This is a genomic window from Agaribacter marinus (assembly GCF_030160655.1).
In the GTDB taxonomy this organism is placed as follows: Bacteria; Pseudomonadota; Gammaproteobacteria; order Enterobacterales; family Alteromonadaceae; genus Glaciecola; species Glaciecola marina.
In genome coordinates, this window is the sequence record NZ_BSOT01000020.1 from 1 (window position 1) to 43949 (window position 43949).

At 42.0% G+C, this 43949-nt stretch carries 39 protein-coding genes and 1 tRNA gene; 28 read left to right on the forward strand and 12 right to left on the reverse strand.

Features of this window, described 5'->3' with window-relative positions; genetic code table 11:
* Positions 1-242: 242 nt before the first annotated feature.
* The gene (locus QQK00_RS20205) at positions 243-494 is read left to right on the forward strand and encodes a YciI family protein (RefSeq protein WP_284219517.1); all 252 of its coding nucleotides are present in this window, start codon (positions 243-245) and stop codon (positions 492-494) included.
* Between the two features lie 376 nt (positions 495-870).
* Positions 871-1626, forward strand: coding sequence for an isocitrate lyase/PEP mutase family protein (locus QQK00_RS20210; protein ID WP_284219518.1), 756 nt, complete (start codon positions 871-873; stop codon positions 1624-1626).
* Between the two features lie 108 nt (positions 1627-1734).
* Here QQK00_RS20210 and QQK00_RS20215 read toward each other — a convergent pair whose 3' ends face one another.
* Complete coding sequence (locus QQK00_RS20215) at positions 1735-2151, reverse strand: helix-turn-helix domain-containing protein (RefSeq protein WP_284219519.1); 417 nt, start codon at positions 2149-2151, stop codon at positions 1735-1737.
* A 180-nt stretch (positions 2152-2331) separates the two neighbouring features.
* Complete coding sequence (locus QQK00_RS20220) at positions 2332-3141, reverse strand: SDR family NAD(P)-dependent oxidoreductase (RefSeq protein WP_284219520.1); 810 nt, start codon at positions 3139-3141, stop codon at positions 2332-2334.
* Between the two features lie 102 nt (positions 3142-3243).
* Here QQK00_RS20220 and QQK00_RS20225 point away from each other — a divergent pair, with 102 nt between their 5' ends.
* The gene (locus QQK00_RS20225) at positions 3244-3663 is read left to right on the forward strand and encodes a winged helix-turn-helix transcriptional regulator (RefSeq protein ID WP_284219521.1); all 420 of its coding nucleotides are present in this window, start codon (positions 3244-3246) and stop codon (positions 3661-3663) included.
* Positions 3664-3770: 107 nt separating this feature from the next.
* On the opposite strand, the gene QQK00_RS20230 is transcribed toward QQK00_RS20225, so the two are convergent.
* A complete protein-coding gene (locus QQK00_RS20230; protein ID WP_284219523.1) occupies positions 3771-6143 on the reverse strand; it encodes a YHYH protein in 2373 nt (790 codons plus the stop codon).
* Between the two features lie 470 nt (positions 6144-6613).
* Here QQK00_RS20230 and QQK00_RS20235 point away from each other — a divergent pair, with 470 nt between their 5' ends.
* The 3 genes from QQK00_RS20235 to QQK00_RS20245 are packed head-to-tail and all read left to right on the forward strand — an operon-like array spanning position 6614 to position 9822.
* Positions 6614-7507 carry a hydroxypyruvate isomerase family protein gene (locus QQK00_RS20235; protein WP_284219524.1) on the forward strand — a complete coding sequence of 298 codons (894 nt, stop codon included), beginning with the start codon at positions 6614-6616 and terminating at the stop codon, positions 7505-7507.
* Positions 7508-7564: 57 nt separating this feature from the next.
* Positions 7565-9250 carry a GMC oxidoreductase gene (locus tag QQK00_RS20240; RefSeq protein ID WP_284219525.1) on the forward strand — a complete coding sequence of 562 codons (1686 nt, stop codon included), beginning with the start codon at positions 7565-7567 and terminating at the stop codon, positions 9248-9250.
* Positions 9250-9822: a gluconate 2-dehydrogenase subunit 3 family protein gene (locus QQK00_RS20245; RefSeq protein ID WP_284219526.1), complete on the forward strand. Its 573-nt coding sequence runs from the start codon at positions 9250-9252 to the stop codon at positions 9820-9822. Before QQK00_RS20240 ends, QQK00_RS20245 begins: the two co-directional genes overlap by 1 nt.
* A 47-nt stretch (positions 9823-9869) precedes the next feature.
* Here QQK00_RS20245 and QQK00_RS20250 read toward each other — a convergent pair whose 3' ends face one another.
* Entirely contained in the window at positions 9870-11513 is a 1644-nt protein-coding gene (locus QQK00_RS20250) for a methyl-accepting chemotaxis protein (protein ID WP_284219527.1), read from the reverse strand.
* A 164-nt stretch (positions 11514-11677) separates the two neighbouring features.
* Complete coding sequence (locus tag QQK00_RS20255) at positions 11678-12589, reverse strand: LysR family transcriptional regulator (RefSeq protein WP_284219528.1); 912 nt, start codon at positions 12587-12589, stop codon at positions 11678-11680.
* Between the two features lie 162 nt (positions 12590-12751).
* Here QQK00_RS20255 and QQK00_RS20260 point away from each other — a divergent pair, with 162 nt between their 5' ends.
* Together QQK00_RS20260 and QQK00_RS20265 are read left to right on the forward strand one after the other, a co-directional pair.
* Complete coding sequence (locus tag QQK00_RS20260; RefSeq protein WP_284219529.1) at positions 12752-13552, forward strand: SDR family NAD(P)-dependent oxidoreductase; 801 nt, start codon at positions 12752-12754, stop codon at positions 13550-13552.
* Between the two features lie 73 nt (positions 13553-13625).
* Positions 13626-14615 carry a zinc-dependent alcohol dehydrogenase family protein gene (locus tag QQK00_RS20265; protein WP_284219530.1) on the forward strand — a complete coding sequence of 330 codons (990 nt, stop codon included), beginning with the start codon at positions 13626-13628 and terminating at the stop codon, positions 14613-14615.
* A gap of 38 nt (positions 14616-14653) precedes the next feature.
* Here QQK00_RS20265 and QQK00_RS20270 read toward each other — a convergent pair whose 3' ends face one another.
* Positions 14654-15577 carry an alpha/beta hydrolase gene (locus QQK00_RS20270; RefSeq protein ID WP_284219555.1) on the reverse strand — a complete coding sequence of 308 codons (924 nt, stop codon included), beginning with the start codon at positions 15575-15577 and terminating at the stop codon, positions 14654-14656.
* Positions 15578-15808: 231 nt separating this feature from the next.
* On the opposite strand from QQK00_RS20270, the gene QQK00_RS20275 reads away from it, so the two are divergent.
* Positions 15809-16483 carry an alpha/beta hydrolase gene (locus tag QQK00_RS20275; RefSeq protein WP_284219531.1) on the forward strand — a complete coding sequence of 225 codons (675 nt, stop codon included), beginning with the start codon at positions 15809-15811 and terminating at the stop codon, positions 16481-16483.
* Positions 16484-16551: 68 nt separating this feature from the next.
* On the opposite strand, the gene QQK00_RS20280 is transcribed toward QQK00_RS20275, so the two are convergent.
* Genes QQK00_RS20280 through QQK00_RS20290 form a run of 3 tightly spaced genes read right to left on the reverse strand, consistent with a single transcriptional unit; the run spans position 16552 to position 18707 of the window.
* Entirely contained in the window at positions 16552-17529 is a 978-nt protein-coding gene (locus QQK00_RS20280; RefSeq protein WP_284219532.1) for a pyridoxamine 5'-phosphate oxidase family protein, read from the reverse strand.
* Positions 17530-17556: 27 nt separating this feature from the next.
* On the reverse strand, positions 17557-18201 hold the full coding sequence (locus QQK00_RS20285) for a glutathione S-transferase family protein (protein ID WP_284219533.1): 645 nt from the start codon (positions 18199-18201) through the stop codon (positions 17557-17559).
* A 41-nt stretch (positions 18202-18242) separates the two neighbouring features.
* Entirely contained in the window at positions 18243-18707 is a 465-nt protein-coding gene (locus QQK00_RS20290) for a nuclear transport factor 2 family protein (RefSeq protein WP_284219534.1), read from the reverse strand.
* A gap of 180 nt (positions 18708-18887) precedes the next feature.
* Between QQK00_RS20290 and QQK00_RS20295 the strand changes: the two genes are divergently transcribed.
* Positions 18888-19772, forward strand: coding sequence for a LysR family transcriptional regulator (locus QQK00_RS20295; RefSeq protein WP_284219535.1), 885 nt, complete (start codon positions 18888-18890; stop codon positions 19770-19772).
* A gap of 48 nt (positions 19773-19820) precedes the next feature.
* Here the strand turns inward: QQK00_RS20295 and QQK00_RS20300 are convergent, their stop codons facing one another.
* Together QQK00_RS20300 and QQK00_RS20305 are read right to left on the reverse strand one after the other, a co-directional pair.
* Positions 19821-20669 carry a LytR/AlgR family response regulator transcription factor gene (locus QQK00_RS20300; RefSeq protein ID WP_284219536.1) on the reverse strand — a complete coding sequence of 283 codons (849 nt, stop codon included), beginning with the start codon at positions 20667-20669 and terminating at the stop codon, positions 19821-19823.
* Positions 20666-21730 carry a sensor histidine kinase gene (locus QQK00_RS20305; protein ID WP_284219537.1) on the reverse strand — a complete coding sequence of 355 codons (1065 nt, stop codon included), beginning with the start codon at positions 21728-21730 and terminating at the stop codon, positions 20666-20668. The genes QQK00_RS20300 and QQK00_RS20305 overlap by 4 nt, the downstream gene beginning before the upstream one ends.
* A gap of 283 nt (positions 21731-22013) precedes the next feature.
* Between QQK00_RS20305 and QQK00_RS20310 the strand changes: the two genes are divergently transcribed.
* The 4 genes from QQK00_RS20310 to QQK00_RS20325 are packed head-to-tail and all read left to right on the forward strand — an operon-like array spanning position 22014 to position 24736.
* On the forward strand, positions 22014-23087 hold the full coding sequence (locus QQK00_RS20310; RefSeq protein ID WP_284219538.1) for a cupin-like domain-containing protein: 1074 nt from the start codon (positions 22014-22016) through the stop codon (positions 23085-23087).
* 58 nt (positions 23088-23145) lie between these two features.
* Entirely contained in the window at positions 23146-23442 is a 297-nt protein-coding gene (locus QQK00_RS20315) for an antibiotic biosynthesis monooxygenase (RefSeq protein ID WP_284219539.1), read from the forward strand.
* A 31-nt stretch (positions 23443-23473) separates the two neighbouring features.
* Positions 23474-24025 carry a pesticin C-terminus-like muramidase gene (locus QQK00_RS20320; RefSeq protein ID WP_284219540.1) on the forward strand — a complete coding sequence of 184 codons (552 nt, stop codon included), beginning with the start codon at positions 23474-23476 and terminating at the stop codon, positions 24023-24025.
* A 30-nt stretch (positions 24026-24055) separates the two neighbouring features.
* Positions 24056-24736 (forward strand): hypothetical protein, encoded by a 681-nt coding sequence (locus QQK00_RS20325; protein ID WP_284219541.1) that lies wholly within the window; start codon positions 24056-24058, stop codon positions 24734-24736.
* 33 nt (positions 24737-24769) lie between these two features.
* Here the strand turns inward: QQK00_RS20325 and QQK00_RS20330 are convergent, their stop codons facing one another.
* Positions 24770-25444 carry a nitroreductase family protein gene (locus QQK00_RS20330; RefSeq protein ID WP_284219542.1) on the reverse strand — a complete coding sequence of 225 codons (675 nt, stop codon included), beginning with the start codon at positions 25442-25444 and terminating at the stop codon, positions 24770-24772.
* Positions 25445-25654: 210 nt separating this feature from the next.
* Between QQK00_RS20330 and QQK00_RS20335 the strand changes: the two genes are divergently transcribed.
* From QQK00_RS20335 to QQK00_RS20400, 14 genes are all read left to right on the forward strand, one after another.
* Positions 25655-25731 (forward strand) — tRNA-Trp (locus QQK00_RS20335).
* 72 nt (positions 25732-25803) lie between these two features.
* Entirely contained in the window at positions 25804-26181 is a 378-nt protein-coding gene (gene secE, locus QQK00_RS20340; protein WP_284219543.1) for a preprotein translocase subunit SecE, read from the forward strand.
* A gap of 6 nt (positions 26182-26187) precedes the next feature.
* Positions 26188-26724 (forward strand): transcription termination/antitermination protein NusG, encoded by a 537-nt coding sequence (gene nusG / locus QQK00_RS20345; protein ID WP_284219544.1) that lies wholly within the window; start codon positions 26188-26190, stop codon positions 26722-26724.
* A 415-nt stretch (positions 26725-27139) separates the two neighbouring features.
* Positions 27140-28672: a sensor domain-containing diguanylate cyclase gene (locus QQK00_RS20350; RefSeq protein WP_284219545.1), complete on the forward strand. Its 1533-nt coding sequence runs from the start codon at positions 27140-27142 to the stop codon at positions 28670-28672.
* Between the two features lie 142 nt (positions 28673-28814).
* Complete coding sequence (gene rplK / locus QQK00_RS20355; protein WP_284219546.1) at positions 28815-29243, forward strand: 50S ribosomal protein L11; 429 nt, start codon at positions 28815-28817, stop codon at positions 29241-29243.
* Positions 29244-29247: 4 nt separating this feature from the next.
* Entirely contained in the window at positions 29248-29946 is a 699-nt protein-coding gene (rplA, locus tag QQK00_RS20360; RefSeq protein ID WP_284219547.1) for a 50S ribosomal protein L1, read from the forward strand.
* Positions 29947-30216: 270 nt separating this feature from the next.
* A complete protein-coding gene (gene rplJ / locus QQK00_RS20365; RefSeq protein ID WP_284219548.1) occupies positions 30217-30735 on the forward strand; it encodes a 50S ribosomal protein L10 in 519 nt (172 codons plus the stop codon).
* A 57-nt stretch (positions 30736-30792) separates the two neighbouring features.
* A complete protein-coding gene (rplL, locus tag QQK00_RS20370; protein WP_284219549.1) occupies positions 30793-31167 on the forward strand; it encodes a 50S ribosomal protein L7/L12 in 375 nt (124 codons plus the stop codon).
* 277 nt (positions 31168-31444) lie between these two features.
* Entirely contained in the window at positions 31445-35473 is a 4029-nt protein-coding gene (gene rpoB, locus QQK00_RS20375; protein WP_284219550.1) for a DNA-directed RNA polymerase subunit beta, read from the forward strand.
* Positions 35474-35564: 91 nt separating this feature from the next.
* Positions 35565-39767 carry a DNA-directed RNA polymerase subunit beta' gene (gene rpoC, locus QQK00_RS20380; RefSeq protein WP_284219551.1) on the forward strand — a complete coding sequence of 1401 codons (4203 nt, stop codon included), beginning with the start codon at positions 35565-35567 and terminating at the stop codon, positions 39765-39767.
* Positions 39768-40098: 331 nt separating this feature from the next.
* Positions 40099-40473: a 30S ribosomal protein S12 gene (gene rpsL / locus QQK00_RS20385; protein ID WP_284219552.1), complete on the forward strand. Its 375-nt coding sequence runs from the start codon at positions 40099-40101 to the stop codon at positions 40471-40473.
* A 73-nt stretch (positions 40474-40546) separates the two neighbouring features.
* Positions 40547-41017 (forward strand): 30S ribosomal protein S7, encoded by a 471-nt coding sequence (rpsG, locus tag QQK00_RS20390; protein WP_284219553.1) that lies wholly within the window; start codon positions 40547-40549, stop codon positions 41015-41017.
* 159 nt (positions 41018-41176) lie between these two features.
* Positions 41177-43279 carry an elongation factor G gene (gene fusA, locus QQK00_RS20395; RefSeq protein WP_284219554.1) on the forward strand — a complete coding sequence of 701 codons (2103 nt, stop codon included), beginning with the start codon at positions 41177-41179 and terminating at the stop codon, positions 43277-43279.
* Positions 43280-43343: 64 nt separating this feature from the next.
* A partial coding sequence (locus QQK00_RS20400) for a GTP-binding protein (RefSeq protein ID WP_284215747.1) occupies positions 43344-43949 on the forward strand: 606 nt, incomplete at its 3' end.

Below are 43949 nucleotides of genomic sequence, written 5' to 3' on the forward strand. Positions count from 1 at the left end.
AACTATTTTACAGGCAGCGTAATTATTCTAGGAATTTAGGCTACTGAAAATGGGATGATTACATAAGCGGGATGCAAAAGAAATTGCCGAGGGACATCGGCTTACACTTGAAGTGGCCAAATTGTTTTTGAAGAATCCTACGGGGTTTTAACCACTTTTCAACTAACTGTATAAAAAAGAGGCTTAAAATGTACATCGTAAATTTATTATTTTCGCAAAATAAAGAGAAAGCTGGCGAATTTATGAACGCTCATAATCGGTGGATAAAACAGGGATTTGAAGACAAGGTTTTCTTACTCGTTGGAGCTATTGAATCAGGCGCGGGAGGGGCTATTTTAGCTCATGGTGAATCGAAGGCAGCTCTGGAACAAAGAGTAAGTCAAGACCCATTTGTTGTTGAGAAGGTCGTATGTGCAGAAATAGTGGAAATAACGCCTAAAAAGTCAGACTCGCGTCTAGCATTTTTGGTGAATAGCACCTCAAGTAATACCTAACTCTTTACGTTGCGCTAGTTGAAGTATTTCTATCTGAAAATAACTACACGTTTTAATTTCTATTCATTTGTTTCGAACGCAAAATAATGATGTGAATCTATTTGCTGGGCTGAATTTTAGTAGATTGCTTACCGCTTGATGCCAACAGTCAAAGCAACCTGTGCAATGCCCGAGTACTACCCCATGTTAGGAAACTTCAGTGATATTTATAATGGAATACAAGCGGAGTTAAATCATATTGACGAATGCGGCTTCTTTTTTATTTTTACTAGCGCAAGAAATATTTACTGCCTAATTCTATTATGAGTTCCGATAACGACGTGTTTCTATTTTCGTAACTATTACACTAGTGTTCTTTTGCGACATAGAGAACACTATGAATAATGTAAACTTTGAACAATTTAAGCAACTGCATCACCAATCTACACCTCTTATTCTCAATAACGTCTGGGACACGGGCAGCGCGTGTATTGTCCAAGAACACGGAGCGAATGCGCTAGCAACAAGTAGTGCTTCTCTTGCGTGGTCTTTAGGATATGCAGATGGCAGCCAACTGCCACTTAACGAATTGCTTATGGCTATTGAGCGGATTCAAAATGTAGCAAAAGTGCCATTGAGCGTCGATATTGAAAGTGGATATTCAGATTCTCCACAAAAGGTAGCAGATTCATGTAAGGCCTTAGTGGAAATTGGTGTTGCGGGGATCAATATTGAAGACGGTTCGCAAGCACCTGATTTGCTCATCGCTAAGATTGACGCCATCGCTACCTGCACCAAGGGGGCATTGTTTATAAATGCAAGGACAGACGTATTTTTACGTTCGCTGACGGTTGAAAGAGCGGCGCTTAACATGACGATTGAGCGCCTTATAAAATATTTACGATGCGGCGCACATGGCGGCTTTGTGCCTGGTCTTAACAATGCAACTATGGTGTCTGAGATAGTCAGTTCAGTAAACATGCCGATTAATCTAATGGTGGAAAATTTACAGACGGCTTTGGCGTATTTTTCGGATATAAATGTCGCGCGTTTTAGTGTTGGTCCTAATAGTTATCTCTCCGCTTACCAACACTTACTCCCTAAGGGGTCTACGCTCAGTTATGACAAAATGAATGGTTATTTTATGAAATAAGCGTATTCATGCCTACAATGAAGGCGTGCGGCTACAGGGAAGTTGCTATGCGAAAAGGCTAAAACTTCGTCCACAGCAGCTGTTAAACAGCTGCTTTTTGTATGCCAATTACCATACTTGTTTAACGTCGCCGTATCGGTTTATCCAGCTCATCAAATAGGCAAAAAGAAAAATAAACGGCGTTATAAAGGTATCAGGCTCAATCACTATCCAGCTCACAAAGCCGAGTAAGATCATTATAAACTCTGCTATTGTTGCAGAGCGTTTAGAGCGCGAACCTGCTAGTGACATTCTGAACCACCAAGGTAGCTTTTTCCAATCTTCCGAACCTTTATCTATCACAGTAATTTCCTCTGTTAATGTTGATATATCAACTTCAAATACAGAGGCGAGGCACATAAGCGTTTCAATGCTAGCCTTGTTGCCTGATTCAACGCGTTGAATCGTACGAACATTAAGCCCGCAAAACTCCGCAAGCTGCTCCTGAGACCAACTACGTTTCATTCTCAACTTTTTAACAATCATCAATAGCCCTCGCCAATCTGTTGGAGAAATTTTCCATGAATTACCTTAGTGTCGGCCACGACTTAAACATGACACTTGCCCGACAGTAACAATATTTGGTAAACACTGTTATTTCAACAACAATGAATATGGCGCTTTACAATCACCAGTTTGAATGTTTGTCGATAAATCACAAGGCAATTACACTAAAGACTTGTCCATGGATTTGGACAACATGCCGCCAAACATTTTTTGAGCAAAGTGCTTACTGAATATTCTCGACATCATGAAACCCATCATCCGATTCATTGCGCCGGGCGTGACAAATGTCTTTTTTCCGAGTGCATTCAAACCTACATTAACAACGGAAGATGGTTCCATAAACATATCTGGCATTTTACTGGTATCGACGCCTTCCATTTCCATCATTTCAGTACGAGTTGGGCCGGGCAATATAGTCGTTACATCAACATTGTGCTTATCCAATTCGCAACCTAAGGCGGTACCGAACGACAATAAGTATGATTTAGTTGCTGCGTAGCTTGCAATATAGGGTGCGCCCATATGTGCTGCCACTGACGACACAAAGATGATGCCTCCGCGCTTGCGTTCCACCATTTTATCCGCAAAGTGATGGGTTAAGGCGATAGGGGCTTTAATGTTCAAATCGATTACCGATTGACGCTTTTCGAGAGATTGTTTTAAAAATGCACCGGGGTAGGCTGCTCCAGCATTATTAATTAACAAGCCCACTTCTCGTTCATTCGATGCAGTTTTAATACGTTGCAGGTCTTCCTGTTTAGTTAAATCGGCAGCAATAATATCGACTAGCACGTTAAACGTAGTGCTTAGTTTATCTGCTAGTGCTTTCAATCGCTCCTCCCTTCTGGCGACTAAGATTAGATTCATTTTTTGGCCAGCTAATTGATTCGCAAATTCGGCACCAATTCCTGACGATGCGCCCGTAATAAGGGCCCATGGCCCATATTTTTGTTTTATTTTGTTTGTCACAACATGTTCTCCATTAATCAAATTGGTGACTTGCATAATGCAAGTTAGTGGACATGCTAGCAAGTGAGTTGTAAAATGCAAGTCATTATTTGAGGTTTATATATGTCTGATTTACTGAAGCTTGTTGAAGGTGAGTTTCGATCTTCTTGTCCACTTTGCTGCGCACTAGATTTACTGGGTGATAAATGGTCACTAATAATCTTGCGGGATATGCTGTTTTTTAAAAAGCGGCAGTATCAAGAATTTCTAGAATCTAGCGAAGCCATTTCAACAAATATTCTATCGAATCGTTTGAAGCGTTTGGAAGAGTTAAAATTAATTGATAAGAGAATGTATCAAACAAACCCGAAGCGCTATGAGTATAAACCTACCAATGCGGCTGAGGAATTGCGACAACCAATACTAGTATTGATGCAATGGAGCTTGGCAAACGTAAAAGGGATGCGCGTATCCACCGAAAAGATAGAGCAGATGGTTGGTGGCGTTGCGCAAAGAAAAGCGAATCTAAACGCTGACAAATAGTGTGACTGGCTAATCAATAGCAATCTAGATGAAGCAACGACGTCCATGTCGGTATAAATTGGAAATGTTTATAATCTATCGAGCCGATGATCTTTTCTGCTTCACTGTTACTTATTAAAACTAGCGTCCGGCGTTCCTCTAAAACACGCTAATACATAGGGATAATTGTCGGTAATGAAGTATGCATATGCGCCATTTATTGTCATGCCATTACATTCATCTAAATCGCCTAGATTATCTACATATTCGTAATCATCTCTAAATGCACCGTCATAAGTGCCACCCGGTTGCCCGTCACCAGTGGGACGGTTTCCTGCTTTTAAACGGTAGCTCGGTAGTGCTTTTCTGATAACACCATTGTCGTCAAAGTAAGAGCCATATATTGGGAAGCCGTCAGCAGCAAACCCAACAACAGGAGATGCTTGCCCATTGTCATCAGAAAACAACGCCATCGGTGAACCATGATAATGATAGGTACCGTCGCCTTGTGCATGTGCATTATGACTGTCAACGTTAAAACCGTTAGCGGCATGCATAGGATCGTAACGCCAAGGTGTCGACATATCATTGCAACCTACTTTACCGTTGCCGATACCAAAGCAACCCGCCGCCAACAAATCTACTTTGACGCCGTTAAGCATAATGGCATTGTCAACCCGCAACGATAAGTCGGTTGTTTCGGTATTTTGTGTTGGGTTGGTCGTTACTTCAAACTGGTCATTTTGTTCACTGACATCATTTGGGAAGGCGTTTCCGCCGTCATTAAAATCATGGTTTGGAATCGCATTGGTATTAAATACACATTTGTCACCAACAATAGCGATTTGTAAGTCGCCATAAAAAATTGCGCCATTATTCACGTCGTTTACGGTTGACGTGTACTTTTCTACGTAATCTGCACAATTTTTACTCGTGTTGTTTAAGACGGCATTGGTGATATCCAGCGGACTTGACGCATTGGGATCGTCGCCGACAATTAAACCGGCAAAATTACTCAGTGTTTGACGTTCAGTTGAGCTTTCATTGTTGTCTATTAAGTTGTCGCTACCTTCGAGGTTATTTGTTAGCGCAAACAATTCTTGTGTGCCATCTTCGTATTGAATCAACTTATGCGAGTGTGATCTTACCGCCCAACCGCTTGTATCTTCTGATTCGTATTCTGTATAAATGTAATCTTGAATGTGTGCCTCTTCGCTAGAAAGGAGAGGGGCAAAGCTTTGGCTATCATAAATGTTTGTTGTCGGTATGCCTGCTAGTTGTCCAATCGTTGCATATAAATCCGTTGCCGTCACAAGCGCCGTTTCTCGGGCATTTTGTCGCGTGACACCTTTGCCAGACACAACAAAAGGCACTGCTATACCGCCTTGATAGAGAGAACCTTTACTCTGCGCTTTACTGTAAACCGACTCGTCAATAACACCTGCTGGTGTGCCGTTGTCACCAATGAACAGCACAATTGTGTTTTCTCTAGTTTCCGCTGGCATGGTATTTAGTAAACGGCCAATCTCGGCATCCATCGCTTCTATTGCTGCTAAATAATATTCTCGGCGGAAATTATCGATATCTTCCTCTGTACCTAGTAAATCTCGGTTATGCAGATCTTGCGGAGGCAGATGAAACGGGGTGTGCGGCGCAGAGTATGCAACCCAAGCAAACCATGGGTTTGTCTGTTGATTTATCCAAGAGAGTGTTAAATCGGTGACCGCTGTTGTGTGGTATTGCTCATTTGTTTCGGTGTTGCCGTTAATCGTCAGTTGCCAGTTGTAGTAATCCGAGACATTTTGTAAGTTTCCTGCGTAATGCTCAATCCCTAGGTCATTTGGGTGAGTATCGCTTGCACCAACACCAATATGCCATTTTCCAAAGACGGCTGACGCATAGTTTTCAGTCGACTCATTATTTTTTAGATATTGCTGAATGATTTCATGCTCGCTGGATAAGTTTCCGGGGACGGAAGTCACCCCATTATTGATGCCATATTTGCCAGTTATCATTGTTGCGCGTGTAGTCGAACATGCCGGTGTAGCCCACATGTTCTCAAATGTAATGCCGTTTGCCGCCAGTTGATTGAGGTTAGGTGTGTTAGGTATATCGCTGGCGTGGGTATATTGTGCCGACGCGTCTAATCCTTGGTCATCTGAAATAATCAGCAGAATGTTTGGTTGAATTGCGGTATTCGTATTCTCATCGCCGCTTGTTGAGTCATTGCCGGTATTTGTGTCGTCGTCGACATTTGTCTCGTTACCCGTGTTGTCATCTACAATGTCATCATTTCCCGTGTCATCATTTCCTGTGTCATCATTTCCTGTGTCATCGGTGCCTGAGCTTTCGTTACCAGTAGTGTCTTCGTCTACAGGAGAAGAGGGGGTTGTAGGTGTTTGTGAAGGCAAGTCATTGTTGCTATTACTATTTCCGCCACCACCACAGCCATATACGGTTATTAGCAAAATGAGTAAACTGAGAATTTTATATGTAGTCATAGTAAATCTACCTCTATGATTGTCCGCGCAATGTGCTCTGCATTGGGTACGACATGCTTTTTACATTGCTGTATGTGCACTGACCGATAGGAGGTCAGCAGTTCAGAAGTGCAAGGATGCTCATCTACTAAGTATCTACTATTATTTTTCAAGAGACTGTCATTGCATTGTAAATGTTGCGTAAAGATAACTTTCTTATCGGCGAGCAAGTGTCAGTTATTTAACGTTTATATAAATGAATAAATGACATTTGTGGCAATGACGCTTGGCCTTGCGATGATTAAAATTTCATGCCTTGCCAAAATTATTACAATCAATAATGTATTTCGTAATTTTTACTTGCTGAAGGCTTAGTTATATTGCTTGCTTGTATATTTTATAACTAGATGTTTACAATGCTTTAACACTACTAATGGCAGAAGTGTTAGAAGGCGTTGGTTTCACTAGGTAAATCATATTGAGATGAAGTGATGAATAACTACAGACGTAATATATTGAAAGGATTGGCACTGAGTGGTGTGAGCGCCTCCCTGACCGCCAACGCACTTAGCAATAACGTAAGTTCAGGTGTTGAGAGCAGTCATAAAACACTTAAAGGCAATATTCACCACAGTGTTAGCCGCTGGACGTATGGCAACTTATCACTAGACGCCTTGTGTATATTAGTAAAGAAGATTGGTTTTTCGGCCATTGATTTAGTTGGACCTGATGATTGGCCTATTCTCAAAAAACATGGCGTAGATTCGTCTATGTGTAATGGCGCAGAATTAGGACTAGAAGATGGATTTATTCATACTCAACTGCATGATGAACTTGAGGCGCGATACCTTGAGCACATAGATTTGGTGGCAGACGCAGGATACAAAAACCTCATTTGTTTTAGTGGTAACGCACGTGGCATGTCAACTGAGCAGGGCTTAAAAAATGCACTTGCTGGTTTAAAGCGCATTATGCCGCATGCTGAAAAACGTGGTGTGATTATTCAAATGGAATTGTTCAATAGTAAGATTGATCATCCTGACTATATGGCAGATAACTCAGCATGGGGTATCGCGTTATGTAAAGCGCTACATTCTCCAAACTTCAAATTGCTTTATGACATCTATCACATGCAAATTAGTGAAGGCGATATTATCCGTACTATTCAAGACAATCATCAGTACTTTGGCCACTACCACACGGCGGGCGTACCTGGTCGAAATGAAATAGATGACACGCAAGAACTATTTTATCCAGCGATAGCCAAAGCAATCGTAAAAACGGGGTTTACTGGCTATTTAGCGCAAGAGTTTGTGCCTACGCCAAGCAGTACAGAGGGTAAAAACACATCGCTAAGTGAAGCAATCCATATTTGTGATGTGTAGTTAAATTGGTTAGTGAAGTTAGGTAATCTAAAGTAAGTAATAGGTGAGCGGTAAGTTATGGCAGCAAACGAGTACGATGCAATTGTAGTTGGTTCAGGTATTAGTGGCGGTTGGGCTGCCAAAGAGTTGGCAGAAAAAGGGCTCAAAGTGCTAATGCTTGAGCGTGGAAAAAACATTGAGCATATTAAAGACTACAAAAATGCATTTAAAGAAACTTGGGACTATCCGCATCGCGGCAGACGCACTCAAGAAATGATAGAAGATTACCCAGTATTAAAACGCGACTACCCATTAAATGAACAAACTAATGGCATGTGGGCAAATGAACAACACAACCCCTATGTTGAGAAAAAGCGTTTTGATTGGTTTCGAGGGTATCATGTCGGCGGCCGATCTCTATTATGGGGAAGGCAAAGTTATCGTTTAAATAAAGAAGATTTTCTTGCGAATGCAAAAGAAGGCATTGCTGTTGATTGGCCTATTCGTTACGAAGATTTGGCTCCTTGGTATGATTATGTTGAGCGTTTTGCTGGGATTAATGGCAGTAAGAATGGGCTAGATGTATTACCTGATGGCGAGTTTCAAAAACCAATGTCGCTCAACTGCGTGGAAGTGGATGCTGCAAAACGTATTCAAGATACTTACAAGGGAAGTCGCCACTTAATTCCTGCTCGCACTGCCAACATGACGGAAGCTAAACCAACGGAGGGCCGCACTGCCTGTCAATATCGTAATAAGTGTTGGTTAGGCTGTCCATTCGGTGCGTATTTCAGTACGCAGTCGTCTACCTTACCGGCTGCAATGAAAACCGGAAATCTGACCGTTAGGCCATTTTCTATTGTGTCTGAGATTCTATATGACAAAGACAAAAAACGTGCAAGCGGTGTCGCTGTTATTGATGCACAAACGAATGAATCTATTGAATTCAAAAGTAAAATTATTTTTGTAAATGCATCGTCGTTTAATTCAACATGGTTGTTAATGAATTCTGCAACTGATGTCTGGGAAGGTGGCTTAGGTAGTAGCAGCGGAGAGCTTGGGCACAACGTAATGGATCACCACTTTAGGTTGGGTGCGTCTGCAAGCGTTGAAGGATATTTAGATAAATATACCTATGGTCGCCGTCCCAGTGGTTTTTACATTCCAAGGTTTCGTAATTGGGGGGACGATAAGCGAGAGTATCTCAGAGGTTTTGGTTATCAAGGCAGTGCAAGCAGGGAAGGGTGGCAACGAAACGTGGCTGAATTAGGGCTTGGCGCCGATTTAAAAAATGCCGTTAGTGAACCCGGTGATTGGCGAATTGGTATGACAGCGTTTGGAGAAATGCTGCCTTATCATAGTAACCGGATTTATTTAAACCACAAGGTGACTGACAAATGGGGCTTGCCTGTGCTTGAAATGGATGTGGAATTAAAGAATAACGAAAAGTTAATGCGAAAAGACATGACGCAGGATGCTGTCGAAATGTTCGAAGCGGCCGGGTTTAAGAATGTTAAGGCATATGATTCTGGCTATGCACCGGGGCAGGGTATTCATGAAATGGGTACTGCTCGGATGGGACGTGATCCAAAAACGTCGGTGCTAAATGCGCGTAATCAGGTGTGGGATGCCCTCAACGTATTTGTCACGGATGGTGCTTGTATGACCTCAGGATCGTGCGTAAATCCTTCACTGACATATATGGCGTTAACTGCACGTGCTGCGGATTTTGCGGTAGCAGAATTGAAGAAGGGGAATTTGTAATGGAACGGCGTGATTTACTTAAAATGATCGCAGCAGCCACGGGTACTGCACTGATTAGTCGCAATGTACTTGCTTGGGACCCGACGCGAGCATCAGCATTAAAAGATACGGGGTATACGAGTGATGACTTAGGGCTGATTAACGAAATTGCGGATACGATTATTCCCAGAACCGATACACCGGGCGCTAAAGATGTGAATGTTGCGGCGACGATGGCAATCATTGTCGCGGATTGTTTTACACTCGAAGAACAAACGCTCTTTAATCAAGGCTTGCAGGATATTCAGCAGCTAGCGCAGAAAAGCCATGGTAAAGGGTTTGTGCAATTGACTAGCCAACAGCGCTTAGATTTACTTACGCCAATTGATGCAAAAGCGACAAGCATAAACAAAAAACGGTGGCAGGATAAAAAATTGAAAGCTCACCCATTTACCTTGATCAAACAATTAGTACTGTTTACCTTTTTTACTTCTAAAGTTGGCGCGATGGAAGTTTTGAGGTTTGTTGCTGTGCCTGGAAGGTATGATGGACATTTTCCGTATAAAAAAGGTGATAAAGCGTGGGCTACCTAACTGCGATCACTTTGTAGTGATTTACAGTTAGGCTTATTCGTTGGCAACTACAGTTTAAAGTAACTCACGTTTTCGCGGAGTTTATTAGATATTTGATCTAAGCGGCGTGTCGAGCTGATGTTCTCTTCTAGATTGTCGATTGATTGCTGAGACATATCATTTATTTGTGCCATCGACGTGGTGATTTCTTCAATAGATGCCACTTGTTGCGATGTTTCTGCGACAACACGTTTTACGTTCGCCATTGACTTTTCGGCCTGCGATTCAATCTCTTGCAGAAGGTTTGTTGTTTCTTGTGTTAATGAACGGCCATTTTCAACCATAGGTTGCGTACGCTCCATGGCTTGCACAGATGCCGCGGTTTCACTTTGTACTTGTTTAATCATATTTTCAATTTGATCTGTCGCTTCGCCTGTGCGCATGGCCAATTGACGAACTTCATCAGCAACTACAGCAAATCCGCGGCCGCTTTCGCCTGCACGTGCAGCCTCAATGGCCGCATTTAATGCCAGCAAGTTTGTTTGTTCCGAGATGCTGGTGATCACGCCGACAATGTTACCAATTTCCTTTGTGGTGTCTTCTAATCTGCGAACCTGATCTACAGTAGAGTTCACTGTTTCAGCGATGAGCTCCATTTCATCTGCGCCTTTTTGAATCGTGTCTTTCCCTTGTTTTGAGAAGTCTGTTGTGTGCACTGAGTTTTCTTGCGTCATTTGTGCAATGTCTGCGACTTCAAGTAAGCGAGAGCGCATCATTGTTAGGCTTTCATTTGTTTGGTTAGTTAAGTTTGCTTGACATTTTGCGGCTTCAGTCACTGTTTCTGAACTGTCTGCAACGGCGGATGATTGCTCTGTTAGCTTCCGAGACTCATCAACGATATTTGCGACAATATCACGTAGTTTTTTATTCATATCTGCAATATGAGACACCATACTCCCTTTAATTTTTGTGCAAATTTCTTGGGTAAGATCGCCATCAGAAATGACAGAAATAGTGTTTGCCGCGTCAATTGGCTCTGCACCCAATGATTTGTATAAGCCTCGGACAATAAGCAAACCAATGACTGTACTGGCGATAATAGCGATGAGCGTTGCTGTAAGCATTAATGATTGGAAGGTTGCGGCAAGTTTTCGTGCTATTGGCGTCGACATGGCAATTTCTTTATCTTGATAATCGATGAATGCATTGATTGCGGCTAACCAATCACTGAATGCCGGCCTTGCATCGTCTAGTAACAAATCTTTTGCTAGCTCAATATCATCTGCTTTACGTTGCTCAATTATTAAGTCAGCGAGTGGTAAGGTAGACGCTTGGGTGTCGGCGATGGCTTGTACCATTTGCTTTTCATTGGCTGAAAAATGCCCTTCACTCAATAGTTTGTTTATTTCGTCTTCGGCGTTCTTGTATGCATCAGCTAAGGTATCAATTTCTCTTAGATACTTGTCCAATTCGTCACTGTCTTCAGTCAATACCGTATCACGCAAGGTAATTGCTCTATCGTGCACACTACCACGTAAGATAATTGCATATTTTTGTTTGACAGAGTCTTGTTCTGCTATCTTATGAAGCACATCTTCTATTTGGTTTACTTTAGTTATCCCGAATATAGAGACCAGCAACATCATTATCAGAATGAAACCAAAACCGAGTCCCAAGCGCTTCCCAATTGTTAGCGAATTAAAATTAAACAATGTATTACCCTTAATAAGCGTTAACGTTTTTGCTTTACCGAATGTAAGCCTCAAATATCCAAACGTTTTGTGATCACTAATGGTATCGACAAGTTCTTAATTTTTTTGAATTAAAATTGACCTTATGAGGAGAGTGATAAGTGTATTAGAGTAAATCCTTATTACTATGTATTTTCCCATAAAGGAGGGTTGCCTATTTTCTCTAATAAGTAGTCTATGAATACTCGGACTTTAGGCGTTAATACATTTGATTTTGGGTATACCAACCAAACTGCGGCATTGTCGTCGATGCGATAGTTAGGTAGTACGCGAACCAGCGAACCTTGTTTCAATTCTGAATATACATTCCAGATTGAGCTCATACATATTCCGACACCAGCTTTAGCTGCTATGCGCATGCTTGCGCCGTCATCACATATTACCCTAGGCTTTGCATTGGGTGGGGGAAATGTACAATCACATTCTCCCTCATTAGCTATCATTTTTCTTGGTTTAGTATGCATGAAACTTAGTAACTGATGATGAGTCAGGTCTGCGGGGGTTTTGGGCTCACCGTGTTTTTCAACATAAGCAGGCGATGCGCAGAGTATTCGAGTATCGTTTGCTAACCTTCTGCCAATTAAGCTACTGTCTTCAACTGCGTAATTCCTCAATGCCAGATCAAACCCACCCTCAATGAGACTGACTCGTGTATCTGATAATTTAAGTTCTACGTTGACGTCGGGATAGCGTTCTAAAAACTCCGGCAAGATTGGTGCAATAAAAAGTTGAGAAAATGTACTGGAAGCGGCAAACCTTAGCGTGCCGCTCACCTTTTTACTTTCGTGACCAAGCACTGCCAACGCACTATCTTCTTGCGCGATGATTTCTTTTGCGTATGGGAGAAATTCTTTCCCTTCGATGGATAAGGTGACTTTTCTGGTCGAACGATGAAACAAATCAGCACCTAAGTAAATTTCCAATTTTGAGAGACGAGCACTGGCTACTGACGGTGCGAGACCGAGTCGATGGCCGGCAGCACTTATGTTCAACGTTTCGGCAGCCAAGATAAAAAGCCTAATGCCCTTAGTATCCATTGATTATCCTTAAAATCCGAATTCTGATTTCATTATTGACCTGTTTATACTTGAAATCAAAAATATTAGTCTGTGCCTAAGACAGAATACGTGTCCATCACATCGCTGATATAGCTAGCAGATTGCGAGTTAAGTGGCATCCAAAAAGGTTAAGAATAAATCATGCTGAAAACAATTTTATTAACAGGGGCTACTGACGGCATCGGCTTCGAAACAGCAAAATTATTGGTTTTGCAAGGGCACAAATTACTCATACATGGGCGCAGTGCATCTAAGTTGGGCAGCGTAAAGGGTGACTTGTCTCGATTGAATCGTGAGGTGGAGGTTGAAACTTTTTGCGCTGATCTATCCAATTTAATAGAGGTCGAAGAGTTAGCCTCAGACGTCGCTGAAAAATTTTCAAGCATCGATGTACTTATCAACAATGCGGGTGTTTTTAAAACGCCATTGTCACGCACTCAATCGGGGATTGATATTCGTTTCATGGTAAACGCGATTGCGCCCTACGTCTTAACTCAACGCTTGCTAAAAATGCTAGGCGCTCAGGGGCGCGTAATCAACCTTTCGTCTGCCGCTCAAGCGAGTGTCAACCTAGACGCATTGAGAGGAAAACTGATGTTGTCTGATAGTGCAGCTTATGCACAGAGCAAACTCGCTATCACGATGTGGACATTTCAACTAGCCAATATACTTGGAGATTCAGGCCCAGCGATGATTGCAGTAAATCCAGCCTCATTTCTTGGCAGTAAGATGGTAAAGGAAGCATATGGGTCAGAGGGAAAAGACCTGCATATTGGCGCAAAAGTATTGGAGCGTGCCGCTACAAGTCGCGAATTTTCAAGCGTATCAGGCAAATATTTTGATAACGATATTGGTGATTGGGCAAGCCCGCATCCGGACGCTCTAGACAATGAAAAAAACAATCGGCTTGTTGCCGTCATACAAGCGTTAATAGGCAAATAATCAGTTGAGAACGTCGCTTACGCTTTAAGCGACAGTAACTAACGGTAACAGTATTTTCAGAAGAGGATTTAACATGAAAGCAATGATTTTAAATGAATTTGGCGGCCCTGAGGTTTTTGAAGAAGCGGAAGTGCCAAAACCAAAGATAAAAGCAGGCCATGTGCTTGTTAAAATAGCGGCCACGAGTGTCAATACGGTTGATACGATGATTAGACAAATGGGCCCGGAGTTACCGCTGTCTCCTGCTACACCTGCTATATTAGGTATGGACTTCGCGGGTATTGTTTGTGAGGTGGGTGACAGTGTTAATGGGTATAACGTTGGAGATGAAGTATATGGGTGCGCTGGTGGCCTTGCAGATTTACAAGGTACGCTCGCCGAATACATTGTTGCAGATGTCAAATTAGTCGCGCTAAAACCTAATAACTTATCGATGCTAGAAGCAGCGGCATTGCCATTAGTCGGTATAACCGCTTATGAAGGACTAATGCGCGCTGGTATTCAGCGTGGTCAAAATGTGCTTGTGCATGGAGGCACAGGTGGCGTTGGTCATATTGCGTTGCAGTTGGCAAAATATTTCGGTGCAAATGTTTTTTCAACGGGTGGTGGAGAGCCACAGTTACAATTGATTCAGCAACTGGGGGCTACTGCAATTAACTATCGTACTGATTCAGTTGAAAGCTACGTGCAGCAGTATACTGATGGTAGCGGTTTTGAAGTAGTATTTGATTCAGTAGGCGGTGCAAATATGACCAATTCTTTTCATGCCGCCGCACTTAACGCTCACGTCGTGTCTACCGTCTCTTTACTTGAACTAGATTTATCTCCAGCCCACTTTAAAGGCTTGTCTTTGCACGTGGTGTTTATGTTGATACCTATGCTTCATGATCACAAGCGCGAAGAGCATGCAGCAATTTTAAAGTCGTTAACATCAATTGTTGAAGCTGGTGCGCTTAAACCTATTTTAGACGACACGTCATTTAGTTTTACTGACATTGGTAAAGCACATGAACGTTTAGCGAGTGGGCGGGCTGTTGGAAAGGTTGTTGTTTCAGTAAATTAAATTTTTTACCTCTTTGGCCCTTAGTTAGGGCCATTGTTTCATTCATCAAAATTGGCGCTTAACCACGCAAGTATTTTTTCATGCTCGAACTCGCCTATCATCGACATATAAGCGTGTTCGAGTTTATCTATTTCGACAACTTCTATATTGTTTGAGTGCAATGGAGAAAAAGCGGCATAGGGTGATACACTATCCACGTTTGACGCGAAAATAAGAAAAGGTGAATTGCTCTTTTTTAGTATATCTATTGTATTCGTTTGCTGTGCGTTCAGGCCAGCATCATATAACGCTTTGTTTGCCGCTGATCTTATTGTCTCATCGGATAAGAACGCTTTGTACCAAGGTTTTTTATCCTTCATATAGCCTTCCAATGAATCGTCGAATTGTGTCATGGGCGCTTGCAAAATGGCGCCGTCAGCTATTTTTTCATGTGTTAAAGATGTAGCGACTAGACCACCCATAGAATTGCCAACAGCAATAATTGGCTTGGTAGTGTCAATGTTAGTTTCAATGAACCGTTGAATATATCTAACGTCGTGTACGCCAAAGCCCTTATCTGTTTTTAGTTCGCCGTGGCCTAAAAGGTCAAACACGTATGTGTCAAAACCCAAAAACTGGAAGTAAGCGGCGGTCATTAACGACCAATCTTTACTACCCCTAAACCCATGTATGACGACAACACTGCCGGTGAATGTTGGTAAACCCTGACGTTCGACTAACAAAGACGTTGAATACGTTGTATCTGTGAAGCTAGCATTGTGATGCATTTCTAGTGTTTGTTTACGCGCCTTGTTCGGTAAAAAGTAATAGTGATAGCAGTCGAGTTCTGGATCGCAGAATTGCCGAGTTTCAACATCGAACTCTGATTTTACCTGCGTTGTCACACTCGGCGATATAGGGAAGCTTTCGGCGCCAACAATGCCAACTTTTACTATATTGACGCAACCGCTAACAAATAGCATCGGCACGATGAGTAAGCCACGAATAATCGTATGAATAGCAATAGTTTGAATGGTAATACCTTAATATCCTGTATGTGTAATATAGGAGTATAAATAGTTGTGCGAGGAATCCCAATATTGACATGTATAAAATTTAATTTATGTGCTTGTATGTGGAACGATTTCGGGTCTCAAAAGTCTATGTTTGAATAAAGTGTAATCTTCAGTCCTACTGCCACCTATATGAAATCGATGTTAAAACAAAAGCTTGCGTGTCTTATCTGTATCATATTTCCAATTCCTGTATTTGCATCTGCTATATACAATACGCTTCCGGAGGAAGTGTCTCCTGATAACAAGTACATATTTTATTCACATGGATACATTGTTGAAGGCGATGATCCAAAACCAAAGCATCCGAGGTGGGGCGTTTACGATTACCCAGCCATTTTAAATGCGTTATCAGCAACGAAGGCAACGATTGTTGCTGAGCATAGGGCGGCAAACTCGGATCCATTTGCGCATGCGAGAAAACTGAAACAACAAGTATTAAACCTTTTAAAACAGAATGTACCTGCAAAAAACATCACATTAGTAGGCTTCTCTCGTGGCGGGTTTATAACAGGTGTAGCCTCTAGTTTATTGGCAAACGACGGCATAAATTATGTCATTCTTGCGGCATGTACTAGTGGCCTAGCGAATAGGGAAGAGATTCAACTACACGGACATATACTCTCTATTTATGAAACCTCAGACTCCGTTGGGTCGTGCAAAGGTATCGTTGGACGAAACCCTGAAACGGTGGCGTCTTTTCAAGAAATTGCGATTTCTACCGGCAAGGAACATGGAGCTTTTTACCAACCGCTTACTGATTGGGTTGAACCGCTTACAAGTTGGATAGCCTTATCGCAAGAAGAAAAGAAGTAAAGACTTTACTGTTATATGACGCGGCTTGCGTTTGATGCCTTACCTCTACACCTCTAAACCTCTACGGGCTAGGTTTTTTTGCGGTTTAGGTCGCCCCAAGTTCCAGTTGCATCTAATACAGGTGATTGTTCAATAAGCTTGCCTGTCATTGGCATGAATTGGGGTATATAGAGCAACCGCTCTATGGTAACTTCAATCATGCGCTCAGCGCCTTCAAACGCGTTGATCGTATCGTTGTTCCATTGGATTTCAGCCCAGCCTGTAGCAAATATTGCATCTCCATTTGCGTAATTCGGAAAAACAAGACCGACTCTGCCGTCAGAAACGATGTTACCTAAGGTATTAAAGAATTTGTTCCCGCTAAAATCTGGAAAACATAATTTATTGCCCGTGACCTTGATGAATCCTGGCTTGCCTCCTCGGTGAGATGCATCAATACCGCTACGAATGTCTTCGCTAAAGGTTTTGGTTCGTGACGCGACGAAGAAAGTATCTGCTTGTTCTATAAAGGCTTTACTCCTTGTATCGATGTGTTCAGAAATTTCCACTGCTGAAAAATCAGTATTTGCACTTTCATTTTTTGACCAAACAAGGTCACGCGTCTGAATGTATTTTGGACAGTTGCCGAAACTCTGGTCTACAGTAATATCAAAGCCTTTTGCTGTAATATTGCTTATGACACCATTCATTCGATTGCGACGTCGGGTGTTCAACTGAATCCCTAACATGCCAATCTTTTCTCCGTTCCTAAAATTTAGGCCTAGCATCTGTGCTAATTTAGGCCTAGCCGCTATATGTAAGCAGTTGTCATCGGAAGATGAAATAAATCCGGCTTCGCCAAATAATGGTAGTGCCCAAGGGGCACCATGTGCGTCAACCATGCCCAATATGACAAAGGGGAGTTCAGCAAAAAAGCTGCGATGCTGTTCTGGCATTGTTTGCCGAATAAAGTAATTTCCGTATTTGGCGACCTTTTCAGCAAGGCCTAAGCGTTTCTGTACCGCTATTTCATCTGCATGAAACTGTATTTGTTGTTGTTCTGGCATGGTCGCCTCCTAGGGGAAGATAGGTTATTACGCGTCTGGAAGCGGTGAGCGAGCCATACCGATAAAGCGAGGATGCGCTTCAATACGATTCAACCAGGCTTGGATAGCTGGATATGGCACCAGACTCACACCACCTTCAGGCGCATGAGATATATAGCTATATGCGGCCACATCTGCAAGCGTAATTGCCTTCCCTGCGAGAAAGTCTTTGTCGGTTAACGTTGCTTCGATTATTGCAAAAAGGGCAACTGTTTTTTGTTTAGCAAGTTCGTAATCCAAATTTGCACCAAATACTTTAACTAAGCGCGCAGCGCATGGGCCGTATGCGATTTCACCTGCAGCGACGGACAACCAACGCTGTACTTCTGCTGCGGCGAGAGGAGCGCTCGGATACCATTCGTACCCGTCGTTATACTGTTGGTTTAGATATGTAATAATTGCATTTGAATCCGCCAATGTGACACCGTTGTCATCAATAGCAGGTACTTGGCCAAATGGGTTTATTTTTAAGTAGTCTGGCGCTTTATGTGCACCATTAGCCATATCTAAGTCTACGGTTTTGTATGGAATGTCCAAAAACGCTAACATTAATTCTACTTTATGACAGTGTCCGGATATTGGGTTACGATATAGTTTTATTGGTGTATTTGATGCTGAAAATTTTGGGTTCATTGTTGGTTCCTAAACGTTATTTACGTTGTTTGACAGAGTGCTCATAAATCTAGTGCCGACAAACTTGGATGGTCATTTGGCCGACGACCTAGTGGCCAATGAAACTTTCTATCGCTTTCTTCAATAAGATGTTCGTTTATACTTGCTATACGTTTACACATTAGTCCACTTTCATCGAATTCCCAGTTTTCATTCCCATATGCCCTAAACCATTGATGAGAATCATCTCTGAATTCATAAGCAAAACGCACGGCGATGCGGTCACCGGTAAATGCCCATAGTTCCTTTATAAGCCTGTACTCTAATTCTCTTGTCCATTTGCGTATTAGGAATGCGTTAATTTCTTCTCTGCCCGTGACAAATTCAGCTCGATTTCGCCATGGACAGTTCTCTGTGTATGCTAATGCAACACGGGCTGGGTCACCGCTATTCCAAGCGTCTTCTGCAAGTCTAATTTTTTCGATGGCCGATGTTTGGTCAAAAGGGGGGAGAGGTGGTCTTGGCATTTTTGCTCCTTTACATTAATCAATGATTGCGATTACTAAACGAACTTAGTGATGTGCACTACAATACTGGTTTGTGAATTAGAAATAATTGCTTGAAATTGAAATTAATTATTTCTAATAATGGAATAATGAATGTGAGGCGCTGAGAAAAGCGAGGGCAGTTTGGATAAGATTGAATCCATGAAAATATTTATTGAAGTAGCTAAACATCGAAGCTTCAATCATGCAGCAGAAACACTAGGTTATTCAGCGCCTGCCATTACAAGAGCAGTTGCATCTTTGGAAGCAAGTTTAGGGGTTAAGCTATTTCATAGAACTACACGATTGGTTAAATTGACTGAATCTGGCGCTCGATATTTGCATGACGCAATTCGCATTATTGATGATATTGACGAGGCGGAAGCATCAGTCCTTGGTGTTTACGCAAAGCCTGCTGGTAAGTTGACAGTGACAGCGCCAGTGTTATTTGGTGAGAAACATGTAGTGCCTATCATGAATGAATATTTAGCCGCGTATCCAGATGTTTCGGTAAATGCGATGTTTTATGACCGTGTAACGAGTTTAATTGAAGAAGAACTTGATGTCGCTATTCGTATTGGGCACCTCAAAGATTCTAATCTTTATGCGACAAAGGTAGGGGAAGTAAGACGTGTAGTATGTGGTTCACCGGATTATTTAGATAAGCACGGTATGCCTGAAATACCTTCTGATTTAACCAAACACAGTGTGGTATTCGCTAGTACATTTGAGAGCTTAAATACTTGGCAGTTTTTAAACAATGGTAAAAAAGAATTAATTAAATTATTCCCACGTTTGTATTGCAATCACAATTCTGCCGCGCTTAAGTCGGTTTTGCTCGGTCATGGTATTACTCGATTGATGTCATATCAAGCAGGGGAAGACATCAATCAAGGTAGGCTTCGTCGTTTACTTATTGACTATGAAGAAGCGCCGTTACCAGTAAACGTTATTCATCTCGAAGGGCGCAGAGCGAATGCTAAGACTCGCTCGTTTATCGAGTTAGCGGTGGAACGTTTACGAGCAAATCCGTTGATAAACCCATAGCGAATTGCAAGGCTTACTCCCCGCATTTATAGCAATGTTCAACGGCACTTAAATTATGTGCTTTATTTTGTCACGATAGCTGCGGCTCATCTTAAGTTTTGCGCCGTTATCGAGTTGTAAAAAGTACTCGCCATTAATGTGTGAACAAATTTTTTCGATTTTATCTAAGTTGACGATAGTCGAGCGGTGCACACGCTGAAAGGTTTGTGGGTTTAGTTGTTCTTCTAGCTTTTTCATTGTAGAACGCAATACATGTACTTGCTCATTTGCGTGGATACACATGTAGTCCCCTGCCGCTTCAATCCAAGCAATGTCGTTACTGTTTACTAGCGTTGTTTCATCACGATCTTTAATCGCGATTTTTTCGGGGTACGGTTGTTCTAGCGCTCCGTTTTCAGCTAGTAATCTGGATAATTCGGCCGGCGACTGTCCAGTAATATTGCCAATTAAATCCATCAATCGTTGCTTTTGATTTTCACTTTCGCTTTGCAATAAGTGCTGTCTTGCGCGATTAATTGCGGTCCCCAAGCGCTCTTGTTCAATGGGCTTGAGTACGTAGTCAATAGCATGTACATCAAATGCATCGATAGCGTATTGATCGAATGCAGTCACAAATACAATCAACGGTGTATTGTCAGCTTGTAGGTGTTTAACCACATCGAAGCCATCTAAGCCAGGCATTTGAATGTCTAAAAAAACTAGATCAGGAGAATGTTGAGCAATGGCTGCCAGTGCCTCTCGGCCATTGGTACACTGGCCAATAATTTGCACGTCGCTAAAACTTTCTAACCTTATTTGTAAACCTTGCCTTGCGAGTGATTCGTCATCAACAATCAAAGTACGTATTTTATGTGGACTGTCAGTAGCATTACTTATACAACGCTGATTCGTTATCATTGAGAGACCTCATACGGAATAGTTATAGAAATTTTCAAACCACTTGGATTCGCATTCGATATTGCAAACGAATGCGAAGCGCCATAAAGTTCCTGTAATCTTCCTTGCGTATTTTTGATGCCAACGCCTCTGCCACTAGGTAGTTGCCCGTTGTTCAGCGTTACGCCTGGTCCGTCATCTATTATGTCGAGGAATAGTGAGCGATCGTTTATATTTGCGCAAATACTAATTTGCCCGCCATTTTCAGAATTTGCGATGGCGTATTTTATTGAGTTTTCTACAAGCGGTTGTAAAATTAGACTAGGAATGAGCGCATCCTCAGCGTTTTTTTCGACATCAAATACAATATCTAATCGTTCCTCAAATCTTACTTTTTCAATATCTAAGTAAAGTTGAAGTGTTGTAACCTCTTGCTTTAGCGATACTTTTTGCATTGGGTCATTGTCTAAAGAGTAACGTAAGAAGCTAGATAAGCGTGCTACCATTTCGTTAGCTCGATCGTTTTGCTTAACCAATACCAAGGTTGAAATTGCGTTTAGGGTATTAAATAAAAAGTGAGGGTTTAACTGATACCGTAGCATTTTCAACTGTGCCTCATGCGCTAGGGCATTGGCCTTAAGTGCGCTTTGTGTTGCTTTTTGCATCTCACGATAAAACTTAATCCCAAAATATAAGCAGCTCCAGCAGAAGTAGAGATAAAACTTGCTTCCCGTCATACTGATGTATCCATACCAGCTAGACGGGCGATATCCGTCTTTGAATAGGTCCCAGTATATAAAGTTGACGGGAATTACCCATAGAATACTTAGGAGATAACACATTACTAGGACTGTAAGGATTTTTACAACTGTACTTAAATCCCAAATTTTTAGATAAATTGGTCGTAAAATAAAACTGAGTAAAAAGCCAACAAAGCCGCTAAACGCAATGGTTAAGTAGTAGTTTGCAGGTTTATCCCAATACATCGTGCCGATTAGACTACTTAAAATATAGCCTACCCATCCCACGATATTAATGAGGTAAAATTGTGTCGAACTGCGGGCTAGCGCCAGAATTTTCATGGGTTGAGCAGACTACCATTTTAATAACAACACCTGATTATAGCTTACAGGTGTTTCTATATGTTTTCACTTCATCGTAAAAATGTTTCAACTTGTCTCAAGTCTTCGCATTGAGTAACGGAGTTAAATACCACTAAACGAGCAATTAGTCCCCCTAGCTGCCAAAGTCGTCACTCAGTCAGCAACTGCAGGTTTGTGACGAAATGATTGTGCATAATTTATAGAATATTACTATTTCGGTGGTACTATAAAAATAAGCAAAATAGACTTATCACAAATGAGCATGCAGCCAAAGATAAAGAAGCGCGTCGATGAGTATCCTAACGTAAGTACTCGCGAGTTTTTTGAAGAAATTGTGCCAATGAATAAGCCCGTTATTCTCAAAGGCTTAGTGAATGATTGGCCAGTGTTAAAAAAAGCGAAAGAGTCTTCCGCTAGTTTGCACGAATATCTGACGGCCAAATCAATAAATACTACGCACACCGTAAGAACGTTTGAGGCGCCAAAGTCAATTAATGGTCGCTACTTTTATAACGAAGGTACAGATAAGTATAATTTTAAGGAAAAAGACCAATCGTTTGCACAAGCGATTAAAACTATCTTTGAACTTACACAGACGCAAAATCAAGAATTATCAGTCTATACCGGAAGTATTGGCATATTTCCTCATGTACAAGGTTTTATCGAAGAAAATCCACATCCTTTTCAGCTCAACTCAAAGATAGAACCTCGTTTTTGGTTAGGCAATTCTTCTACTGTTTCGACGCACTATGATGAATTTGATAACATCGCCTGTCTGGTTTCTGGCAAACGTACTTTTACGTTGTTTCCGACTGAGCAAGTGAAAAATCTTTACCCCGGGCCTATTGATAAGTCACCTGCAGGCGCGCCAATGAGTATGGTCGATATAGACAACCCTAATTTTGACAAACATCCTCGATATAAAGACGCGCTTGAGCATGCACTGGTCGCAGAGTTAGCACCTGGTGATGGGTTTTACAATCCGCCACTGTGGTGGCACAACGTGCGGTCTGAAGGCGATTACTGTATGTTGGTGAATTATTTCTGGCTTAACGATAACCGCAAATTAGAAAGCCCAATTAACACTTTATTGCATGGTTTATATACGCTTTCTCATTTGTCTGAGGCTGAGAGAAAAAACTGGAAATACCTAATTGATTATTTTGTATTTAAGGCAGAAGGCGAACCTCTTGCACATTTGAATGAAGCAGAACGTGGCATATTTAGAAAAATCGACCCTCAACATGCCTACGATATTCGTGATTACATGCTAAGAAACATGGGCGTCGATCTAGGTAAGATGCCAAAGGGGCAATATTCTGATAAATTTAAGTAGCGTAAATTAATATGTGAAAGCTAAGCTTAATTAAACTTAGCAATTATGGGGGTACACAATGAGTTTTGTTGCAATTTCTCGTGTTAAATTTCCTAGTGAGCTTAAGGCGCGTATTCATGCGTTCGGTTTATCGATGATCCCATTAGCGCAACGCCACCCAGGCTTCGTATCTATTTCATTTCATGAATCCTTAGAATCAAATGAGACTATGATGTATTGGGAATGGGAATCTCAGTCACATCACGAAGCGTGCATGCAAAGTAAGGATTGGATGATTTTAATGGAGCAATCAGGGCGTTTGTTTGCGACTGAAGGCGTTGAATTTATGGTTGATACTTATAGTAAATTGTCCTGATGATTAAAGACAACCGGGCAAGGAGAAGCAAATGAGTGCATACAAGGTAACGATTGATTACGGTTTTATCGCTGAACTAGAAGGCGGTAATATTTTATCTGGATACGTGCCAGACCCAGAAAATAGTCAAAGTGGGGTAACCGTCGGGGTAGGTTTTGATCTTGGCGCCAGAAACGAGCATGATTTGTTGATGTTGGCGCTTAGTCCAGACTTTATTCAACGTCTTTCGCCTTATCTGGGCTTAAAGGGAAAAGAAGCCGAGGCGTATTTGGCTGCGAAGCCTTTGACAATAACAGAGGCCCAAGCGAACGCGCTTAACTCTGGTGCCAAGAATAAGATGATTTCAACACTTGTCGAAAGATTTTCTGAGGATAGTTCGACAGCATTCCATGAAATTCCGGCAAAGTGGCAAACCGTTATTGCATCTGTTGAATTTCAATATGGAAGTGTTCAAACGCGCTGCCCGACGTTTTGGCGTTGTGTGACAAGCTTAGATTGGTCTGCTGCAATACGTGAGTTACGTAATTTCGGTGATAGGTACCCGTCACGTCGGCATAAAGAAGCGGACTATGCGCTTGCATAACAAAAGTATAAGCGTCTAAAGACGTCAATTGTGCTTATACTAAGGTACGGTGCCGTCAGTGTTGTGGCTCTTTTCTTTGTTACAATGAGTATTGGTGCTTGTTCTAATTCGTCAACTGACTACACAGAAAAGCCTTTGCTCGCCAAACAACAGGTAGATAGCACTTTACTGCCTGAGCTAATGTTAGAAAACGGTGAAATAGTGACTGATTGCGCTAGTTATACGGCTAGTCGAGAACACTTACGTATATCAGAACGTTACCGAGACCAGCAAACCGCTAAGTACTACCTACAATGCTCTCGATATCTTGTGTCTGATTCTGTGTTTGAAGTCGCCGCGAGTGTGCTGAGAACTGCGCTATTGCACTTAACACCGTATCATTTTCCTCTCTCTTTTAACCCGCAATTTGGCGCAGCTCCTAACCTAAATGATGTGGGTTTTGTCCACTTGAATGATACTACGCTAGTGTTTGAGGATGAGTTTACACATATAACCATCAAGTACAAAGGTATCGTAAGCATGCTGGAAGTGAAGCAATTAACGCTAAATGATACACCCTCTACTCATTTACTATGGATTGAAGAGAAGGCAAAAACCGGAAACTACGTGGCTTATTACCCTGCTTTGATCACGCTACTTAATGGTAATTCCGCAAGCAAACAAGCGCAAGGTAAACCCGCAGTTTCATCTGTATACAAATCCGGTTATTAGTGCATGTGGCTCTTTTGATACTGCTTTTAAAGTTTACAAAAAGCTTGAAATTTCTTCCAAACGTTTTTTCTTTAGCGCATGTAAAGGAATTGTCGCGTCGCTGGCTGGATACCCCGTAACGAGGAGCATATATGGGCGTTCGTCATCAGGGCGGCGGCAAATTTTAGATAAAAAGCTCATTGGTTTGGGAGTGTGAGTCAGTGTTGCTAGTCCCGCATTATGTAGAGCCGTTATTAGAAATCCAGTCGCGATGCCAACGGATTCATGTATATAGTAGTTTTGTTGTTTATCTGTGGCCTCAACGCCACCTTTTTTTTGGCTAAAAATGGCAATTAGCCACGGTGCAGTTTCCAAATATGGCTTCTGTGCATCTGTTCCTAGCGGTTTTAAGGCATTTAGCCACTGGTCCCCTGCAGAGCCCCCGTAAAATCGACGTTCGTGCTGTTCGGCTTGCTCTCTCACCTGACGTTTTATTTCCGGAGAGCTAATGGCTGCAAAATGCCATGGTTGATGATTTGCACCATTTGGCGCAGTGCCAGCACTTTTAATGCAGGTTTCAATGATGTTTTGTGGTACAACTCTTTCGCTGAATTGACGGATACTGTGCCGTCGCTTTATTTGTTGATACCAATCTTGTGCGCGTTTGGACATTTCTTCAGGAGGATATTCAATAAAATCATCCAGTGGTTTGCAATTGTGAGCCTGCATTACGCGATCCTTTTTTGATTTTACTCTAAAAGAAAAATGTGTATTTAGCTACTATTTACGACTGAAGTAAAAGATTATTCTTTTATTAAATTACTTGTATCAACTGTCATCTTAAGTATAATACGCCTCCCTCCCTTATGACGCTGAAGTTCCCCAAAAACAGACAAACTCACAAGGGTAGTGTAACTATAAGATTTTTATCAGCATTTTAGGGGTGTAGTTCGAATTGGTAGAACAGCGGTCTCCAAAACCGATGGTTGGGGGTTCGAGTCCCTCCACCCCTGCCAGCTGATATCATATTTTGTCAATATGGAATATTGATATGTCGCGTTAAGCGTTGTATCACAAAGGTAACACGAATGAGTGATAAGGCAGAAAGTCAATCCAATCCGTTGGATACAGTTAAGTGGTTGTTGGTCGTCGCATTAGTTGGCGGGCTTGTTTATTTCAATAGCGCATACAGTGAATTATCGGTGCTATATCGCGCCATTGCGGCAGTAGTTGTCATCGCCGCTTCTTTAGGTATTGCAGCAACGACAATCAAAGGCGCTACTTTTTTTGCATTTGCTAAAGATGCAAAAATCGAAGTACGTAAAGTCGTTTGGCCTGAGCGTAGTGAAGTTAATCGTTTAACGGGTATTATTTTGCTTGCTACAGCGCTGGTTGGTGTATTACTTTACTTCATCGATATGCTTATTGTTTGGGCTGTTGCACTTATTACTGGTATCGGAGCTTAATTCACAATGTCAGATAAAAAATGGTACGTGGTACAGGCATTTTCTCAGTACGAAGGGCGTGTTAAGAAAACACTAGAAGAGTACATAAAAATGCATAGCATGGAAGACTACTTCGGTGAAATTTTGGTACCAACCGAAGAAGTAGTTGAGATGAGAGCTGGTCAAAAGCGTAAATCTGAACGTAAGTTTTTTCCGGGTTATGTACTTGTGGAAATGGAAATGAACGAAGATTCTTGGCATTTAGTAAAAAGTATTCCAAGAGTACTTGGGTTTATCGGCGGTACATCAGACAGACCAATGCCTATCTCTAAGCGTGAAGCCGATGCTATTCTAAATAGACTTGAAGAATCAGTAGATAAGCCTAAGCCTAAGACGTTGTTTGAACCGGGTGAAGTGGTTCGGGTGAATGACGGTCCATTTGCTGACTTCAATGGTGTTGTTGAAGAAGTCGATTATGAGAAAAGTCGCTTGAAAGTCTCCGTACTTATTTTTGGGCGTTCAACGCCGGTTGAGTTAGAGTTCAGTCAAGTAGAGAAAGGGTAAACTTTCTCAAAATTTACTTTAGTAAACGTGTAAAAAACATTGAAAACCGCTTCATTACTTGAGCGGTTTTTTTTATTTTCACTAATCCATTCTCAAAATATCTTGCAAATACCGCCTTCTGTCCTAAGTTAAATTAAAGCGTATGTATTTTTGAACCGATAGAAATATACATTTGTATATAAATTAATATTTTAACTAAACTTTAGTTGTAATATGTTAGTCGGAACCATGTTTGAAAATCATATCACTAACTTTTCACGACACGCTTTATTTACTAGTTGCGAAAGGTAGCGCGTTGCATATTAGTGCTATTTTAATGTTTAAAATAAGCAAATGCTATTTATGAGCAAAACTGTTTATTCACAATGGCTGTTTAATGCATAGTTGGAGAAATAAAATATACCTTAGAGTCGCAATGATAATTGCGACTTCAAGTATTCTGCTGGCTTTAGTGAGCGCCCTCGGCGTATATTTTTATAAAGAACATCAACAAACAGAGGTTAATCGAAACTTAGTCGAACAGCTAGGATTGGGGGCTCAAAGAACGGCCGCTATATCTGCTTATTTGAATGATGACGTGCTTGCCACTGAAATAATTAATGGACTAGAGCAGAATGATCTCGTTGCTGGTGCTATTATCGAGAATAGCGACGGTTTAAATGTATCTATTGGGAACAACCAAAATCGTAAGGCTATTTCAATTCTCTTGGAAGATCCGTTTACGAAAGGAGAGGTGGTTGGCAATTTCCGTATATACCCTGACAATGACTTTATTCGAGACAGCGTTACCCGAATTGCACTAGAAAATGCCGTTGTTTTCCTTGTGATAAGTCTTCTAATCAGCCTTATTGTTGGTTGGGTTGTCCAGCAACAGTTAACGACGCCTATTAGTCGTTTGACGAGAGCGTTTGAGAAGCAAAAACACTATTCACCAGAAGCCGTCGAGCCAATTGAAATTGGCTATACAAAAAAGGATGAGTTTGGTCTTCTTATCGACGGAATTAATGATCTTACCGAAGAGTTAAAAGAACAGTTTTCGCGAGAGCAGCAGCTTAGAGTGCATCACGAAAGCCTCCAGAAACATTTTAAGCTTATTTTCGAACAAGCAAGAGCTGGCATCGGTATTATTGATGCTAAGAATCAATTAGTAACTAAGAACCCTGCGTTTAATCACCTATGCCCAGCCCTAATTGAGTCAACAGATTTTATCGCTGCGTTTAATCAGAAAGAGCAACTCAAAACGCATTTTCAACGTTTAAGGTTGGTTAACTCAAGCGACCAAATTGCGGTGGATATAAGTTTTACCGATGCAGGTAAAGAGCGAGTCCTCCATTGTTTGTTTGCTCGAATATCCAGTAAACATGCTAGTTTAGGATCATATGATGATGCCTTGATTGAAGTAATTGCATATGATGTTACCGAACGGATTTTTCGGGAGAAAAGAACTAAGTTCGAAGCCGATCATGACGCGTTAACAGGGATGTTCAATCGAAGAGCTGGCACAAGAGAACTAAAGAAATTGATGCATGGTCAAGATGGTGACGCAGTGTTAATGATGATTGATTTAGATAAATTTAAACCGGTAAACGACCAGTACGGGCATGATGCAGGCGACGTCGTACTTAGGCAAGTTAGCAAGGCCATTAAACGTGTGTTCTTAGATATTGAATCTGTGTCTTGTCGCTGGGGAGGCGACGAGTTTTTAGTAGCAATAAAGCAGCCTTGTAGCGATAACGCCAAATTACAAAAGCTTTGTGAATCATTAGTGAATAGTATTAGTCAACCGATTGAAATTGAAGAAAATATAGAGGTGATAATAAGTGCCAGTATTGGCAGCGCGCGTGCTAAAAGCGTTGATGATGACTTAGATGAGCTTATTGCAATCGCAGATGCAAATATGTATCAAGTCAAAAAGTCTGGTCAAAGCCGAATAATGATTGACAATTAAGCGTATATACCGCGAATTATCTCTTGCATCTAATCTTTTAAAAGCCTATAATTTGCGCCCTTTTTTATGCAAGGGAAGCCGTTAGAGTAAGTATTCTCTGTACTTACAAGGCGTTATACCCATTAAATAGAGAGACAATATCATGGCGAAAAAAGTCACTGGCTTAATTAAGCTACAAGTAGGCGCGGGTGCTGCGAACCCAAGTCCACCAGTTGGTCCTGCTTTAGGTCAACATGGTGTAAATATTATGGAATTCTGTAAGGCATTTAATGCGAAAACAGAATCTCTAGAAAAAGGCGCTCCGGTTCCTGTTGTTATTACAGTATACGAAGACCGTTCTTTTACTTTTGAAACAAAAACTCCTCCAGCATCTTTCTTGCTTAAGAAAGCGGCAGGCATTAAGAGTGGTTCTGGTCGTCCTAACACTGAAAAAGTGGGCACGGTTAAACGCGCGCAATTAGAAGAGATTGCAAAGGCGAAAGAACCTGATCTAACAGCAGCTGACCTTGATGCAGCAGTAAGAACTATTGCTGGTTCTGCTCGCAGCATGGGCTTGGTAGTAGAGGACTAATAGAATGGCAAAATTATCTAAGCGTTTACGCGCAATTCGTGAAAAAGTAGATCCGGTTCAAGAGTATCAGTTCGATGAAGCTGTTGCTTTATTGAAAGAATTCGCCACTGTTAAGTTTGCAGAAAGCGTGGATGTAGCCATTAATTTGGGCATTGATGCACGTAAATCTGATCAAAATGTTCGTGGTGCAACTGTACTACCTAACGGTACAGGAAAAGACGTGCGTGTTGCAGTTTTCACTCAAGGTGCTAATGCAGATGCTGCTAAAGAAGCGGGTGCAGACATCGTCGGCATGGACGATTTAGCTGAGCAAGTGAAAAAAGGCGAAATGAATTTCGACGTCGTTGTTGCTAGCCCAGACGCAATGCGTGTTGTTGGTCAACTAGGTCAAATTTTAGGACCAAGAGGATTAATGCCAAATCCTAAAACTGGTACTGTGACGCCAGATGTAGCGACAGCGGTTAAAAACGCTAAAGCAGGCCAGGTAAGATACCGTAACGATAAAAATGGTATTATTCATGCGAGTATCGGTAAGATCGCATTTGAATCTGACCAAATAAAACAAAACCTTGAAGCGCTATTAGAAGCACTTAAGAAAGCTAAGCCTTCTTCAGCGAAAGGTACATATATTAAGAAAATTAGCTTAAGCACTACAATGGGTGCTGGCGTCGTGATTGACCAAGGGTCTGTCGAGAGCGTATAAGCTAACTCTGAAAAGGTTGTGGGTTGGAGTCTATGCGAAGTATGCATCGACTCCCGTCCAAGACCGCAGGTGTAAGTCAGTTAGAGCGGTCAGAGAACTCTAACGTTAATGACAAACTTAATTTTCCTGCGCAGACGGTGGTTTCAACTCAGACTCTCTGGGAAATGAACACCGTAGAGCGGTATCAGAAGTATCTGATATCAATCTGTAGACACTGAAATGAAATCTACAATATGTAGCAGGATTTTCAGAATTTAAGAGGTGAACTCAGTGGCATTAGGTTTAGCAGCAAAAAAAGAGATCGTAGCAGAAGTTTCTGACGTTGCGTCTCGCGCTCTATCCGTTGCCGTCGCTGAATACCGTGGTATGGAAGTAGGTGAGTTAACCGAACTTCGTGTTAAAGCCCGTGAGCAAGGTGTGTACTTGAAAGTAGTACGTAACACCTTAGCAAAACGCGCTTTATCTGAAAGTAAGTTTGCTGACCTCGATAGTGCTTTAACCGGTCCTCTAATTTATGGCTTTTCTATTGATGCACCTGGCGGTGCTGCGCGTCTTTTCAAAGACTTCGCGAAAGGCAATGATAAATTAAAGGTAACTGCGTTATCAATTGGTAGTGGTTTACTCGGTCCAGAAAAATTGGACGCGGTAGCTTCTTTACCAACAAGAGACGAAGCATTGGCGAAACTACTTGCTACCTTCAAAGCACCAGTGGGCAAATTCGTTCAAACAATCAACGAAGTGCCTTCGAAATTTGTGCGTGTATTGGCAGCGATCAAAGACGAAAAGTAATTTTTTGTCTTGGCAATTTATTTAAATTTTTAACATTTTACCCAGGAGTTTAGAGAAATGGCTCTAACTAAAGAAGATATTTTAAACGCGATCGCAGAAATGCCTGTGATGGAACTTGTAGAACTTATTGAAGCAGCTGAAGAAAAATTTGGTGTTGAAGCATCTGCAGCAGTAGCAGTAGCCGCAGCACCAGGTGCAGCAGCTGAAGCAGCTGCAGAACAAACTGAGTTTGACGTAGTTCTTACTTCATTCGGTGGCAACAAAGTTGCAGTAATTAAAGCTGTTCGCGGCGCTACAGGTCTTGGCTTGAAAGAAGCTAAAGAAGTTGTAGAATCTGCACCTAAAGCTATCAAAGAAGGCGTAGCTAAAGACGAAGCAGAAGAACTTAAGAAGCAGCTTGAAGAAGCTGGTGCTGAAGTTGAAATTAAGTAATTAGTTGCTACTAGTTACTAGCCTGTATTAGGCTAAGGCTGATGGTTTTTAAACCATCAGCCTTTTTGCGCTATATCTATTACAAAATTTTTGCCCTTTATTTGAATAGATATGTTTGCGCGGGGTAAGCGTTAAGTTTTTGAATTCATTACAGCAATATCAGCTGGAATAGTTTATGCTTAAGGTTAAACCCTAAAAAATAAAAGGGTACAGGAAGTTTGTTACGCATTGCAGTTGTGTAGCAGGTTGGGTCAAAAATCGGTCGGCTGAGGAACCCATGGTTTACTCTTATAGTGAAAAAAAACGTATCCGTAAGGATTTTGGCAAGCGCCCACAGGTACTGGAAATTCCATACCTCCTATCAATTCAACTAGATTCTTTCAAAAAATTTATTGATCAAGATCCAGAAGGCCAGTACGGCTTAGAATCAGCGTTCAGGTCAGTATTTCCAATAAAGAGTTATTCTGGTAATTCTGAACTTCAATATGTGTCTTATCGTTTAGGTGAGCCAGCATTTGATGTTAAAGAATGTCAGATTCGTGGTGTTACTTACTCAGCACCGCTTCGCGTTAAGTTACGTTTAGTACTTTTCGATAAAGAAGCAGCGCCAGGCACGGTAAAAGACATTAAAGAGCAAGAAGTCTATATGGGTGAAATCCCACTAATGACTGACAACGGTACATTCGTAATCAATGGTACTGAACGTGTAATAGTTTCTCAGCTTCATCGCTCTCCAGGTGTGTTCTTTGATCATGACAAAGGTAAAACGCATAGTTCTGGTAAAGTGCTCTACAATGCTCGTGTAATACCATATCGTGGTTCTTGGTTAGACTTCGAATTCGATCCTAAAGATAACTTATTTGTACGGATAGATCGCCGCAGAAAATTGCCTGCGACCATCATTTTGCGCGCATTAGAAATTGGTACTGAAGAAATCTTAGATTTGTTCTTTGACAAAATTTCTGTTCGTATTGACGGTGACAAATTCCTCATGGATGTTATTGCTGACCGTTTACGTGGTGAGACTGCACAATTTGACATCCTAGACGCCGACGGCAAAGTACTTGTTGAAGAAGGCCGACGTATTTCAGCTCGCCATACGAGAGCACTTGCAAAAGCAAATATTACTGAACTACCTGTTCCAGCTGAGTATTTGGTTGGTAAGGTACTTGCGAGTAACTATGTCAATGAAGACACAGGCGAAATCATTGCAAGCGCAAATGATGAGTTAACACTTGAGTCTTTAGAAGCACTCAAAACGGCTGGTATTAAGGAGTTCAATACACTTTACATCAATGAACTCGATCACGGTTCATATATTTCAGATACCATCCGTGTAGACCCAAGTAGTAATCGTTTAGAAGCACTTGTTGAAATATACAGAATGATGCGTCCAGGCGAGCCTCCAACGAAAGATGCAGCAGAAAATTTATTTGATAACTTATTCTTCTCTGAAGAGCGTTATGACCTGTCTGCAGTTGGTCGAATGAAATTTAACCGTCGTTTAGGGCGTGACGAATCGACGGGTGCCGGTACGTTAGACAAAAGCGATATTGTTTCGGTCATGCAGCAACTCATTACCATCCGTGATGGTAAGGACGAAGTTGATGATATTGACCACTTAGGTAATCGCCGTATCCGTAGCGTTGGTGAAATGGCTGAAAACCAATTTAGAGTTGGTTTAGTGCGTGTTGAACGTGCTGTTAAAGAACGTCTAAGTCTTGGTGACTTAGATAATATTATGCCTCAGGACCTTATTAACGCTAAGCCTATCTCTGCTGCTGTTAAAGAGTTTTTTGGTTCGAGTCAGTTATCTCAGTTTATGGATCAAAACAACCCATTATCTGAAGTTACTCATAAACGCCGTATTTCAGCTTTAGGTCCAGGTGGTTTAACCCGTGAAAGAGCTGGTTTTGAAGTACGAGACGTACACCCGACTCACTACGGTCGCGTTTGTCCAATCGAAACACCTGAAGGACCAAACATTGGTCTAATTAACTCCTTAGCGAGCTTTGCTAGAACTAACGACTTTGGTTTCTTAGAAACACCTTATCGTAAGATTGTAGATGGCATAGTAACTGACGATATTGAATATTTGTCTGCTATTGAAGAAGGTCAATATGCGATTGCTCAAGCAAACGTCATATTAGATAACAACAATGCCCTTGTTGACGACTTGATACCTTGTCGTATGCGAGGAGAAACGACATTAGTACAACGTGATGACATTACCTATATGGATGTTTCGTCACAGCAAATCGTGTCTATTGCAGCAAGTATTATCCCATTCTTAGAGCACGATGATGCTAACCGCGCATTGATGGGATCAAACATGCAACGTCAAGCAGTACCTACACTAAGAGCTGATAAGCCTTTAGTTGGTACAGGTATGGAGAAAACTGTTGCGGTTGATTCTGGTGTTACCGTTGTAGCTAAACGTGGTGGTACTGTTGACTATGTGGATGCGAGTCGTATTGTTGTTAAAGTAAATGAGAGCGAAATGGTGCCGGGTGAAGCTGGTATCGATATATACAATTTAACAAAGTATACGCGTTCAAACCAAAATACCTGCATTAACCAGCGGCCTACATGTAATGTTGGTGAGCCAGTTGTTACTGGTGATGTGCTTGCTGATGGGCCGTCGACTGACCTTGGTGAATTGGCACTTGGCCAGAACATGCGTATCGCGTTCATGCCTTGGAATGGGTATAACTTTGAGGATTCAATCCTTATCTCTGAGCGCGTGGCGCAAGAAGACCGTTTCACTACTATTCATATCCAAGAGCTAAGCTGTATCGCCCGTGACACTAAACTAGGGCCGGAAGAAATCAGTGCTGATATTCCTAATGTTGGTGAGTCAGCATTAGGTAAACTTGATGAATCTGGTGTTGTGTTTATTGGTGCAGAGGTTAAGGGTGGCGATATACTCGTAGGTAAAGTGACGCCAAAAGGTGAAACTCAGCTTACACCAGAAGAAAAACTATTAAGAGCAATATTTGGTGAAAAAGCATCTGACGTAAAAGATACGTCACTGCGCGTACCAAACAGTGTTTCTGGTACGGTTATCGATGTTCAAGTATTTACTCGCGACGGTGTTGAGAAAGACCAACGTGCGCTTGAAATCGAAGAAATGCAGCTTCGTCAGGTGAAGAAAGATCTGGGTGATGAGTTTAGTATTTTAGCCGACGGCATATTTGCCCGCGCAAGACGTCAGTTAGTTAACGCTGGCATCACAGAAGAAAAACTAGATAGTACACCGCGTGAAAAGTGGTTTGATATCATCCTTAAAGATGAAGACGCACAAGCTGAGCTTGACCAAGCTGCTGAACAATATTCTGAAGTGAAGAATGACTTTGATAAGAAGTTTGAAATTAAGCGTCGTAAGATCACGCAAGGCGATGACTTAGCGCCAGGCGTACTTAAGATTGTTAAAGTTTATCTAGCGGTTAAGCGTAGCATTCAGCCAGGTGACAAAATGGCTGGTCGTCACGGTAACAAAGGTGTTATTTCAACCATTCAGCCTGTTGAAGATATGCCGCATGATGCCAACGGAACGCCTGTAGACATCGTACTAAACCCATTGGGTGTACCGTCGCGTATGAACATCGGTCAGATTCTTGAGACACACATGGGCATGGCTGCTCATGGTTTAGGTGTTAAAATTGACCAAATGATCAAAGAAGCGCAAGAAGTTGCAAAAGTGCGTGAGTTCTTGAAGAAAGTTTACGAGCTTGGCGAGTCTCGTCAAGAGGTAGATATAGAAAGCTTCAGTGATGATGAAATCATGCGTTTAGCCGGTAATCTGCGAGGTGGTGTACCAATAGCATCTCCTGTATTTGACGGTGCGCGTGAGTCAGAAATTAAAGACATGTTGAAACTTGCTGACATTCCAGAATCAGGTCAAATTACCTTATTCGATGGTCGCACAGGTAGAGAGTTTGAGCGTCCAGTAACTGTAGGTTACATGTACATGCTTAAACTTAATCACTTGGTTGATGACAAAATGCATGCGCGTTCAACAGGTTCATATAGCCTTGTTACTCAACAACCGCTTGGTGGTAAAGCTCAGTTTGGTGGTCAGCGCTTCGGAGAAATGGAAGTATGGGCGCTTGAAGCATATGGTGCCGCTTATACGCTCCAAGAAATGCTTACTGTTAAGTCTGATGATGTTAATGGCCGTACGAAGATGTATAAGAACATCGTCGATGGCGACCATAGAATGGAGCCTGGCATGCCAGAATCATTCAACGTACTGTTGAAAGAGATCCGTTCTTTGGGTATCAACATTGAGCTTGAAGAGAACTAAGCTGGCAATTGCGCTAAAATAACAAGTTGGCCCGATTTTCATAACAATTTGAAATATCGGGTCGGATTCAAGACTCCGCTGGGAGAAAAGTGTGAAAGACTTATTAAAGTTTATTAAACAGCAAAATAAGACCGAAGAATTTGATAACATAAAAATTGGTCTTGCGTCACCTGACATGATCCGTTCATGGTCATTCGGTGAGGTCAAAAAGCCTGAAACTATTAATTACCGTACATTCAAACCTGAACGTGATGGTTTGTTTTGTGCACGTATTTTTGGCCCTGTTAAAGACTACGAATGTTTATGTGGTAAATACAAACGTTTAAAACATCGTGGTGTTATATGTGAAAAGTGTGGCGTAGAAGTTACGCTTACTAAAGTTCGCCGTGAACGTATGGGACACATTGAACTTGCTAGTCCTGTGGCACATATATGGTTCTTAAAATCTTTACCGTCTCGTATCGGCTTGATGTTGGATATGACATTACGTGATATTGAGCGTGTTCTTTACTTTGAAAGTTATGTTGTTACTGAACCTGGAATGACAGATTTAGTTCAAGGGCAACTGCTAAACGAAGAAGAGTACCTTGATTCTTTAGAAGAGCATGGTGATGATTTCGACGCTAAAATGGGTGCTGAAGCAGTATTCGAACTGCTTAAAGACTTAGACGTTGATTCTGACGTTTCTGTTATGCGTGAAGAGTTACCAAGCGTTACTTCTGAAACTAAGCGTAAGAAAATCACTAAGCGTTTAAAATTATTAGAATCTTTCCAACAATCAGGCAATAAGCCTGAGTGGATGATTTTGACAGTTTTACCGGTATTGCCGCCTGAACTACGCCCTCTAGTTCCTCTAGATGGTGGACGTTTCGCGACCTCTGATTTGAACGATTTATATCGTCGCGTTATTAACCGTAACAATAGATTGAAGCGTTTACTTGACCTTGCGGCACCAGATATTATCGTACGTAACGAAAAGCGTATGCTACAAGAAGCGGTTGACGCGTTGCTTGATAACGGTCGTCGAGGTCGTGCTATTACAGGGTCTAACAAGCGTCCGCTTAAGTCGCTTGCTGACATGATTAAAGGTAAGCAAGGTCGTTTCCGCCAAAACTTATTAGGGAAACGTGTTGATTACTCTGGTCGTTCTGTAATTACGGTTGGTCCAACACTTAAATTGCATCAATGCGGTCTTCCTAAGAAGATGGCACTTGAGCTATTCAAACCATTTATTTATGGAAAGTTAGAAGGCAGAGGTCTCGCAACAACCATCAAAGCGGCTAAGAAATTGGTTGAGCGTGAAGCACCTGAAGTTTGGGATGTATTAGACGAAGTTATTCGTGAACACCCTGTGTTACTTAACCGTGCGCCAACCCTTCACAGACTTGGTATTCAAGCATTTGAACCAACCTTGATTGAAGGTAAGGCTATTCAGTTACACCCATTGGTTTGTGCGGCATATAATGCCGACTTCGATGGTGATCAAATGGCGGTTCACGTGCCGTTAACAATCGAAGCTCAGTTAGAAGCTCGTGCGTTAATGATGTCCACAAATAACATTCTTTCACCTGCCAATGGTGAGCCAATCATCGTACCTTCACAGGACGTTGTATTAGGTCTTTACTATTTAACGCGCGATCGCGTAAATGGTAAGGGTGAAGGTATGGTGTTCTCTAATCCAAATGAAGCAGAAAAAGCCTATCGTACTGAACGTGCAGAACTTCATGCACGTGTAAAAGTGCGCTTAACGCAATATGAAATAAATGAAGCGGGCGAAAAAATTGCTAAGACTTCATTAGTAGATACGACTGTTGGTCGTGCTATTTTCTCATTGGTTTTACCCAAAGGCTTGCCTTTTGAATTGATTAATCAACCAATGGGCAAAAAGCAAATTTCTCGATTGTTGAATGCTTGCTATCGTACGCTCGGATTGAAAGACACCGTTATTGCGGCTGACCAAATCATGTACACGGGTTTCCATTACGCAATGATTGCGGGCGCATCTGTTGGTATCGACGACATGGTAATTCCTGCGGCTAAGAAAGAAATTATTGATGCTGCAGAAGCTGAAGTAGTCGAAATCCAAGAGCAGTTCCAATCAGGTCTTGTCACTGCAGGTGAGCGTTACAACAAAGTTATCGATATTTGGTCTACGGCCAACGATAACGTCGCAAAAGCGATGATGGATAATCTTAAAACTGAAGCGGTGACTAATAGAGACGGAGAACAAGAGGAACAACAAAGCTTTAACTCTGTTTATATGATGGCCGATTCCGGTGCTCGTGGTAGCCCAGCTCAGATTCGTCAGTTAGCGGGTATGCGTGGTTTGATGGCTAAACCAGATGGTTCAATCATTGAAACACCAATTACCGCAAACTTCCGTGAAGGTCTAAACGTACTACAGTACTTTATTTCTACTCACGGTGCGCGTAAAGGCCTAGCTGATACCGCGTTGAAAACGGCTAACTCTGGTTACTTGACGCGCCGTCTAGTAGACGTCGCGCAAGACTTGGTTATTAATAATGTAGATTGTGGCACCTTTGAAGGTGTTGACATGACGCCACTTATTGAAGGTGGTGACGTTGTTGAACCATTGAGAGAGCGTGTACTAGGACGTACTGTTTGTGAAGACGTACTTAAGCCTGGTACAAATGAAGTGCTTGTTGAGCGTAATGTAATGCTTGACGAAAAACTTGTAGATATGCTTGAAGAAAATAGCGTAGATAAAGTTAAAGTACGTTCTGTTATTACTTGTGATAATGACCATGGTGTGTGTGCTAATTGTTATGGCCGTGACTTAGCCCGCGGGCATATGGTTGGTTCTGGTGAAGCTGTGGGTGTAATTGCCGCGCAGTCCATCGGTGAACCAGGTACACAGCTTACTATGCGTACATTCCACATCGGTGGTGCTGCATCAAGAGCGTCAGCTGAAAACAGTGTACAAGTCAAAACTACTGGTACCTTGAAGTTACACAACGAGAAGTTTGTACGTAACTCTGATAAAAAGGTCGTTATCGTTTCTCGTTCTACCGAACTGACGGTAATTGATGATCAGGGTCGCGAGAAAGAGCGTTATAAGGTTCCTTATGGTGCGATCTTAACGGTTGACAATGGTGCTAGCATAAATGCTGGTGATGTTGTCGCAAACTGGGACCCACATAGTCACCCAATCGTGACTGAGCGTGCGTCTAAGATTACATTTGCTGATATCGATGACTCTAATACTGAAACTCAGCAAGATGAGTTGACTGGATTAACACGTATTGTCGTTAAAGACTTAAGTAAGTCGAACGTAAAAGAACCGAAGCTAATCCTAGAAAGTGAAAACGGTACGCTTCAAGAAATTCGTTTACCAGCGTTTACAACGATTGAAGCGACCGATGGCGTTGTCGCTAACGAAGGTGACGTACTAGCTCGTATACCGCAAGAAAGTTCGAAAACGCGTGATATTACTGGTGGTCTACCACGTGTTGCTGACTTGTTCGAAGCGCGTAAACCTAAAGAGCCTGCTATCTTGGCAGAAATCTCGGGTACCATTGGTTTCGGTAAAGAAACAAAAGGTAAGCGTCGCTTAACGATTACACCTAAAGATGAAAGTTCTGCAAGACACGTTAGCCTGAATGCTAATGGTCAATACGAAGAGATGATTCCTAAATGGCGTCAACTCAACGTGTTTGAAGGTGAAAACGTAGAAATGGGTGAAGTTATATCAGATGGCCCTGAGTCTCCACATGATATTCTTCGTCTACGAGGCGTGAGTGCTGTAGCAAACTACATCGTAAATGAAGTGCAAGAAGTATATCGTTTACAGGGTGTAAAAATTAACGATAAACATATAGAAGTTGTTATCCGTCAAATGTTACGTAAGTGCGTTATCTTAAATGCTGGCGACACTATGTTCCTTGAAGGTGAGCAAGTTGAAGTGTCTAACGTTAAGATTGCAAATCGTGAATTTGAGAAGCAAGGTAAGATACCTGCAACATACGAAATTCAATTACTTGGTATTACTAAGGCATCATTGTCTACCGAGTCGTTTATTTCGGCAGCATCTTTCCAAGAGACAACACGTGTACTTACTGAAGCTGCTGTTCAAGGCAAAGAAGATGATTTACGTGGACTTAAAGAAAACGTTATCGTTGGCCGCTTGATTCCAGCAGGTACGGGGTTCTCTTACCACCAAAAACGGTCGGAGAGAAAACTTGCCGCGTTACAGGAAGAACTCTCTGTCTCAGCTGAAGAAGCACAAGCACAGTTAGCTGAAGCATTAAATGCTGATAGCGACGCTAGCGAATAAGATGTCAAAATTCGCATAGGCCTTTTCTTACTGAAGTCGAGTAATTAAAGGTCTAGCTTGACATTAACATCGTTGATCTATACCATTCCGCGACCCAATTTGGGATATCCCAAAAGTCGCGGTTTTTTGTTTCTGGCGAGTGTGAAAAATACTCACACATTGTTTGCAATATGAACAGCATCAGCGGGAATTATTAGCCTTAGGCTAACTGTTTGAAAAAGCAGCATTTTTAGTCAATATTTTTGATATAAAGTGAAACAATCGAGCACTCTTTGTAGCCCTAACTTGTGTCGCTACATTGAGATATTTAGTTTTAATCAGGAGCTAGTTAATGGCAACAGTTAACCAGTTAGTGCGTAAGCCACGTAAAAAGCCGGTCGAGAAATCGAACGTTGCTGCTTTACAGGCATGCCCACAACGTCGTGGTGTATGTACTCGCGTATATACAACTACGCCTAAAAAGCCGAACTCTGCATTACGTAAAGTATGTCGTGTTCGTCTAACAAACGGTTTTGAAGTGTCTTCATACATTGGTGGTGAAGGTCACAACTTACAAGAGCACAGTGTGGTACTTATCCGCGGTGGCCGTGTAAAAGATTTACCAGGTGTTCGTTATCACACAGTCCGCGGAACATTAGATTGCGCCGGCGTTAACGATCGTAAACAAGCCCGTTCTAAGTACGGCGCGAAAAGGCCTAAGTCTTAACGGTTCTCCGTTAGTAAGGCCAAACTATTTAATTTGAGTTTTGGGTTATACCTGAATTCCACGGAGAATTAAGATGCCAAGAAGAAGAGTCGTAGGTCAACGTAAAATCCTACCAGATCCTAAGTTCGGATCAGAGTTGCTTGCAAAATTTATGAATGTCGTAATGCTCGACGGCAAAAAGTCTACTGCCGAAAAGATCGTTTACGGTGCCCTTGATATTGTTGCTGAAAAATCTAGCAAATCACACTTAGATGTATTTGAAGATGCTCTAGAGAACATCCGCCCAACGGTAGAGGTTAAATCTCGTCGTGTTGGTGGTTCTACGTACCAAGTACCAGTAGAAGTTCGTCCAGTTCGTCGTAATGCATTAGGTATGCGTTGGTTAGTAGAAGCGGCACGTAAGCGTGGTGAAAAATCCATGGCACAAAGACTTGCAGCAGAAATGCTGGATGCGCAAGACAACAAAGGTAGTGCGGTTAAGAAACGTGAAGACGTTCACCGCATGGCAGAAGCTAACAAAGCATTTGCTCATTACCGTTGGTAATCTGACGCTTAGTCATAAAAATGTAACAGTCTGTCTTTATAAGACAGGCTGTTTTCTTGATTAAGGGATACACGTTTTTAGAGCTTATACCCCTTAATTTAGATATTAAGTATTTTTGATAACGACACTACAGAAAAAATAATAAGGTAAACAAAGTTAATGCCGCGTAAAACTCCCATTCAACGCTACCGTAATATAGGTATTGTCGCTCACGTAGACGCTGGTAAAACTACCACTACTGAACGCGTACTTTTTTATACCGGTATTTCCCATAAAATTGGTGAAGTGCATGATGGCGCTGCAACAATGGATTGGATGGAACAAGAACAGGAACGTGGCATCACTATTACCTCTGCTGCGACAACATGTTTCTGGTCGGGTATGCAGCAACAGTATGAACAACATCGTATAAACATTATCGACACGCCTGGACACGTAGACTTTACGATTGAGGTAGAGCGTTCGTTACGCGTACTAGATGGCGCTGTTGTCGTGTTTTGCGGATCTTCTGGCGTAGAACCTCAATCTGAAACAGTTTGGCGCCAAGCCGATAAATACGAAGTCCCGCGTATGGTATTCGTGAATAAGATGGATAGAGCTGGCGCAGATTTTGAGCGTGTCGTTGAGCAAATAAGAAAGCGCCTTGGCGCTAATTGCGTGCCTATTCAAGTTAACGTGGGCGCAGAAGAAAACTTCACTGGTGTCATCGACCTTATAAAGATGAAATATATCAATTGGAATGAAGCCGACAAAGGCACTACATTTGTGTATGAAGATATTCCTGAGCATTGCCTTGAGAGAGCAGAGTTATATCGTACTGAAATGATAGAGGCTGCGGCAGAAGCTAATGACGAGTTGATGGATAAATACCTGGGTGGCGATGAGTTAAGCGAAGAGGAAATCAAACAAGGCTTACGGATTCGCACCTTGAACAATGAAATTGTGTTAGCGACATGTGGCTCTGCATTCAAAAACAAAGGCGTTCAGGCGGTACTTGATGCTGTGGTTGAATATTTACCTTCGCCGACAGAAGTAAAAGCCATTACCGGCATATTGGATGACGCACAAGAAACAGAAGCACAACGCCATTCAGATGACAACGAACCTTTTTCAGCCTTAGCATTTAAAATTGCTACTGACCCATTTGTAGGTACCTTGACATTTTTCAGAGTGTATTCGGGTGTAATAAAAACTGGCGATGCCGTATTTAACCCTATAAAAGGTAAAAAAGAACGTATTGGACGTTTAGTGCAGATGCACGCAAATGATCGTGAAGAACTAAAAGAAGTGCGTGCTGGCGATATCGCTGCGGCGATTGGCCTTAAAGATGTTACTACGGGTGAAACCTTATGTGATCCGGCGAGTATCATCACTCTTGAAAAGATGGATTTCCCTAACCCTGTTATATCTATTGCAGTCGAACCAAAATCGCAAGCTGATCAGGAAAAAATGGGTATAGCACTAGCTAAGTTAGCTGCTGAAGATCCGTCCTTTAAAGTCCATACAGATGATGAAACAGCCCAGACGATTATTTCTGGTATGGGTGAGTTACATTTAGATATTATCGTTGACCGAATGAAACGTGAGTTTAGCGTGTCATGTAACGTTGGTAATCCTCAAGTTGCCTATCGCGAAACTATTCGTAAGCGCGTTGAGGTAGAAGGAAAGTTTGTGCGTCAATCTGGTGGTCGAGGTCAATTTGGTCACGTTTGGTTGCGTATGGAACCACTTGAAGAAGGTGAAGGTTTTCAGTTTGAAAATCAGATTGTTGGTGGCGTTGTGCCCAAGGAGTTTATCCCAGCAGTCGAAAAAGGGTGTGAAGAGCAAATGCAGAATGGTGTACTTGCTGGTTACCCGATGTTAGATGTAAAAGTCACCTTATATGATGGTTCTTATCATGATGTTGACTCTTCGGAAATGGCGTTTAAAATTGCTGCTTCCATGGGGTTCAAAAACGGAGCGGCGGAAGCCAATCCTGTGTTACTTGAACCAACAATGAAGGTTGAAGTAACCACTCCCGAAGACTGGATGGGTGACGTTGTCGGTGACCTAAATCGTCGTCGAGGGATGATAGAAGGTATGGAAGATGGTGTAGCAGGCATTAAGATTGTGCGTGCTAAAGTGCCACTTTCAGAGATGTTTGGATATGCCACCGCTTTACGTTCTGCAACGCAAGGTCGGGCGTCATACTCAATGGAATTTTTTAATTACGCAGAAGCACCCAATAATGTCGCTAGCGCCATTATTGATTCGCGAGTGTAACTATTTATTTTGATTCGGTCCGGTCTAATGTTGGAACGGGCGTTAAACTTAGGAAATAAAGGCAATGGCAAAAGAAAAGTTTGAACGTACGAAACCGCACGTAAACGTTGGTACAATTGGCCACGTTGACCACGGTAAAACGACGTTAACAGCAGCAATCACTACTGTTCTAGCAAAGACTTACGGTGGTGCTGCACAAGCATTCGACCAAATCGATAACGCACCAGAAGAGCGCGAGCGTGGTATCACTATCGCAACGTCTCACGTTGAGTATGACACGCCAGAGCGTCACTATGCTCACGTTGACTGCCCAGGACACGCCGATTATGTTAAAAACATGATCACAGGTGCTGCTCAAATGGACGGCGGTATCTTAGTAGTAGCAGCGACTGATGGCCCAATGCCACAGACACGTGAGCACATCTTGTTAGGTCGTCAGGTTGGTATTCCATACATGATCGTATTCATGAACAAATGTGACATGGTTGACGATGAAGAGCTACTAGAACTAGTAGAAATGGAAGTACGTGAGCTACTAACAGAATATGAATTCCCAGGTGATGATTTACCGGTAATTCAAGGTTCAGCGCTAAAAGCGTTGGAAGGTGACGCTGAGTGGGAAAAGAAAATTGTAGAGCTAGGTGAAGCCCTAGATTCATACATCCCAACA

Bases quoted from the DNA above. Each gene is read 5' to 3' on its own strand.
- QQK00_RS20215 (WP_284219519.1), bottom strand. From the start codon at position 2,151: ATGATTGTTAAAAAGTTGAGAATGAAACGTAGTTGGTCTCAGGAGCAG.
- rpsG (WP_284219553.1), top strand. From the start codon at position 40,547: ATGCCAAGAAGAAGAGTCGTAGGTCAACGTAAAATCCTACCAGATCCT.
- QQK00_RS20235 (WP_284219524.1), top strand. From the start codon at position 6,614: ATGAATAACTACAGACGTAATATATTGAAAGGATTGGCACTGAGTGGT.
- QQK00_RS20265 (WP_284219530.1), top strand. From the start codon at position 13,626: ATGAAAGCAATGATTTTAAATGAATTTGGCGGCCCTGAGGTTTTTGAA.
- QQK00_RS20230 (WP_284219523.1), bottom strand. From the start codon at position 6,143: ATGACTACATATAAAATTCTCAGTTTACTCATTTTGCTAATAACCGTA.
- QQK00_RS20320 (WP_284219540.1), top strand. From the start codon at position 23,474: ATGAGTGCATACAAGGTAACGATTGATTACGGTTTTATCGCTGAACTA.
- QQK00_RS20315 (WP_284219539.1), top strand. From the start codon at position 23,146: ATGAGTTTTGTTGCAATTTCTCGTGTTAAATTTCCTAGTGAGCTTAAG.
- QQK00_RS20210 (WP_284219518.1), top strand. From the start codon at position 871: ATGAATAATGTAAACTTTGAACAATTTAAGCAACTGCATCACCAATCT.
- QQK00_RS20300 (WP_284219536.1), bottom strand. From the start codon at position 20,669: ATGATAACGAATCAGCGTTGTATAAGTAATGCTACTGACAGTCCACAT.
- nusG (WP_284219544.1), top strand. From the start codon at position 26,188: ATGTCAGATAAAAAATGGTACGTGGTACAGGCATTTTCTCAGTACGAA.
- QQK00_RS20280 (WP_284219532.1), bottom strand. From the start codon at position 17,529: ATGCCAGAACAACAACAAATACAGTTTCATGCAGATGAAATAGCGGTA.
- QQK00_RS20330 (WP_284219542.1), bottom strand. From the start codon at position 25,444: ATGCAGGCTCACAATTGCAAACCACTGGATGATTTTATTGAATATCCT.
- rpoB (WP_284219550.1), top strand. From the start codon at position 31,445: ATGGTTTACTCTTATAGTGAAAAAAAACGTATCCGTAAGGATTTTGGC.
- QQK00_RS20255 (WP_284219528.1), bottom strand. From the start codon at position 12,589: ATGGATACTAAGGGCATTAGGCTTTTTATCTTGGCTGCCGAAACGTTG.
- QQK00_RS20285 (WP_284219533.1), bottom strand. From the start codon at position 18,201: ATGAACCCAAAATTTTCAGCATCAAATACACCAATAAAACTATATCGT.
- rplA (WP_284219547.1), top strand. From the start codon at position 29,248: ATGGCAAAATTATCTAAGCGTTTACGCGCAATTCGTGAAAAAGTAGAT.
- QQK00_RS20290 (WP_284219534.1), bottom strand. From the start codon at position 18,707: ATGCCAAGACCACCTCTCCCCCCTTTTGACCAAACATCGGCCATCGAA.
- QQK00_RS20205 (WP_284219517.1), top strand. From the start codon at position 243: ATGAACGCTCATAATCGGTGGATAAAACAGGGATTTGAAGACAAGGTT.
- fusA (WP_284219554.1), top strand. From the start codon at position 41,177: ATGCCGCGTAAAACTCCCATTCAACGCTACCGTAATATAGGTATTGTC.
- QQK00_RS20305 (WP_284219537.1), bottom strand. From the start codon at position 21,730: ATGAAAATTCTGGCGCTAGCCCGCAGTTCGACACAATTTTACCTCATT.
- rpsL (WP_284219552.1), top strand. From the start codon at position 40,099: ATGGCAACAGTTAACCAGTTAGTGCGTAAGCCACGTAAAAAGCCGGTC.
- QQK00_RS20310 (WP_284219538.1), top strand. From the start codon at position 22,014: ATGCAGCCAAAGATAAAGAAGCGCGTCGATGAGTATCCTAACGTAAGT.
- rplL (WP_284219549.1), top strand. From the start codon at position 30,793: ATGGCTCTAACTAAAGAAGATATTTTAAACGCGATCGCAGAAATGCCT.
- QQK00_RS20270 (WP_284219555.1), bottom strand. From the start codon at position 15,577: ATGCTATTTGTTAGCGGTTGCGTCAATATAGTAAAAGTTGGCATTGTT.
- QQK00_RS20240 (WP_284219525.1), top strand. From the start codon at position 7,565: ATGGCAGCAAACGAGTACGATGCAATTGTAGTTGGTTCAGGTATTAGT.
- QQK00_RS20225 (WP_284219521.1), top strand. From the start codon at position 3,244: ATGTCTGATTTACTGAAGCTTGTTGAAGGTGAGTTTCGATCTTCTTGT.
- QQK00_RS20245 (WP_284219526.1), top strand. From the start codon at position 9,250: ATGGAACGGCGTGATTTACTTAAAATGATCGCAGCAGCCACGGGTACT.
- secE (WP_284219543.1), top strand. From the start codon at position 25,804: ATGAGTGATAAGGCAGAAAGTCAATCCAATCCGTTGGATACAGTTAAG.
- QQK00_RS20260 (WP_284219529.1), top strand. From the start codon at position 12,752: ATGCTGAAAACAATTTTATTAACAGGGGCTACTGACGGCATCGGCTTC.
- rplK (WP_284219546.1), top strand. From the start codon at position 28,815: ATGGCGAAAAAAGTCACTGGCTTAATTAAGCTACAAGTAGGCGCGGGT.
- QQK00_RS20295 (WP_284219535.1), top strand. From the start codon at position 18,888: ATGAAAATATTTATTGAAGTAGCTAAACATCGAAGCTTCAATCATGCA.
- QQK00_RS20275 (WP_284219531.1), top strand. From the start codon at position 15,809: ATGTTAAAACAAAAGCTTGCGTGTCTTATCTGTATCATATTTCCAATT.
- QQK00_RS20350 (WP_284219545.1), top strand. From the start codon at position 27,140: ATGATAATTGCGACTTCAAGTATTCTGCTGGCTTTAGTGAGCGCCCTC.